Source organism: Reyranella sp. (assembly GCF_030651995.1).
Taxonomy (GTDB): domain Bacteria; phylum Pseudomonadota; class Alphaproteobacteria; order Reyranellales; family Reyranellaceae; genus Reyranella.
Genome location: NZ_JAUSBN010000017.1, coordinates 1 through 45642, shown reverse-complemented (window position 1 = coordinate 45642; position 45642 = coordinate 1). Strand labels below are relative to the sequence as shown.

Genomic DNA, 45642 nt, shown 5'->3' with positions numbered 1-45642 from the left:
CCGGAGCCGAAGCCGGTGCAGCGCAAGCCGCAGCCGGCACGGCCGGCCGCACCGGTCGAGGCGGGGCCGCAACAGGCCGCGCCGGCGGCCCCGGCGGCCCCGCGCACGGTGCAGGCCTCGCAACTCGGCTGGCTGGTGCAGCCCAATCCTGCCTATCCGACGCGCTCGCGGCGGGCGGGCGAGCAGGGGACGGCGACGATCCGCGTGCTGGTCGACGTGACCGGCCGGCCGGCCCAGGTGTCGCTGGCTTCTTCGTCGGGCCATGCCGATCTCGACCAGGCGGCGCTGAGCGCGGTCCGCGCCGCGCAGTTCCGACCTTACGTGGAAGGCGGCCTGGCGCAGGCGGTCTGGGTCCACGTTCCGATCAAATTCGTGTTGCAGTAGGAGAGTATCGCATGGGCGACGCATCGGCCCTGGGCTTCGGCCATTTTCTCGCGCAGGCGGACATCGTCGCCCGGATCCTGCTGGGCGTGCTGGCGGTGATGTCGGCGATCTCCTGGTACCTGATCATCTACAAGGGGATCGGGCAGGTCATCCGGCAGAAGCGCAGCCGCCGGTTCCTGACCTTCTTCTGGAGCGCCACGTCGCTCGAGCAGGTGCAGCACGAACTCAGCGTCCACGGGGCGCAGGAGCCGTTCGGCCATCTGACGGCGCATTCGCTGCATGCCCAGGCGCACCATGCGAAGTTCGGCGCGGCCAAGCTCGAGGAGGCGGGCAGCGAGACCGAGTTCCTGACGCGCACGATCAAGAAGGTGCTCGACGAGGAGACGACCTCGCTGGAGAACGGCCTCACCATGCTGGCCACGATCGGGGCGACGGCGCCGTTCGTGGGCCTGTTCGGGACGGTGTGGGGCGTCTATCACGCGCTGGTGGCGATCGGCATGTCGGGCTCGGGGATGCTCGACAAGGTGGCGGGCCCGGTGGGCGAGGCGCTGATCATGACCGGCATCGGCCTGGCGGTCGCGTTGCCGGCGGTCATGGGCTACAACTGGCTGACCCGTTCCAACCGCGTGCTGACGGCGAAGCTCGACGCCTTCGCCTTCGAGCTGCTGACCTTCCTGTCGATGGGCCGCGCGCTGCATGCCGGCCGCAAGCCGGGCGGCGTGCCGCTCGCGGCCGTGAACTGAGGGGGCGGGCAATGGCATTCGGAAGTTTCGAACGCAAGACATCGTCCCAGCCGATGGCCGAGATCAACATGGTGCCGCTGATCGACGTGGTGCTGGTGCTGCTGGTCATTTTCATCGTGACGGCGCCGCTGCTGACCAACGTGGTGAAGCTCGACCTGCCCAAGGCGACGGCCAACGCCGACCTGCAGAAGCCCGAGAAGATCGAGTTTGCGATCGACGCCCAGGGCTCGCTGTTCTGGGGCGGCGAGCGGCTGACCCGGGAGGAGGCGATGGAGAAGTTCGCCGAGGCCGGCCTCAAGCGGCCGCAGCCGGAGGTCTATCTCCGCGCCGACGCCACCGTGCCCTATCGCTACGTCATGGAGACCCTCGCCGACGCCTCCAAGGGCGGCCTCTCAAAGATCGCCTTCGTCAGCGAACCGGCGCGATGAGCCCGGCCGTCACACCTCGTATTCCCGTGTGAGGAACCATGTCCGACTATGTTGCGGGTCCAACGAAGCACGTCGCTTCCGCCGGTCCATCGGCGGAGCAGCCCGCCGGCCGCCTGTACGCACGGCTCTGGCGCTGGCACCTGCTCGCGGCGCTCCTCGTGATCCCGTTCGTGCTCTGGCAAAGCACGACAGGGACCATCTATCTCTGGGCCGAATGGGGAATGGATCAGGCCCATCCCGAACTGCGCTTCGTCCAGCCGGGCGCGGCGACGGTGCCTCCCAGCGTGCAACTTGCCGCGGCGCTCGAGGCGGCGCCCAAGGAATTCTCGGCCAAGCTGACCGGCGGCCATGGCCACGGCGGCGGCGGCGCTCATGACCATGGCGCGATGACGGAGCAGGGCGGCCCGCCGGTGCAGGAGATCATCCTGTCCGACGATCCGCGCCGCAGCACCCAGGTGATGATGCTGAACGAGAGCGGACTGCCGTATCCGATCTTCGTCGACCCCTATAGCGGGCGGGTGCTGGGCTCGTTGACGGGAAGCCAGTGGCTGCCGGGCCTCACCAAAGCCCTGCATGGCGGCTGGCCGCTGGGCAAGCCGGGGAGCTGGCTGCTCGAACTCGCCGACGGCTGGGCGATCTTCATGATCCTCTCGGGCCTCTATCTCTGGTGGCCGCGACAGCGCGGGTTCCTCGCCGCCCTGTGGCCGCGCTTCGACCGGGGCGCGCGCATGGCGGTGCGCGACCTCCATGCCATCGTCGCCGTCCTCTTCTCCGCGGTGTTCCTCTTCTTTCTGATCAGTGCCCTGCCATGGACCGCATTCTGGGGCGGAGAAGTCCTGTCGCGGGTGCAGGCGGCGCTGAATCAGAAAAGCACCGCGGGCTTCTCGCCCGGCGGCGCCTCGGCGCGACAGATGGAGGCCGCGCAGAAGCCGATCGACGATCTCGTGGCAGAGGCGCGGGCCCGCGGCATCAGCCAGGCGCTCAGCGTGCGCCTCGCCCCCTGGCCGGGGGCGCCGCTCTATGTCAGCAACCGTAACGGTCCACCCTCCGCCGACCGGGTGATCCTCGGCAACCCGAAGACGGGAGAGGTCACGCGGGATGCGCTGCGTGCCGACCAGCCCCTGATCCCGCGCATGGTCGGCTTCGGCATTCATGTCCACCAGGGCGACTTCGGCCTGTGGAATCTCTGGATGAACACGGCCTTCGCGTCGTCGCTCGTCTGGCTCACCGTGACCGGTGTCGCCTCTTGGTGGATGCGCAGGCCGCGCGGCGGGCTCGGCATCCCACGCAAGGTCGAGCTGCGGCGGCCGCGGGCGCTGATCGCGACCGCGACCGTGATGTGCCTGCTGCTGCCGATCTTCGGCGCCTCGGTCCTGCTGCTGCTCGGCCTGGAACGTCTGTTGGTGCGTCGCGTGAAGCCTGCCTGATATCATGGCCGTCGGCGACCCCGCGAGGGGGAGAGGCCAGGGGACGGGGCGGCGCGAAGCGTGCGCTAAGCCGCTTCCTTCCACGCGTTATCAACCACGGCGACCACGTCGCGCATGATCTGCGTGAGGTCGAAATCTTTCGGCGTGTAGACGCGTGCCACACCGGCTGCGATGAGCGTAGCGGCGTCGGCGGGCGGGATGATGCCGCCGACCACGACCGGCACGTCGCCGATGCCGGCCTCGCGCATGCCCTTCAGCACATCGCCGACCAGCGAGACGTGGCCGCCGGACAGGATCGACAGGCCCACGACATGCACGCTCTCCTCGAGCGCGGCATTGACGATGCGCTCGGGCGTGAGACGGATGCCCTCGTAGACGACTTCCATGCCGCAATCACGGGCACGCACGGCAATCTGCTCGGCGCCGTTGGAATGACCATCGAGGCCGGGCTTGCCGACCAGCATCTTGATGCGCCGGCCGAGCCGACGGGAGACCGCGTCGACCTCGCGACGGGTCGCTTCGAGACGACCGTCGGTGACGCCCGCGGCGCGGGCCACGCCGGTGGGCGCGCGATATTCGCCGAACACGCTGCGCAGCGCGTCGGTCCATTCGCCGGTCGTGACGCCGGCCTTGGCGCAGTCGATCGAGGCCGGCATTACGTTGCGGTCTTCTTTCGTGGCAGCCACGAGTTCCGCGAGGGCCGCCTTCACCGCGGCCTTGTCACGCGTCGCCCGCCAGGCGTTCAGCCGCTCGACCTGGCCGCGTTCGACCGATTCGTCGACCGTCATGATCGATTCCTGGCCGCCGCCGGAGAGCGGGGAGGCCGCGCCCTCGGTGTAGGCGTTGACACCGACCACTGTCTGCTCGCCCGATTCGATGGCGGCCAGCCGCTTCAGGTTGGATTCGACCAGGCGCTGTTTCATGTAGGCGGCCTCGATGGCCGCCACGGCGCCGCCCATGTCGGCGATGCGGCCCATCTCGGCCAGCGCCTCCTGCTTCAGCGCCTCGACCCGGGCCGCGATCTCCTTGCTGCCGTCGAAGATGTCGCCGTATTCGAGCAGGTCGGTTTCGAAGGCCACGATCTGCTGCAGGCGCAGCGACCATTGCTGATCCCACGGCCGCGGCAGGCCCAGCGCCTCGTTCCACGCCGGGAGCTGCACCGAGCGGGCGCGCGCATTCTTGCTCATCACCACGGCCAGCATCTCGAGCAGGATGCGGTAGACGTTGTTCTCGGGCTGCTGCTCGGTGAGACCGAGCGAATTCACCTGCACGCCATAGCGGAACAGGCGCTGCTTAGGATCGGCGATGCCGTAGCGATTCAGCGTGATGTCTTCCCACATCTCGGCGAACGCCCGCATCTTGCACATCTCGGTAATGAAGCGGATGCCGGCATTCACGAAGAAGGAGATGCGGCCCACCACCTTGGGGAAGTCGGCGTCGGGCACCTGGCCGCGCGCCTTCACCGCGTCGAGCACGGCGATGGCGTTCACCAGCGCGAAGGCGAGCTCCTGCACCGGCGTCGCACCGGCTTCCTGCAGGTGATAGCTGCAGACGTTCATCGGGTTCCACTTGGGAACCTCGCGATAGGTGAAGCCGATCGTGTCGGCGGTCAGCCTCAGCGACGGCTCGGGCGGGAAGATGTAGGTCCCGCGCGAGAGATATTCCTTGATGATGTCGTTCTGCGTCGTGCCCTGCAGCTTCGAGCGTTCGACGCCCTGGGCCTCGGCGGTCGCGATGTACAGCGAGAGCAGCCAGGCCGCCGGCGCGTTGATGGTCATCGACGTGTTCATGCGGTCGAGCGGGATGCCGTCGAACAGGGTGCGCATGTCGCCGAGATGCGAAATCGGCACGCCCACCTTGCCGACCTCGCCCTTGGCCAGCACATGATCGCTGTCGTAACCGGTCTGCGTCGGCAGATCGAAAGCGACACTGAGGCCGGTCTGGCCGCGCGCGAGGTTTGTGCGGTAGAGCTCGTTCGACTTCTCGGCCGTGGAATGGCCAGCATAGGTGCGAATGAGCCAGGGCTTGTCGCGGTTCGGAATTGTCATGTGTGGCGGTTCGCAGGGCTGTTGACGTATTCTTGGGTACACCAGATCATGCTGCGTCGCAGCATCGAAGATTTTGCAGCGCGGCGGAAGGGAAAAGAGGGGATTTGAGCGACGCTTCTTCCCCCTGGGTTCAGGCGGCCGCACAGGCGTCGACAGGAACCTCCAGCCCGACCTCTGTCCCCGGTACACCCTGGAGCCCGGATCTGACCCCGAGCCGCCCGGTCTATGACGGGCGGCTGGGCGAGCTCTATGCCATATACCTTCGCCATCTCGCGATGATGCTGCTGACCCTGGGCTGGTCGCGCTTCTGGGGCCGTACTCGCATCCGGCGCTATGTCTGGAACCATCTCTCGGTGCTGGGCGACCGGTTCGAGTATCGCGGCCGTGGCATCGAGCTGATGATCGGCTTCCTGCTGGCGCTGCTGCTGGTCGCCGCCTGGTCCGGCCTCATGTACCTGGTGTGGCTGTACGTCTTCCACGAGAAGCCGTTCGCCAGCTTCGGCCTGTTCGACCTGTTTTCGTTGTCGGTCGTCCTGATCGGCTTTCCGCTGGCCTATGTCGGCCACTATGCCGGCCTGCGCTACAAGCTCTCGCGCACCCGCTGGCGCGGCATCCGGTGCGGCATGGCGGGCTCGGCCTGGGGCTACGGCGCCACCGCGACCTTCCTGCAGTTTGCCAATGCGATGACCGCCTACCTGCTGACGCCGGTCGTGTCGGTGAACCTCGCGCGCCCGCGCATCGTCAACACCCGCGTCGGCACGCAGGGGTTCACCTTCGCCGGCCGCGCGGGCGACATCTACGGCCGCTATCTCGGCTACTACTTCCTGAACATCCTGGCCTGGGTCGCAGCAGCCGTCGCCACCTTCATGGCGGTCGGCGGTACGCTCGAGACGCTGGGCGTCTCCTCCGACGACTTCCTGAAGCTGTTCGCCCATCCCAGCCTGCACACCGTCGTCGTGCTGCTGCTCGTCGCCTTCGGCGCCTATATCCTGTTCGGGCTGCTCATCCTGCCGTTGCGCTGCTGGTGGCAGGCCTATCTCATGCGCTACCTCGTGACCCACAGCCGTGCCGGCAACGTGCTGTTCGCCACCGCCATTTCGACCTGGCAGATGTGGGGATTCCTTGTTCTGAACTACCTGATCGTGCTGCTGACCCTGGGCATCGGCTGGCCATGGGTGATGCACCGCACAATGAAGCTGATCGCGGGCCAGCTCTGGATCTATGGCGCACCGCAGGGCAGCGAGATCCGGCAGCCGGCCGATCGCGGGCCGGGCTATGGCGAGGGCCTGCTCGACATGTTCGACGTGAGCGGAGTCTGACGATGGCCGCCCGCTACTACGACGGTATGACCGCCGACGTGCAGGAAGTGATGCTGAAGTTTACCAGCCACGAGCTGCTGATCCACCGGCCGGCGGAATCCGCCGTCCTTGCACGCTGGCCGGTCGCCGACATGGTGGTGTTGGGCGATTCGCACCATGAGGCCGTGCCGCCGCTCGCGCTTCGCGGCAGCGACGCGCGGCTGGTGGTCGAGGATCCGGCCTGGCGGGCGCAGCTCGTCTCGCTGGTGCCGGCGCTGAAGCCGCTGGCGCTCGAACCGGTGAAGGTCGCGCCGCGCCTCGGCGCCTATTCGCTGGCGATCGTCGCTCTGGTCGGTCTCTTCTGGAGTGCGGTGGAGTACGGCACCGAATATGCCGTTCCGCTGCTGCCCTACACGCTGCAGGCCAAGCTGGGCGAGTCCGTGCTGGACGAGCTGCTGGCCGACAAGGAGACCTGCCAGGGCCGGGTGGGCCTCGCGGCGATCAACCGGCTGGCCAACGACCTCGCCAAGGAGGCCGGCTACAAGCACGAAGTCACGGTGCACATCGTCGAGGGCGGGCCGGTCAATGCCTTCACCCTGCCGGGCTCGATCCTCGTCTTCTATTCGGACCTGATCACCCAGGCCAAAGACAGTTCGCAGGTCGCGGGCGTGCTGGCGCACGAAATCGGCCATGTCGTGCACGACCACCCGATCAAGGGCGTGGCGCGCGCCTACGGCATCGACCTTCTGTTCAAGGTCCTGACCGGTGGCTACTCGGACATATTGAGCACGTTCGGCACCGGCGGCGGTGCGTTGCTGGCGATGCGCAACGGCCGGGCCTTCGAGCGCGAGGCCGACGCCACCGGCGTGCGCCTGCTCGAACAGCGCGGCCTGCGGGCCGACGGCGTCTCGACCTTCTTCGAGCAGATGCTCGAGAAGGAGCCATCGGACGCTGCCAGCGCCGCCGGTATCTGGTCGAGCCACCCGCCGACGCGGGAGCGCATCGAGGCAACGAAGCGTCCCGCCACCGGCCGCCCGGCCTTCAGCGCCGCCGAGTGGCAGGCGCTCCGGAACGTCTGCAAGTAGCGGTCGGTCAGGTCATGGATCTCCACGTCGTTCTCGCTACCTGCGCCGATGACCCCGGCATCACCGCGTCGGACCGGCTCTACGCCGACGCGCTCGAGCGGCACGGATGTCGCGTGGCAGGCGCGCCTTGGGACGGGCCGCGCGAGGCGTTCGCCGGCGCCGATGCCGTCGTGCTGCGCTCGACCTGGGGTTACTTTCGCGCGCTCGACGATTTCAAGGCATGGACCGAGGCGATGGCGGCGGCGACACGGTTGTTCAATTCCATCGAACTGGTGCGCTGGAACCTGCGCAAGGACTATGTGGAGAAGCTCGCGGCGGCGGGCGTGCGCGTGCCGCGAAGCTTTGTCGTGCCCTGCGAGGTGCCGGCGATCGGCCGGGTCTTCGACGAAACCGGTTGGGCGCAGGCCGTCGTGAAGCCCGCCAGCGGCGCGTCGGGCCATTCGGTCGAGCTTCTGCAGCGCGCGACCTTGGCCGGGCAGGTGGCGGGCCTTGCCGACGAGGCGCGCCAGGCGGGCGTCGTGGTGCAGGAGTTCCTGCCGGAGATCGCCGAGGGCGAGTTGTCGCTGATCTATTTCGACGGTGTCTTCAGCCACGCGATCCGCAAGCGGCCACCACCTGGCGAATTCCGCTCCAACTCACGCTACAAGCCGACGCGCACCGCCGAGACGCCGCCGGCTGCCGTCACGCATCAGGGCGCGGACTGCCTCGCGACCCTGCCCGAGATGCCGCTCTACGCCCGCGTGGACGGTGTCGTGCGCGACGGCGTGCTGATCGTGATCGAGGTCGAGGTGCTGGAGCCGGCGTTGTTCATGGAGTTCGACCCGCTCTCGGCGGAACGCTTCGCCGAGGCGACGCTGAAGCGCCTCGCCTAGAGCCGGGCGACACCGCCGGCCACAAAGGCGAGATGCGTCCCATCGGAAAGCCACGCCAGCAACGCTGCCACCATGCGGCGACAGATGATGTGCGATATCGCCGAAACAAAGGCGCGGCATCGCGCATGTGAAACGTATCGCCGCTGCGTCAGGTATCGCACCACACCGCGTCGCGACGACGCGGAACCACATTGCTGCCAACTTTCCGACTAATTCTCCCGACGCGCCGACGCAGGCTCAGCGTCTCGCATCTTCCCAACCCCTGTCCTCGAGGACCTCCCAGGAATGCCCAATCCCCAGGCTTTCATGGCACAGCGCCCCTTTGAACAGATTCGTCCCGCGGTTTCGGCGGGGCGCCCCTGGAAGAACGTCGGAATGTGTTTCGGCAGTCTGGTGGTCGTGGCGATGGTCAGCTTCTTGGCGCTGCCGGCGAAGAGGGCATCCCAGGGAGTGGCCGCCGAACTCGACCTCCATCCCGAGTCGGGAACGACGGTGGCGCTGATGGCGATGCCGAAAGCATCGGACATGCCGCTGGAGATGCCAGTGACCGACATCGCGACGGTGCTGCCGCATCCCGACATGGCGGATCCCGCGCCGCCGGACTTCGGACCGCCGCATGTCGAAGCCGCGATCGAACTGCAGAAGGGTGATACGGTCGCCCGCGTTCTCGACCGGCTGGGCATCGAGGCCGCCGAGGTCGCCGAGATCGTGGAAGTCCTGGCCGATCGCGTGCGCCTGGATCGCCTGCCGATCGGCCAGGCCCTGATCGTCAAGCTGCAGCGTCTGCACGAGGAAGAGAAGCCGACGGTTCTGGTCGGCCTGTCGATCCGTCCCGAGCCGCAGCGTGCGTTCAACGTCGAGCGCGACGACGACGGCGGCTACAGCATGGAGGAGGAGGTCTTCGAGGTCGCGCCGAGGCTGATGCGCGCCTCGGGTGAGGTCGACGGATCGGTGATCGCCAGCGCCGAGGCCGCCGGGGTACCGCACGGGCCTCTGGCGGAGATGCTGCGCGCCTTCTCGTGGGACGTGAACTTCCAGCACGACATCAAGCCCGGGGACCGGTTCGACGTGCTGGTCGAACGCTCATGGACCAGCGATGGAAAGCCGGCCGATGACGGCCGCGTGCTGTGGGCCGAAATCACCACGGGCGGCGGCGCCGAGACCTACAGCATCTACCGGTTCAAGCCGCGCGACGGGGAGGAGTTCTTCTACAGCCCCGAGGGCGAGAGTGTGGTCAAGGCGCTGTTGCGCACGCCACTGAACATGAGCCGGATTTCGTCGCGCTTCGGCCTGCGGCGCCATCCGGTCCTGAAGTTCACGCGACTGCATTCCGGTGTCGACTTCGCCGCACCGCCCGGCACGCCCATTCTCGCCGCCGGCGCCGGACACGTGATCGAGGCCGGTCGGTTTGGCGGCTACGGCAACTGGGTCAAGATCGGGCACGAAGGCAGTCTCGCCACCGGCTACGCGCACATGTCGCGCATCGCCCCGGGCGTGAAGCGTAGTGCGCGCGTGCGCCAGGGCCAGGTGATCGGCTATGTCGGCAGCACCGGCCTCTCGACCGGGCCGCACCTGCATTTCGAGCTGCATCGCGGGGGCCGCCCCATCGATCCGCTCACCATGGCCCGCACCGCGCAGCGCACGCGTCTCGCCGGCAAGGATCTGGAAAACTTCAAGGTCCAGATCGCCGAAACGGATCGCGTCCGTGAGACCGCCGTCACGCTTCGCAGTGAAGACAGCAACTGACGGCAGCTCATGGCCAGGACCGCCGCCCTCTGCCTGCTCCTGTTGGCCGCTTCGGCGGTGATGCAGGCGGGCGGCGCGGCGCGTGCGTCGGATTGCGAAGGCGGCGTCCTCGACGGCGGCGAGGGCGGCGTGAACGTGCTGGTCTACCAACTCTGTGCCGACCGCCTGACGGTGGGCTTCCGCGACAGCGAGGTGATCGAGGAGATCACCTGTGGACCGGCCGGGAGCGTCCATCTCTGGATGTCGACCGATCATGAGATCTGCGGTTCGCCGCCCGCCCCCGACGTCCCCAAGGTCTACGATCTCCTGGAGCCGCTGCGCGGTGTCGGCGGGACGTCCTCGGCGCCGGTCGCGAAGCGCGTCACCTGCGGCGGAACCTCAGGCCGCGCCACGGCCGTCGTGTCGGACGCACGGGCCGCGCTTCTCGCGACGAGAACCGGCGACACGGTCTACGAGCAGGTGAGCCGGCGGTTCATCGCGCAGTGTATCGGACCATCGGCATAGGCGCGCCCTGCAGCCGTTCCTATCCGTTCGTCATTTGCCGCGGCAGGACCGTGACGATGTCAGGAAAGAGCGTGATGAGGGCCACGCCGAGACAGAGCAGGGCGAAGAACGGGGCGGTGGCCTTCGTCACGGTCCAGATGTCGCGGCCGGTGAGGCTTTGGAGCACGTAGAGATTGAAGCCGACCGGCGGCGTGATCTGCGCCATCTCGACGACCAGGACGATGTAGATTCCGAACCACAGCGGGTCGATCTGCTGGGCGGTGACCATCGGCAGCACGACGGGCGCCGTCAGAACGATCATGGAAACGCCGTCGAGGAAGCAGCCCAGCACGATATAGAGCAGGGTCAGCAGGAAGATCAGCCCATAGGGCGTGAGACCCAGCCCGTTGACCCAGGCTGCCATGGTCGCCGGCAGGCCGGTGAAGGCCATCGCCATGGTGACGAAGGCGGCGCCGACCAGGATCAATCCGATCATACAACTGGTCCGGACCGCGCCCAACAGGCTCTCCTTGAACGTTGCCCAGGAGAGGGAACCGGTGACCGCCGCGAGGATGAGGGCACCGATCACGCCCATGACGGCAGCCTCCGTGGGCGTCGCGACGCCGCCATAGATCGAGCCCAGCACGGCGACGATCAGCAGGATGACCGGAATCAGGCGGCGCGCGTTCCAGATCTTCTCGCCGAAGGACATTCGCGGATCTGCGGGCGGCACCTTGGTCGGATTGAGAAGCGACCAGCCCGCCGTGTAGGCCATGAACAGGCCGATCATCATGAAGCCGGGCAGGAAACCGGCAATGAACAACCGCCCGATCGAGACCTGCGCTGTGATTCCGTACACGATCATCATGATCGAAGGGGGAATCAGGAGCCCGAGCGTCCCGGAGCCGGCCAGGGTCCCGATCGCCATGCCCTCATGGTAGCCGCGCTTGCGCAGCTCCGGCATGCTCATGCGGCCGATCGTGGCGCAGGTGACGGCCGACGAGCCGGAGACCGCAGCCATGACACCGCAGCCCAGGATGTTGACGTGCAGCAGCCGGCCCGGAAGCCAGCCGAGCCAGGGGGCCAGCCCCTTGAACATGTCCTCCGACAGTCGCGACCGAAACAGGATCTCGCCCATCCAGATGAAGAGCGGCAGGGCGGTCAGCGCCCATCCCCAGCTCGAGTCCCAAATCGTACTGGCGAGAAGCGATCCTGCGGGCGCCGGCGTGAAGAAGAACAGGGCGACGAAGCCGACGACGACGAGACTGATGCCGATCCACACACCGCTCGCGAGCAGCAGGAAGAGGGTGCCCAGAACCGTCAGGGCGAGAATGGCCTCGCCGCTCATCGCGTGGTCGCCTTTGCTGCGCCAGCCGCTTCGAGTTCGTCGCCGATGGCCTGTGCCTCCGCATCGGCAAAATCCGGGATCCTGCCGCCAAGGGTCTGAACCAGCTCGTCGACCAGGCCGATCGTCATGATCGAAGCGCCGAGGGCCATGCCGAGTTGCGGGATCCAGAAGGGCACTGCCATGAGGCCGGGGCTGGTATCGCCGAACAGGAAGGAATCGTAAGCCATCAGCCAGGCATTGACCGAGACATAGGCGACGGCGGCCGCTCCAAGGGTGCAGCACCAGATCTCCACACGCCGTCGATTCGGCGCCGAGAGCTTTCCGACCAGGAGATTGACCCGGATATGCGCACCGGCTTTCAACGTGTAGGCCAGGCCGAAGAACGTCGACGCCGCCATGCAGAAGCCTGAGACTTCGGTGGCGTCGAAGGCGAAGTTGAGGAAGCGCCCCGCAATCTGCAGGAGGATCGTGACGCCGATCATCATCAGGAAGAAAGCGGAGAGTAGTCCGCTCGAGCTGTAGAGAATATCCAACGCACGCCGCATCACATCACCATCATCTAGACGAACGCCGGGCTGCAGCAGGCAGCCCGGCGCCTCAGGACGTCAGTTGGTCTTCTGACCGGACATATAGGCGGTGAGAACCGCGACGGCCGCGGGGCTCGCCGTCGCCTTCCACTCGTCGGCCATCTGGACGCCGACCTTCTTCATGGCGGCGAGCACCGCCGGTGGCCCTGCGGTAACCGTCATGCCGTTCTTCTTCAGGACGGCTGCCTTCTCGTCACCGGCCGCCTTGCTCATCTCCCAGGACCGCTTGGTGTAGGCCGCTGCCGCGTCCATGACGACCTTCTGATCCGCCGCCGGCAAAGCGGCGAAGGCTCGCTTGCTGAAGATCAGCGCATTCTTCGTCAGGATCGCGCCGACATCGGTGAAATACTTGGTGTTGTCCCAGGCTTGGATGTCGACCCCGGTCTGGGCGCTGGTGAACAGCGCTTCGATCAGGCCGGTGGAGAAGGCCTGTGGAATTTCGGCGAAGGGCAGGATCGTCGCGTTGAATCCCAGCAGGGTCGCCATCTTCTGGGTCGCCGTCGAATAGATGCGGATCTTCTTGCCCTTGAAGTCCTCGACCGAGTTGACCGGCGTCTTGGTGTAGAAGCCCTGGCTCGGCCAAACCTGGTAGCCCGAGATCACCATGCCGGCCTTGTCGAACAGGCCCTTGAAATACGGGTCCTGCAGTTCCATCAGCTTCCACGCTTCCTCGTAGGTCGAAGCCACGAAGGGAACGCCGTCGAGGATGAACATCGGGTCCTCGTTGCCGTAGACGCCGAGGCGGATCTCGCCGCCCTGCACCTGTCCGCGCTGGACCGCCGACTTGATGCTGTCGAGCTTGATCAGGCTGTCGTTGGTGTGGAGCGTGATCTTGAGCTTGCCCGCGGTGCCCTTCTCCACGTCCTCGACCCATTTGCGCAGGTTCTGGGTCAGGAAGTTGTTCTCGGGGTAGCCGCTGGCCATGATCCACTGCGTCTGCGCACTGGCCGTACTCGCCAGCGCAAGGCTTGCGCCCACGGCGGCAGCGGCCAGCTTCATTGCGGAAATCCTCGATATCAAGCTCATCCCTGTCCCCTGTTCCCCGGTGATAACTGCCAGAGTGTCTGCAACTTCCATGCCATCAGGGCGAGCACCTCGTCGTCAGACGACTCTCCGGGCCGGTAATTCCAGGCGGCGCGTGGTCCCGACCGCTTCGAGGAAGGGCTCGTCATGGCTGACCACCAGCAGCGCGCCGTCATAGGCACGCAGCCCGGCCTCGACCGTTTCGGTCGACCCGATGTCGAGATGGTTGGTCGGCTCGTCGAGGATCAGGAATGGCGGCGGCCTGGTGCCGCCCAGCACGCAGGCGAGGCCGGCACGCAGCATCTGGCCGCCACTCAGCGTCGACACCATCTGCAACGCCGCATCGGCGCGGAACATGAATCGGGCGAGGGCGGCGCGGCAGGCGTTCTCGTCGGCCTCTGGATTGAGCCGCAGGAAGTTGTCACGGATCGACAGAGTCGGATCGAGCAGGCTCACCTGCTGGTCGAGCATCGCGACGTCCGTGTGCAGCCGTGCGTTGCCCGACCGCGGGACGAGCTTGCCGGCGACGAGTGCGAGCAACGTTGATTTGCCCGACCCGTTCGGTCCGGTGAGCGCCACGCGCTCCGGGCCGGTGAGGGTGAAGGAGAGGCCCTCGATGATCGCGGCGTCCGTTCCATAGCCCGCGCTTACTGAGTCGAGACGCAGCACAGTCCGGCCGGCGGGCAGGCCCGTCGAGGGCAAGACCATCGACAGCGGCTGCAGGATCTCGATCCGCTGCCGCGCGGCGGCGGCGTCCTCGACGGCCTGCGTCCGTCGCCGCTCGGCGACACGCGCATTGTCGCCCGAGGTGGCCTCGGCGCGGCTCCGTCGCGCCCCGGCCAGGATGCGGGGCATGTCACCCTTCGCCCGCTTGCGCTGGCCGGCGCCATCCTTGCGCGCCTTGCGCTCGGACGTCGCCTGCGCCGCGCGAGTCACTTCGGCCACGCGGCGGTCGGCATCGGCAAGGTCGTGTCGTGCGGCAGCCAGCTCCTGCGACTTGCGCTCGCGATAGTGACTCCAGTTGCCGCCATAGCGCGTGACGCCGAGCGACGTCATCTCGACGATGGCGTCCATCGTCTCCAGCAGCTCGCGATCGTGGCTGACGACGATCGCCCCGGATCGCCATGTCGACAGAAGTTCGACCACGGCCGCGCGCCCCTCGCGATCGAGATTGTTGGTGGGCTCGTCCAGCAGGATGAAGTCCGGTTCGGCGAGGACAAGGGCGCACAAGGCGGCGCGCGTACGCTGCCCGCCGGAGAGTGTCGACAGCAGCGTCGCAGGCTCGGCGACGAGCCCGACACGACCGAGCGCCGAGGCGATGCGCGCTTCGAGGGTCCAGTCGGCCGAAGCCAGCTCGTCGGCGGTGGCCTTGCCATTCTCGGCGCGGCGCAGCACGTCGAGAGTCCCGGCCACGCCCATCAGGTCGGCCACCGTTTCGTCGGGAGCGACCTGCACGGTCTGCCTCAGGACACCGAGCGTGCCGGTCGTCGACACCGTTCCCGCATGCGGCGGCAGCCTGCCGGCAACGATCTCGAGCAGCGTCGTCTTGCCGACGCCGTTGCGGCCGACCAGGCCGGTGCGGCCGCCGTCGAAGCTCAGATCCAGATTGGCGAAGAGGGTGCGGCCGTCAGCCGTGGTCGCGGCGAGGCCGGAAAGCCTGATGGAAGGCATGGAAATGGAATCCCCTGATGGCAAGGCGGGCAGGCATTGCAGTCAGGTGGAAATCCATTGTGCTGCGGTCCATTTCTGTGGGCGACGGTCGCTAGGTAGTCGCGACCGTCGCGCGAATCAAGGAAGCACGTGGTCAGCCCTTGAGGCGCTGGCCACCGATGCGATGGTCCTTCAGGACCTCCGGACGGAAGGCCAGTCCGTGGCCGGGGCGTTCCGGCGGCGACATGGTGCCGTCCTGCGCGGGCAGGACCGGCTCGATCCAGAGATCGTCGTTCCAGTCCATGTATTCGAGGTAGCTGGCGTTGGGGATCGAGGCCAGGACATGGACCATCTGCTCGTGGAACAGGTGCGGCGCGAGCCGGATGCCGTAGGGCTCCGCCATCGATGCGATCTTGCGCAGCTCCGAGTAGCCGCCGCGCATAGGGTCGGGCTGCAGGATCGGCGTGCCGGGATGCTCGAAGAAGGGCCGGAGGTCGTTCCTCATGAAGTGGCTCTCGCCGCCGACCACGCGCGTCTTCAGCGCTGCGGCGATGCGGCGATAGCCCGCGAAGTCCTCGGCGACGACCGGCTCCTCGAGCCAGTAGGGATCGAACTCGTCGATGCGGTGGCCGGCCTGGATCGCGGTGTCGGCGTCCCAGCCCATGTTGACGTCGATCATGATCTCGATGCCGTCGCCCATCGCCTCGCGCATCGCTCTCACGTTCTCGACGTCCTCGCGCCACGGCCGGATGTGCGCCACCTGCATCTTGATGGCCTTGAGTCCCTGGGCGGTGAACTCCTTCGCTCGGCTGATCATGCCGTCGCGGCCGAGGCCCCGGAAACAGCCCGACCCGTAGGCCGGGATCTTCGTGCGTGCGGCGCCCCACAGGCGGAACAGCGGCAGGCTGGCGCGCTTGCCCACGATGTCCCACAGCGCCATGTCGACGGCGCTCTGGGCGACCAGGGTGACGCCCATGCGGCCCAGCCAGAAATTGTTCTTGTAGAGGGTCTGCCAGATGCCCTCGATCTCGGTGGCATCGCGGCCGATCACGTAGGGCGCGACCAGCTCCTTCATGCAGGCGTCCAGCGTGTGCAGCCCGCCATGAAGCGGCATCAGGTAGCTCATGCCGACCAGCCCGCCCTGCGTCTCGATCTCCAGCACGAAGATCTCGCGCGGCCCCGGCGCCAGGATGCCGGCGGCGGGGGGCGAAGACCGCCACGGCACCTGCAGGAGCGTCGTGCGCAGTTCGGTGATGGTGGTGGCGGTGGTCATGGCGTTTCTCCGAGCGATTGAGTGAGCGACTTCTAGTTGGCGTCGCCGGGAAGGACCGGCGGCGCGCCGAAGGGCCGGTTGATGACGGTCTGCGCCTCTGGACTCGCGAACACTCTATTGCGCTGGTAACCGGTCCGCTCCTTCAGAATGCCGAGTTCCACTAGCCGGTTGGTGGCTTCGAGAGCGACCGGCTGGCTGACGTCCAGCAGCGCCATCAGCCGCTTGGTCGTCACGATGGGATAGTGTGGAAGGATCGAGAGCGCCCGCAGGGCCGCCGAGCCTGCACGGAGTCTCTGTCGTCCTCTCCAGATTTCGCTCAGTCGTGCCAGCGCATCGCGCGTAACGACGAGTTCCTCCACGGTACTGACAATGGCCTTGGACAGGAAAGCGACGCCCAGGGCCCAGTCGAGTCGCTGCTGGGCAGCCTTGAGCGACGCATAGTAGTCGTCTTTGTGAGCTTCGATATAGGGCGAGAGATACAGGGGAGTCTGACCGCCGGCCGCCATCATGAGCGGCAGGAGCAGACGTCCGACGCGGCCGTTGCCGTCGTGAAAGGGATGGATGGCTTCGAAATGCGCGTGGGAAATTGCCATGCGCGTGACGAGATGCTGGTTGACCGTCTGCGCGCCGTTGCAGCGGAGATAGTCGATGGTCTCCGCAAGCGACCGGGATATGTCTCCCGGGGGCGCCGGATTGTAGGTGGAGTTCGCGATGTTTCCACCGCCGCCAATCCACACCACGTTCTTTCTAAGGACGCCAGGTTCGTCCTGATAGGTCGAATCGCTGGCCATGACGTTGCGATGGAGATCACGGATCAACTCAACGGTGAAGACCTCCGGACCTCGTTCTGCTGCGTGGGGGATTATGGTTTCCAGCAGACGGGCATAGTCGCGAACCTGGGCCGTTGCGTCCGTGACCGCCTGACCATCGTCGAGGTCCCGTTCTTCCATGTTCAACAGCTCGTCCAAGGTGCTGTTGGTGCCTTCGATGGCGGAACTGCTCACGGCCTCGCGCCTCGTGAGAATGCGGCTGACGATGAAGGGGTCCTTCAGCTCAGCGGCGAGAGTATTGACCCTGCCCAAAGCCTCGGACGCTGCGCGCAGGTGGGGCAGGGCTGTAGACAGCGCTATTGCTTCTTCCGGCGGCGGCAAGGGAACCACGCCGTAGTGGGACTCGAACGGCCTGGGGAGCTTTTTCAACTGGCGTTGGACCGGCCCGCTTAGATCACTTCTGCGCACGGCAAACCTATGCAAGGGCGAGCGTAATTGTTCTTAAATAGGTTTAAATACATAACCCTATTTAAGGAAGAGAAAAATAGGCGCTTATATAGGGTTGGCTGGGGGCGTATGGTCCCGGCCCTTCGAAAAGGCCGAGCCATGACGTCATCCAACCGAGTCTATCTCTTCGATACCACCCTGCGGGACGGGGCCCAGACGCAGGGCGTCGATTTCACTGTGGCCGACAAGGCCGCGATCGCGCGCGAGCTCGACCGGTTGGGCGTCGATTACATCGAGGGCGGCTGGCCGGGGGCCAATCCGACCGACGACCGGTTCTTCGCCGATCCGCCGGAGTTCCAGAACGCCAAGTTCGTGGCTTTCGGCATGACCCGCCGGGCCGGCCGCAGCGCTGCCAACGATCCCGGCCTCGCCGCGATCCTGCAGACCAGGGCGCGCAACGTCTGCATGGTCGGCAAGACCTGGGACTTCCATGTCGACGTGGCGCTCGAGGTCGACCGGACCGAATATCTCGAGATGATCTCCGATTCGCTCGCCTATGCGAAGACGCGCATGGACGAGACGATGTTCGACGCCGAGCACTTTTTCGACGGCTACAAGGCCAATCCCGACTATGCCATGGCCTGCCTCGCCGCTGCCGAGAAAGCGGGCGCACGCTGGCTGGTCCTCTGCGACACCAACGGCGGAACCCTGCCGCACGAGATCGAGCGCATCGTGGGCGAAGTCGTCAAGAAGATCCCAGGCGACCGGCTGGGCATCCATACGCACAACGACACCGAGAACGCCGTGGCCAACTCGCTGGCCGCGGTGCGCGCCGGCGTGCGCCAGGTCCAGGGCACGATCAACGGTCTGGGCGAGCGCTGTGGCAATGCCAACATGATTTCGCTGATCCCCAACCTCGTGCTGAAGATGGGCTTCGACACCGGGTTGAAGGACGGGGCGTTGCAGCGGCTCACGCACCTCTCGCGCCTGCTCGACGACCGCCTGAACATGCCGACCAACCGCAGCGCAGCCTATGTCGGCACGCGCGCCTTCGCCCACAAGGGCGGCCTGCATGTATCCGCCGTCGAGAAGGACCCCAGGACCTACGAGCATGTCGACCCGGAAGTCGTCGGCAACCAGCGCATCATCGTGGTCAGCGACCAGGCCGGCCGTTCCAACATCATGGCGCGCTTCCGCCAGATCGGCCTCGAGGTCGATCCCAAGCACCCCGGCGTCGCGCGCCTGCTGGAGATCGTGAAAGACCGCGAATCCGAGGGCTATGCCTATGATGGCGCGGACGCGAGCTTCGAGCTGCTGGCGCGGCACGAGTTGCAGACCGTGCCCGACTACTTCGCCCTGCAGAGCTTCCGCGTGCTGGCGGAGCGGCGGGTCAATGCGCGCGGCCAGACCGTGGCGCTGTCGGAGGCGACGGTGAAGCTCGACATCGCCGGCCGACGCGCGATGGAAGTGGGCGAGGGCAACGGCCCCGTGAATGCGCTCGATGCTGCGCTGCGAAAGGCGCTCGTGCCGCTCTATCCCGAGCTGGAGGACATGCGGCTGGTCGACTTCAAGGTCCGCATCCTCGATTCGGCAGGCGGTACGGCGGCGACGACCCGCGTCATGATCGAGAGTGCGGATGCGAAGGGACGGCGCTGGAGCACGATCGGCGTGTCGCCCAACATCGTCGACGCCTCCTACAACGCGCTCTACGACGCCATCACCTACAAGCTCTTCCGCGATGGCGCTCGCCCGGCCCAGCCTGCCTAGCAGCACCTCCGGCGCAGCCGGCGTAGCTGCCATGTCGCACCTGCCGGTTGACCTTGGGTAGAGTGGGGCAGACCATATAAGCGTGCGAGACGGAGAGCATCTGGACACCCAGACACCGCCCATCGCGGCGGCCGTCCTGCGCCGTCCGCGATTCGGCGTCCGCATGTTCGCGCGCGCCTTCATGTGGGCGCTGCCGGCGATCGTGCTGGCCGCCACGCTGCTGGTCTGGCTGGCCTCGGGCGGCACGGTCACCACCGATAATGCCTATGTGAAGGGCGATCGTGCCCAGATCGCGACCCAGCTTTCCGGCCTCATCGTCGAGGTGCCGGTGCAGGAGAACGAGAGGGTCTCGCGTGGCCAGCTCCTGTTCAGGCTCGACGACCAGTCCTATCGCCACGCGCTCAGCCGCATCGAAGCCGAGACCGAGACCGTGCGCGCCGAGATTCGCGGCCTGCGCGCCCAGTGGCGGACCAAGCGCGAGGAGATCAAGGCGGCGCTCAGCCAGCAGACCTTCGCACAGGCCGAATTCGACCGGCAGTCGGAGCTGGCCGAGAAGAAGGTCGTCTCCACCGCCAAGCTCGAGGAGGCCCGCATGGGCCTCGACGTCGCACGTCAGCGCATCTCCGCGGCCCAGGAGGATCTGCAGCGCATCGAGGCGGCGCTGGCCGGCGATCCCAAGATTCGCGCCGACAACCATCCGCGCGTGCGCCAGATGATGGCGATGCGCGAGGAGGCACTGCTGCAACTGCGCCGAACCACGATCGAATCGCCGATCGACGGCATCGTCAGCAAGCGACCGGTGCCGGGAAGCTATGCCACCGCCGGCGTGCCGGTGATGGTGGTGGTGGCCGACACCGATCTCTGGATCGAGGCCAACTTCAAGGAGACCGAGCTCACGCGCGTGCGGGCGGGCCAGAAGGTGCTGATCCATGTCGACACCTATCCGGAGTCCGAATGCTGGGGCACGGTGTCGAGCATCTCGCAGTCGACCGGCGCGGAGTTCGCCGTGCTGCCGCCGCAGAACGCCACCGGCAATTGGGTGAAGGTGGTCCAGCGCATTCCCGTCCGACTGTCGGTCGCCTGCCGCGAGGGCGATCCGCCGCTCAGGGTCGGCATGAGCACAACGGTCGGGGTCGAGACCGGCCACACGCGCTCGCTCGCCAGCCTGTGGGCGGGATGGGCCAAGTCGCTCGGCCTCTCGAGCGCGTCCGCTTCGCCCAAGCCCTAGCCGATGGCGCCGGCCGTCGACCCGGCGGTGCTGCGCCGCCGCCGCCTGATCACCTTCACGGTGATGGCCGCCACCATCATGCATGCGCTCGACGGCACCATCGCCAACGTGGCGCTGCCGTCGATCCAGGGATCGCTGTCGGCGACGCAGGAACAGGTCTCGTGGGTCGTCACCTCCTACATCGTGGCATCCGCCATCCTGACGCCGCTGGCCGGCTTCTGCGCCATGCGGTTCGGGCTGCGCCGGACCTTGGCGACCTGCGTGATCGGCTTCACCATCGTGTCGATGATGTGCGGCGCCGCGCAGACGCTCGACCAGCTCGTCCTGTTCCGCGCCCTGCAGGGCGGGTTTGGCGCGGCCCTGGTGCCGGTTTCGCAGGCCATCATGATGGACACCTATCCGCGCGAGGAGCAGGGCAAGGCGATGGCCATGTGGGGCGTCGGCACGATGCTCGGCCCCATCGCGGGACCCTCGCTGGGCGGTTGGCTGACCGATGAATTCTCGTGGCGCTGGGTGTTCTACGTGAACCTGCCGGTCGGCATCCTGTGCGCGGTCGGCATCCTCGCCCTCGTGCGCGACAACGTGCACGGCGCGCCGCGGCGCTTCGACCTGCTGGGCTTCACCCTGCTCGCAGTCGCCATCGGCTCGTTCCAGCTCATGCTCGATCGCGGGCACATGCTCGACTGGTTCGACTCGGTCGAGATCATCGGCGAGACGCTGGTGGCCGCCGTGGCGTTCGCCATGTTCATCATTCACATGATGACGGACCGGCAGCCGTTCCTGTCGCGCGAGCTGTTCCTCGACCGCAACCTCACGGTCGGCCTCAGCTTCACCGCCCTGGCCGGCCTCCTGCTGATCGTGACGGCGACCCTGATGCCGCCCTTCCTGCAGCAGCTCATGGGCTATCCCGTTTTCACGACCGGCGTGGTGCTGGCACCACGCGGCGCCGGGATGATGGTGTCGATGATGATGGTGTCGCGCCTGATCGGCCGCGTCGATGCGCGCCTGCTGATCGGCATCGGCTTCGCGCTGGCGGCGCTCTCGCTCTACGACATGACGCTGTTCAACCTCAACGTCAGCGAGTCGCGCATCATCTGGAACGGCGTCCTGCTGGGCTTCGGTCTCGGCCTTGTCTTCCCGCCGCTCACCGTTCTCACCTTCGCCACCCTGCCGCAGCGCCTGCGCACCGAGGGGGCCGCGGTGAACGCGCTGCTGCGCAACCTGGGCGCCAGCATCGGCATCGCCGTTCTGGTCTCGATGCTGGCCAGCAACACCCAGCAGAACCGCGCCGACATGGTGGAGAAGTTCACGCCCTATCATCCGGGCTGGCCGATGAACCCCGCCGGGGTCAGTCTCGACCCCACGCAGCTTGCGATCTGGGACGGCGAGATCACCCGGCAGGCCGCGCTGATCGGCTACCTGAACGACTTCCGCATCATGATGATCTGCTCGCTGGTGCTGATTCCGCTCCTCTTCTTCATGCGTCGCCCGCCCCTTATCGCCGGCCGCTGACCACGCTATTAGGTCGGCATGGGACGCGCATCGAAGGGCCGCGACGTCGACGCCGCCACACCGGCGGTCGTCCTCGTGCGCCCGCAACTCGGGGAGAACATCGGCATGGCGGCACGCGCCATGCTGAATTGCGGCCTGTCGACTCTCAGGCTGGTCGCGCCGCGCGACGGCTGGCCCAACGAGCGGGCGCAGCGCGCCGCCTCGGGCGCCGACATCGTGCTGGAGAAGGCCGAGGTCTTCGACACTGTGGGCGAGGCGGTCGCCGACCTCGAACGGGTGGTCGCCACGACGGCGCGCAATCGTGAACTGGTGCAGCGCATCGTGACGCCGCGCCAGGCCGCGACCGAGATGCATGGCTGGATCGGCCGGGGGGAACGCGTCGGTATCCTGTTCGGGCCCGAGCGGACCGGTCTCGAGAATGACGACATGGTCCATGCCGATACCGCCCTCTCGATCCCGCTCAATCCGCAATTCTCGTCGCTCAACATGGCGCAGGCGGTGCTGTTGGTGGCCTATGAATGGACAGCTGCCGGCGACCAGACGCCGCCCGAGCGGCTTTCCGACCACGCCGCCCGGCCGGCGACCAAGGAGGAACTGCAAAGCCTCTTCGACCATCTCGAGCGTGCGCTCGACCAGTCGGGCTTCCTGCGGAACAAGGAGATGCGGCCGTCCATGGTGCTCAATCTCAGGGCGCTGCTGCAGCGCGCGGAGATGACAGAGCAGGAGGTGCGCACCTTCCACGGCGTCATCAAGTTCCTGTCCAAGAAACAGCACAAGGAATAGCCATGTCCACCACCGCCAAGATCACCTGGGTCGACGGCGCGCTGCTGGTCGCCGAAGGCGGCAGCGGCCATACGATCACCATGGACGGCGCCGCCGAGATCGGAGGCCACAATCTCGCCTCCCGACCCATGGAGGTCCTGCTGATGGGGATGGGCGGCTGCACCGCCATCGACGTCGTCTCGATGCTGAAGAAGCAGCGCCAGGACATCGAGGGGGTCGAGGTCTCGCTGGTCGCCGAGCGGGCCGAGGACCATCCCAAGGTCTATACCTCGGTGAAGCTGGTCTACACGGTGCGGGGCCGGAAGCTGAACAAGGCGCTGGTCGAACGCGCGGTCAGCCTGTCGGACGAAAAGTACTGCTCGGCCACCGCCATGGTGAAGAAATCCGCCGCCGTGACCCACGAAGTCGTGCTGGTCGAGATCTAAGTGGTTGATCTGGAAGGATTAACGCCTGCTTGACTGGCCGGAAACGGCCGGTATGTTCCGCGCTTCTTCCGGAGAACGTGGTTGAGAGCCGTTCGGGCTCTCCTCCCGCCCCGACTTTTGTGTCGGACCAAGGCCTATCCGGACAACACCGCGTACCCGCGAAGCGGGGCGCATAATGACGGAGTGCAGCGTGAGCAAGCGCGCAAATTCGAAGTACAAGATCGACCGACGCCTCAGGGTCAACCTTTGGGGCCGTCCCAAGAGCCCGCTCAACAAGCGTGAATATGGTCCCGGCCAGCATGGCCAGGGTCGCACCAAGCCGACCGACTACCGCCTCCAGCTCATGGCCAAGCAGCGCCTCAAGGGCTACTACGGCTCGGTCAGCGAGCGTCAGCTCCGCCGCTATTATGCCGAAGCCGTCCGCCGCAAGGGCGACACCGGCGAGAACCTGGTCGAGCTGCTTGAGCGCCGGCTGGACGCGGTGATCTACCGCATGAAGTTCGCCATCACCGTCTTCGCCTCGCGCCAGCTGGTCAGCCACGGCCACGTCAAGGTGAACGGCCGCCGCGTCAACATCGCGTCGTATCAGGTCAAGGACAACGACGTCATCGAGCTGACCTCCAAGGCCAGCCAGATGGAGCGGGTTCTCGAGGCGACGCAGACCGCCGAGCGCGACGTGCCGGAGTATGTGACGGCCGATCACAAGGACATGAAGGGCACGTACGTTCGCGGGCCGAAGCTGGCCGACGTGCCGTACCCGGTCCAGATGGAGCCGTCGCTGGTCGTCGAGTATTACAGCCGCTGAGCGGCCGACCCTGGAACTGACGAAGAACCCGCCCGATCGTGGCGGGTTTTTTGCATCAAGTTTCTGGCAGGAAAAGTGTTTCCGGCTATCGCCGGCCGGTGGGGGGGCTATAATCCCGCCGGGGCTTGGGGACTGGAGTCTTGGAATGGGATTCGTCCGTGCGGCGGTCTTCGTCTCGATCGTTGCGATCGGCGGAGCGGCCTACGTCTACCGCGATGATGTGATCCGGGTGGGTGGCCCCTATATCGGCATGGGTACGGCGGCCAAGACGGCCGAGGCCCAGTCGAGCCCCGCTGCGGGCGCGCAGCCGCAGGGTCGCCGCGGCCGCGCCAATCCCGGAGGGGCGGTGCCGGTCGTGGTCATGCCGGTCACGCGCGAGGCCATGCCCGTCGTGGTCGATGCCGTCGGAACGGTCCAGTCGATCGCCTCCGTCCAGATCAAGCCGCGGATGGACAGCCAGATCATGAAGGTGAATGTCGAGGAGGGCGCCCTCGTGAAGGAGGGCGACATCCTCTTCGAACTAGATGCACGCAGCCTGAAGGCACAGCTCGGCCAGATCGAGGCGCAGATCCGCAAGGACCAGGCGCAGGTCATGCAGGCCCGGCGCGACCTTCAGCGCAACGAGGAACTCCTGTCGAAGAACGCCGGCACCGTGGTGCAGCGCGACAATGCCGGTACCGCCCTGAAGGCCGCCGAAGCGCAGCTCGAGGCGGATGAGGCCGCCAAGGCCAGCGTCCAGACCCTGCTCACCTTCACGGAGATCCGGGCGCCGGTCTCGGGCCGCATCGGCTCGATCGCGAACAAGGCGGGGGCCGTCGTCCGCACCGGCGACAACTCGGCCACCAGCACCCTGGCCACGATCAACCAGATCGACCCGATCTATGTCACCTTCGCCATCCCGCAGATCATCCTGCCGGACCTGCGCGCTGCGATGGCCAAGGGCCCGGTCACGGTCACGGCGATCATCGACGACTCCAAGAAGCAGTCCGGCGAGATGGCCTTCATCGAGAATAGCGTCGACCCGAATACCGGCACGGTGACCGCGAAGGCGCGCATCGGCAACGCCAACGAGCTGTTGTGGCCCGGCCAGTTCGTCAAGGTGGAGATTGTGCTCGGCATCGAGTCCGACGCCCTCTCGGTCCCCTCGAGCGCCGTTCAGCTCGGTTCACAGGGACCGTTCGTGTTCGTCATCAAGGACGGCGTGGCCGAGCTCAGGCAGGTCGTCGTCAAGCGTACGCAGGACGGGCGGGCCGTGATCGGCAAGGGCGTCGAAAGCGGGGAGCAGGTGGTGGTCGACGGCCAGCTCCGGCTGGTCCAGGGCGCATCGGTGACGATTCGGCCGCCGACGGTGGACCCAAACCGGCCCGCGGCGCCACCACGTGGATAGCGGATCCTAGCGGAGGCGGGACGTGAACATCTCTGAACTTTGCATCCGCCGTCCGGTGATGACCATCCTGTTGATGGCATCGTTCGTCCTCGGCGGCATATTCGCCTACAAGCAGCTACCGGTCGCGGCCATCCCGCGCGTCGAGTTTCCGACCATCCAGGTCACTGCGCAGCTTCCCGGTGCCAGCCCTGAAACGATGGCCGCCTCGGTCGCGTCGATCCTAGAGCGTCAATTCTCGACGATCGCCGGTGTGACCACGATGACCTCGACGTCCTCGCTCGGAAACACCTCGATCGTCCTCCAGTTCGACCTCAACCGGAACATCGACGGCGCCGCGCTCGACGTTCAGTCGGCGATCTCCTCGGCTATGCGCCGATTGCCGCCCGAGATGACGACACCACCGAGCTTCCGCAAGGTCAATCCGGCGGACTGGGCGGTGATGTTCCTCGCACTCAAGTCGAGCCAGGCCCGGCTCTCGGACGTCGATGCCTTCGTCAATCGGGCGATCATGCCGCGCGTGTCGACCCTGCCGGGCGTGGCGCAGGTCCTGATCTTCGGCTCGCAGAAATTCGCCGTCCGCGTCCGCGCCGACCTCGACCAGCTTGCGGTTCGCGGGCTGACCTTGCAGGAGCTGCAGACCGCCGTCGTCAACGCCAACTCGAGCAAGCCGGTCGGTTCGATCGCCGACCAGAAGCAGAACGCCATTCTCGAGGCGACGGGGCCGATCAACAAGGCCGCGGACTACATGCCGGTGATCGTCACCTGGCAGAATGGCGCGCCGGTCCGCGTGTCCGACGTGGCGACGGCCATCGACAGCGTCGAGAACGACAAGGTGGCGAGCTGGCTCGACGGCACGCGCGCCATCATAATGGGTGTCTATCGCCAGCCCGACGCCAACACGGTCGAGGTGGTCGATCGGGTCAAGGCCATCATCCCGCAGATCCAGGCCGAACTGCCGGCGGGGGTCGAGATCCACCTGCTGGCCGACCGCTCGAAGCCAATCCGCGAGGCCATCGCCGACGTCGAGTTCACCCTGGCTCTGGCCGCCGTCCTGGTGATCATTGCGATCTACTTCTTCCTGCGCAGCGTCCGGGCGACCATGATCCCGGCGATCGCGCTGCCGATTTCGATCATCGGCACCTTCGCCGGCATGTATCTCTGCGACCATTCGATCGACAACATATCCCTGCTGGCACTGACCCTGGCCGTCGGCTTCGTGGTCGACGACGCCATCGTCATGCTGGAGAACATCGTCCGCCACATCGAGGCGGGCGAGAAGCCGATGGCGGCCGCGCTTAAGGGCTCCCGGGAGGTCGGCTTCACGATCGTCTCCATGACGCTCTCGCTGGTCGCCGTGTTCATTCCCGTGCTGTTCATGGGCGGCGTCGTCGGGCGCATGTTCAACGAGTTCGGCCTCGTCATCGCCTTCGCCATCCTGATCTCGGGCGTCGTGTCGCTGACCCTGACGCCGATGCTCTGTTCGCGCTGGTTGAAGCCTGTCGATCATCACGAGAAGCACAACGTGCTCCTGCGCGGTTTCGAGTGGGGATTCACGAAGGTCACCAATGGCTATGTCTGGGCGTTGCGGCACACGGTCCGCTTTCCCCGGCTGGTGCTCGCGATCACCCTCGGAACCTTCGTCGTCACCGCGGTCCTCTTCCAGGCAATCCCGAAGGGCTTCTTCCCGTCGGAGGATATCGGCCAGATCCAGGGGTCCACGATCGGGCCGGACGACGCGTCCTTCGACGCGATGGTGGCCCGCCAGTCGGCGCTGGCCGAGGTCATCCGACGCGACCCCGACGTGGCCTCGGTCGTGTCGACCGTCGGCGGCGGCAACGCGGCGGCCACGGTGAATTCCGGGCGCGTTTTCATCATGCTGCGGGACAAGCCGGAGCGTACGGACAGCGCCCAGCAGGTCATCGCCCGCCTGCGCCGGGCGACGGCCGCCGTGCCGGGCATCAACGTGTATTTCCAGGCCGCCCAGTCGATCAACATCGGCACGACGCAGAGCCGCGCCCAATACCAGTTCGGCATGCGGTCGAGCGACCTCAACCAGCTGCGCGAGTATGCCCCGCTGATGGAGGCGAGGATGCGCCGCATCCCGGCGATCCTCGACGTGAACTCCGACCTGCAGGTGCGGGCCCGATCGGCGATGATCGACATCGATCGCGACATCGCCTCGCGCCTCGGCGTTTCGGTCGACCAGATCCGCCTGCTCCTCTACTCGGCCTTCGGGTCGCGGCAGGTGTCGACCATCTACGCATCGGACGACACCTATCAGGTGATCCTCGAGGCGGATCCGAAGTACGGCGACGCCGGTGACATCCTGCGGAAACTGCAGGTCCGCACGCCCAATGGCGGCCTCGTGCCGCTCGACACGCTGGCCAAGCGCATCGACAAGCCGACCTCGCTGACCGTCAACCACATCGCGCAGCTTCCGTCGGTCATGATCTCCTTCAACCTCGCACCGGGGGTGGCGCTCGGCGAGGCCGTGCGCGACATCCAGGCGGCGGCGGCGGAGGTCGGCCTGCCGGCCACCATCACCACCAGTTTCGAGGGCAGCGCCCAGGTCTTCCAGCAGGCGGTCGCCAACCAGGGCCTGCTGCTGTTGGCGGCCGTGCTGGTGATCTACATCATCCTGGGAATCCTCTACGAGAGTTTCATCCATCCGCTGACCATCCTGTCGGGCCTGCCATCGGCCGGCATCGGCGCGCTTGCCACCCTGATGCTGTTCGGCATGGACCTGTCGGTCATCGCCATGATCGGTGTGGTGATGCTGATCGGCATCGTGAAGAAGAACGCCATCATGATGGTCGACTTCGCGATCGAGCGGCGCGGGCAGGGCGCAGATGCCGAGACGGCGATCGTGGAGGCCGCGTTGCTGCGCTTCCGGCCGATCATGATGACGACCGTTTGCGCCTTGCTCGGTGCGCTGCCGATCGCCGTGGGGCATGGCGCCGGCGCCGAACTGCGCCAGCCGCTGGGCATCACCGTCGTCGGTGGCCTGATGGTGTCGCAGATCCTGACGCTGTTCATAACGCCCGTCGTGTACATGTGGTTCGACAGGCTCACCGGCATGAAATTCAGCCCCGGCTGGGCGAGACGCTGGCGCACCAAGGGCCGCCTGCCGGCGGCGCCGGCCGAGTAGGCTTTCCCATTGAGAGTGTTCCATGACTGACGAGATCGGCGCCTTCGTTCCCGGACCTCGCGTGCGCATCGAGGGCAGGGCGGGCGGCCCGCTGTCGGGCCTGACCTTCGCGGCCAAGGATCTGTTCGCGGTGGCGGGCGTGCCGACCGGCGGCGGCAACCACGACTGGCCCACCGGGCGCCCGGTTCCCGAAAGCCATGCCTGGGCGGTCCAGACGCTGCTCGATGCCGGCGCCACCCTGATCGGCAAGACCATCACCGACGAGGTGTCGCTCGGCATCCTGGGCGAGAATGCCTTCGACGGCACGCCGAAGAACGTCCGCGCCCCGGGCCGTGTCCCGGGCGGCTCGTCCTCGGGGTCTGCCGCCGCCGTGGCGGCGGGGATCTGCGACACCGCGCTCGGCACCGATACCGGCGGTTCGGTGCGCGTGCCCTCGAGCTTCTGCGGCCTCTATGGCATCCGACCGACGCATGGCCGGATCGACGTGACAGGCATGCTGCCCCAGGCCCCGACCTCGGACACGACCGGATGGTTCGCGCGCGACGCCGAAACCTTCGCGAAGGTCTGCGCCGTGATGTTGGGCGAGGAGATCCCGGCGGCGTTGCCGTCGAAGCTCATCGTCGCGGTCGACGCCTTCGGCTTCGCCGACGCGGACACCTCCGAGGCGCTGCAGCCGATTGTGAGGCAGCTCGCGACGCTCATCGGTTCGAGCCGCGAGGAGATCATGGCACCGCAGGGCCTCTCGGTCTGGGCGCGTGCCCAGCGCACGCTGCAGCCCGCCGAAGCCTATGCGACCTTCAGGAGCTGGCTCGACGAGCGCAACCCGCGCTTCGCCTTCTCGGTCGCCAAGGCATTGGTCGCCGGCTCCACGATCCCCGAGAGCGACAAGGTCTGGGCCAACCTGATGCGCCAGGAAGTCCGCAGCCGTATGAAGTACCTGCTGCCGCCGGATACGATCCTCTGTCTGCCGACCACGCCGTTTCCGGCGCCGAAGGTCGGCCTGCCGCTCTCGGTGCTGGACCCGCTGCGCGACCGCATCACCTGCCTGTGCGCGCAAGGCGGGCTGGCGGGCTTTCCGCAGGTCAATCTGCCCGGCGCCATCACGGTTGACGGTCTGCCGGTCGGCCTGTCCATCATCGGCCCCCGCGGCAGCGACGCGACCCTGGTGGCCGTCGCGCGGGCGATGGAGAAGGTGGCGGGCTGAAGCGTCGCCGCAGGCCTCGGGAGGGCGCTTGACGAGCGAGAAGCAGAAGATGCTGGCGGGCGAACTCTACGTGGCGACCGGCGAGGAGCTGGCCGCCGACGTGCGCCGCGTCGCCGAATGGATGGACCGCTACAACGCCTCAATCGCCGCCACGCAGCGTGAGCATGCGGCGCTGCTGCGCGAGATGCTCGCCGAAGTGGGCGAGGGCGCCTACATCCGGCCACCCTTCCATTGCGACTATGGCTACAATATCAGCCTGGGCAAGGGCGTGTTCCTCAACTTCAACTGCATCATCCTCGACGTGGTGAAGGTCACGATCGGCGACCGTACCCAGATCGGGCCGGGCGTGCAGATCCTTACCGCGGACCATCCCCGCGATTCCGCGCGGCGTCGCGCCGGCCTCGAGTTCGGCCGGCCCATCGTCATCGGCGCCGATGTCTGGATCGGCGGCGGCGCCATCGTGTTGCCGGGCGTCAGCATCGGCGATGAGGTGATCGTGGGCGCGGGCGCCGTCGTCACCCGCGACGTCCCGGCGGGTGCTACAGTCGTGGGAAACCCAGCAAGAGCGAGGTGAGCGTGACGGATCTGACGCCGAATATTCCCGAAGTCGTGGCCGAGGTGCGCGAATTGTTCGAACGCTACGAGCAGGCTTTGATCGACAAGAACGTCGAGGTGCTCGACGCCACCTTCTGGAACAGCCCGCACACGATCCGTCTCGCCAACAACGAGCACGGCTACGGATTCGATCGCATCCATGCCTTTCGTGTCGCCCGCCCGCCGGGGCCCGGCTCCAAGGAAAAGCGGCTGCGGCTCGACATCGTCACCCTGGGCCGCGACATCGCGACGGTCTCGCTGGTCTACAAGGTGCGCGGCAAGGAGATGACCGGCCGGCAGACGCAGACGTGGGTGCGCCTGCCCGACGTCGGCTGGAAGGTCGTCCATGCTCACGTCTCGATGATGGCCGAAGAGCCGATCCACTAAGGAAAAGCCCACGACGGAGGAAACGATGGCCCAGCCTTCCGAAAGCCTTGGCAACGTGATGAACCCCGATCCCGCCTGGGTGGCCAAGGTAAACGAGCCCGCGCTCGAGCCTGACCTGCCGATCGTCGATCCGCATCACCATCTCTGGCAGCGCCCCGGCAACGACTATCTGTTTCACGACCTCTTGGCCGATACGCGGACCGGCCACAACATCGTGGGCACGGTGTTCGTCGACTGCCATTCGATGTACCGCAAGGACGGTCCGGCCGAGCTGCGCTGCATCGGCGAGACCGAGTTCGCCAACGGCGTCGCGGCGATGAGCGCGTCGGGCCTCTACGGCAACTTGCGCGCCTGCGCCGGCATCGTCGGCCATGTCGACCTGCGCCTCGGCGAAAGGGCGGGGGACGTTTTCGACGCCCAGATCGCCGCCGGCAACGGCCGTTTCAAGGGCATTCGCCACCAGACCGGCTGGGACGCGGACCCGGGGGTCCGCAACTCCCGCAACGACCCGCCGCCCGAGCAGACCCGTGATCTGACCTGGCGCGAGGGTTTCCGCGAGCTGGCGAAGCGCGACCTGACGTTCGACGCCTGGCTCTACCATCCGCAGCTTCCCGAGATTGCCGAACTGGCCGACTCCTTCCCGGGCACGCATATCGTGCTCGACCATGTCGGCGGGCCGCTCGGCTATGCCGGGTACGCCGGCCGCCACGACGAGGTGCGTGCGGCCTGGAAGAAGTCGATGGCCGAGCTGGCCCGTCGTTCGAACATCGTGGTGAAGCTGGGGGGCCTCGGCATGGCCATGGGCTGGTTCGACTTCTACCGGCGCCCGACGCCGCCGGGGTCGCCGGAACTCGCCGAGGCGTTCAGGCCCTGGGTCGAAACCTGCATCGAGCTGTTCGGCGTCGATCGCTGCATGTACGAAAGCAACTTCCCGGTCGACAAGATCACCTCGGGCTACGGCGTGCTGTGGAACGCCTTCAAGCGCCTCTCGTCCGGCGCGTCCGCTGCGGAGAAGTCGGCCTTGTTCTCCGGCACGGCTGCCCGCGTCTATCGCCTCGCCTGAACCTTTCGTTCGCCTTCCGAAACGCCGTTTGACATTTCGACATGCGACCGGCAGTTTTGCTCCCATAGAATTCTGTTGCATCCAAAATGGAGCAACAGGCGGCAGGCCGGTCAACGGCCGCCGCATCAGGGAGCGAAGGACAAAGCACCAATCGGACGACCAAGGTCCTTCGCATGGCTTTGACCAATGGGAGGAAAACATGCGCGTACTCGGTGCGTTAGTTGGAGTCGCCGCCGCTGCTGCGGTCGCTTTGGGTTCGGGCGCGGCGACCGCCCAGGACAAAAAGGTCCGCATGCAGATGCAGTCGAACTTCGCGTCGACGCTGGCACTGCTCGGGCCGAACGCGAATTATACGGTCGAGCAAATTCGGAAGCTGTCGGCGGGCAGCATCGACATCAAGTTCTTCGAACCCGGCGCGCTGGTGCCGGCGAGTCAGGCCTTCGACTCGGTCGCGTCGGGCGCGCTCGATGCCGCCTGGGCGACGCCGGGCTTCTGGACCGGCAAGGACATCGCCTTCGCGGTGTTTGCGACCGTGCCGTTCGGGCCCGGCCTCGGCGAGTACCTCGCCTGGATGAAGCACGGCGGCGGCGAGCAACTCATGCAGGCGCTCTACGCCAAGTACAACATCCACTCGGTCATGTGCCACCTGATCCCGCCCGAGGCTGCGGGCTGGTTCCGCAAGGAGATCAAGACGCTGGACGACCTGAAGGGCCTCAAGATGCGCTTCTTCGGTCTCGGCGCCAACGTGATGCAGAAGCTCGGTGTCTCGACCCAGCTCCTGCAGGCCGGTGAAATCTTCCAGGCGCTGCAGCTTGGCACGATCGACGCCACCGAGTTCTCCATGCCGGCCATGGATCTCAGCCTCGGATTCCACCAGGTGGCGAAGTTCTACTACTTCCCCGGCTGGCACCAGCAGGCCACGGTCGGCGACCTCATGATCAACAAGGCCAAGTGGGACTCGCTGTCGCCGCACCAGAAGCTGATCATTGAGGCGTCGTGCGACCAGACCGTGCTGCGCGGCATGAGCCTGGGTGAGTCGCTGCAGCCCAAGGCGCTGGCCGAAATCGAGAGCAAGGGCGTCAAGCTCGTGACCTGGGGGCCCGAATTCCTCGCCGCCTTCCAGAAGGCCTGGGACGAGGTCGCGGTCGAGCAGTCCGCGAAGAGCCCGGAATTCAAAAAGGCCTGGGACTCGCTCAGCAACTTCCGGAAGGAATACGCGATCTGGAGGGAACGCGGCTATCTCAAGTAGCCGTTGGGTCTGATGCACGCGGCCGCTCCAACCGAGCGGCCGCTTCTCTCTGTGGGGGAGTTCGTTCTGATGCAGGCATTGCTGAATACGAGCGATGCGATCAACGGTGTTCTGGCGCGTATTGCGCGCGTGTTCGGTTGGCTGTTTATCGCTCTGGTCGTCGTCATCTGCTGGGATGTGCTCACGCGCAAGCTGGGCTTCCAGATTCCCGGGTTCGGTTCGACCCCCATCCAGGAACTCGAGTGGCACCTGCATGGCGCCTTGTTCCTGTTCTGGCTGGGCTATGCCTATGTCCGGAATTCCCATGTTCGCATCGACGTGTTTACCGCCAACAAGACGGAACGTCAGAAGGCGAAGCTCGAAATTTTCGGCATTCTCGTCTTCGCCGTTCCCTACTGCATCGTCGCAACCTACTACTCTTTCCTGTTCGCGCAGGTGTCGTTCCTCCAGAACGAGCGATCGGACGCCCCGAACGGACTCGAGTACCGCTGGATCCTGAAGGGATGCCTGTTCCTCGGTCTGGTGCTGGTCGATGCGGCGGTTGCCTCGGTCCTGATGCGAAAGCTCGTCATTCTGTTCGGTCCTCCGGACCTCGCGGCGCGCGCTTCCTCGCCCGCGGCCAGTCACTGAGGGGGGCGGGCCATGGAATGGATCGCAGACCATCTCTCTGTCCTCATGTTTCTCGTGCTCACGTTCATCATGTTCGTGGGCTATCCGGTGGCGTTCGTCCTGGGGGGCGTTGCGCTTGCCTTCGGCGCGCTGGGCATCGCGTTCGACGTTTTCCGCCCGGCCCAGTTCGGAAGCCTGATCCCCCGAATCTGGGGCCAGGCCGTCCAGAATCAGGTCCTCATCGCCGTCCCGATGTTCGTCTTCATGGGCACGATCCTGGAGAAGTCGGGTGTTGCCGACGAGTTGCTGAAGGCGCTTCAGGTCATTACCCGGCGGATTCCCGGCGGACTTGCGATCTCGGTCACCGTGATGGGGACCATCATGGCCGCCACCACGGGCATCGTCGGCGCCTCGGTGATCATGCTCACCCTGATTGCCCTGCCGACCATGCTGGAGCGCGGCTACTCGAAGGAACTGTCGGTCGGGACCATCGCCTCGGCGGGCACGCTCGGTATCCTGATCCCGCCCAGCATCATGCTGGTCATCATGGGCGACCTCATGACGCTGTCGGTCGGAACGCTGTTCACGGCTGCCATCCTGCCGGGGCTGCTGCTGGCGGGCGTCTATCTCGTCTACATCTGCATCTATGCCGCGCTCAATCCCAAGATGGCGCCGCCCCTCTCGTCGGCAGAGGGGCCGCAGAACGCCACCGAACTCCTGCGCCTCGTGCTGCGCAGTTTCCTGCCACCGGCCTTCCTGATTTTCGTCGTCCTGGGCTCGATCTTCGGCGGCTGGGCAACGCCGACGGAGGCCGGCGGAACAGGCTGCGCCGGCGCGCTGTTGCTGGCGTGGTGGAACAAGCGCCTCAACCTGAAGATGTTGAACGAGGTGATCGAGAGTTCGGCTCTCACCAACGCCCTCGTGTTCTTCATCATCTTCGGGGCGACGCTGTTCTCGTTCGTGTTCCGCGCGCTGGGCGGCGACGATCTGGTGATTGAACTGCTCAAGGCCGCCGGTATCGACTCAGGCTGGGAGATCCTGATCTTCGTGATGGTGCTGGTCTTCATCATGGGGTTCTTCTTCGACTTCCTCGAGATCTGCCTGATCGTCCTGCCGATCTTCGCGCCCATCCTGCTGAAGGTCGACTTCACGCCGCACATCGCCGAGAACAAGGACTTCATGGTCTGGTTCGTGATCCTGGTGGCCGTGAACCTGCAGTCGGCGTTTCTGACGCCGCCCTTCGGCTTTGCGCTCTTCTACATGAAGGCGACCGTGCCGCCCTCGGTGACGATGGCCCACATCTACCGCGGCATCGTTCCGTTCGTGGCCCTGCAGGTCCTCACCGTCGCCATCTGCATGATTTGGCCGGAAATCATCCTGTACCTGCCGCGCGAATTCGGATTCCTCGACTGATTGGAGCGTCGGTGGACGTACGGCATTTCCCTCTCTCTCGCTGTAATTGCCGAGGGCTGCGTGGCTCCTCGATTGGCCCGGCGCGAGCGTTTCTCATGACAGCGGCCGTCGGCACCGCCTAGACTTCCGGCTCCATCTCCGGAGGTCGTTCCATGCGTAGATTAGTGCTTGCTTCGGCGGTCGCACTTGCGACCGCGCTTTCCTCCATCGCGCTGCCATCGGTCGTGTCCGCCCAGACCCTCAAGGTCGTCATGCATTCGGACGTCAAGGTGCTCGATCCGATCTGGAGCGGCGCCTATATCACGCGCAATCACGGCTACATGCTCTACGACGTGCTCTTCGCCATGGACGAGAAGTTCCAGGTGAAGCCGCAGATGGTCGAGACCTGGACCACGAGCGACGACGGGCTCGTCTGGACCTTCAAGCTGCGCGACGGGCTGGAATGGCACGACGGCCAGCCGGTGACGGCGGAGGATTGCATCGCCTCGCTGAAGCGGTGGGCGGCACGCGATGCGATGGGCCAGAAGCTGGCGCAGTCCCTGCAGGAGTACAAGGTCGTCGATCCCAGGACCTTCCAGATCGTGTTGAAGCAGAAGTTCGGCGCGGTGATCGAGGCGCTGGGCAAGCCCTCGGTGGTCGTGCCCTTCATGATGCCCAAGCGCATCGCCGAGACCGATCCGTTCAAGCAGATCGAGGACTATACCGGCTCCGGCCCCTTCGTGTTCAAGAAGGACGAATGGAAGCCCGGCGAGAAGCTCGTCTATACCAAGTTCGCCAAGTACAAGCCGCGCTCCGAGCCGATATCGGGCCTGTCCGGCGGCAAGGTGGTGAACGTCGATCGGATCGAGTGGGTTTCGATGCCCGACGCCGAGACCCAGGTGAATGCGCTCCTGAACGGCGAGATCGACTACCTCGAGAGCGTCTCCGCCGACCATCTGCCGCTGATCGAGAAGGACAAGGGCGTCCGCGTCATCAAGGGACGCGTTTCCAACCAGTACGCCTTCCGGCCGAACTGGCTGCTGCCGCCCTTCAACAACGAGAAGGTCCGCCAGGCCGCCGCGCTGGCCCTCAACCAGGAGGACTTCCTGCAGGCCAATATCGGCGACAAGCGCTTCTATCAGACCTGCAAGGCCATGTTTACCTGCGGTACGCCACTGGCGACCGATGCCGGCATGGCCGGGCTGGCCGAGGGCAATGCCGCCAAGGCCAGGGCGCTGCTGGCCGAAGCCGGTTACGACGGCACGCCCGTGACCTTGCTGGCGCCGACCGACCTTGGCGTCATCAAGCAGCTCGGGCCGGTGGCCAAGGCGCTGCTGGAGCGGGCAGGCTTCAAGGTCGACATGATTTCGATGGATTGGCAGAGCGTGATCGTGCGGCTGGCCAAGAAGGTGCCGGTCTCGGAAGGTGGCTGGAACGCCTTTTCGACGAGCTGGTCGCAGGTCGACATCCTCGATCCGCTGATGACGCCGTTCCTGATCGCCAGCTGCGACAAGGCCCGCGCCGGCTGGCCCTGCGACGAGGAGCTGGAGAAGCTGCGCGACAAGTACGTGCAGTCGACGACCGAGGCCGAGAAGAAGGCAGCGGCGGCCGCCGTTCAGGAGCGCGCCATCAAGGTGGTGACCCACGTGCCGCTCGGCGAATGGTTCGGCGTCAGCGCCGTGCGCGCAAATATCGGAACGATCACCCCGCCGCCGCCGGTGACGGTGTTCTGGGGCGTGTCGAAGAAGTAGGGCCGTGCCATTGATTCATCGGCATCGGATTGGCTTCGGCTAAGATCTTGGGTGAACTCCGGGCAGATCAGCCAGCTCAGAGTTCACATTAACCGCCGGGGCCAGGGGCTCCTTGAGCCATCTCCAGTTGGCAGCCTTTCCTGACTATTTGCTTCAACGCCCTCGGCCGGTGCCAACCAGGCACTCGGATTAATGTTCCAAAACAATGCCTTGCCAGCGTCGGCTAGCACGACGAAAGCTGGCGGATGCCGGAACCGAGTTTCCTTGGCGGGCGGTTTCCGCCTCATCGGATTTTATCGGGCTGGCTCGGCGCGGCGGGCTCGGCCCGTGTCCTGGCCTACGCTCTGGCGTCCGAGGCCCGGTTCGCACCGACGCGGCTCGCCCACGAGGGCACGGGTCGCCTCGAAACGCTCACTCGCCTGTCCGCTGTCCTGAAGGATCTCGGCGCCTTTGCCCGGCCGCTGCGCCGCCGGGCGTTGGCCCTGCAGGCGGAGCTGGAAGCGGATTTCGGGATGGCGCACACGCCACCCAACAGCACGCAGATGGAACTGGTGGCGCATGGCGACGGCGCCTTCTACCGGCCGCACACCGATACGTTCACCGGCGACCAGTACACGCCCGGCGGCCGCCGGCGTCTCACCATGGTCTACTACTTTCACCGCGAGCCGCGCCGCTTCACGGGCGGGCGTCTTCGGCTCTTCGACCTGGGCGGCGGCCAGACGATCGATGTCGAGCCGGTGCACGACAGCCTGCTCGTCTTCCCCTCGACGGCGCGTCACGAAGTCGAGCGCGTCTCCTGTCCCGATGGCGCCTTTGCCGATGGCCGCTTTGCCGTGAACATCTGGCTGTGCGGCTGACGGTTACTCCGCCGCCTGCAGCGCAGGCGCCTTCTCGGGAGACGTCTCGATCGCGCGGCCGCTGCGCCTGGCGGCGTCCTCGGCTTCCCAGCGGATGGCGATCTCGGCCAGCCGGTCCATGACCTCGTCCAGTTCCCCGCCGCGCTTGGTGAGGGAATAGGTGACCTTGGGCGGGATGGTCGCCTCGTAGTCACGCTTCACCAGCGCCGCGCCTTCCAGGGTGCGCAGGCGCTCGGTCAGCATCTTGGCCGAGATGCCCGAGACCCGGCGCTTCAGCTCGCCAAAGCGCTGCGGCCCATGGGTGCGAAGATTGTAGAGGATGTAGGTCGTCCACGGGCCCATCAGCATGCGGAGGATGAAGTCCATCGGGCAGCTGACGCTTTCCTTGGCCTGGGCGGGGGTCGCGGGGGGCGAGGTGCTCATGGAAAAACCTCATGGTTACGAATGGGTACTTACTCAGGAATATATAGCGATCCTCCCAGATGTTTCCAGTCACTTTGTGAAAGCTACGAATCTGAAGAAACTCGACTGCAGGTTCTCCGGTGAACCAAAGGGCGCAACAAGCTCGCCGCCGGCTTCGCCCAAGCCGCTTGATTGCGGCTGTCCTTCACAAACGAGAAGGGGGACCTTCGCCTGCCTGGCGAAGGTCCCCCGATCGACTGTTGTTGGCAGCGATACCGTTACTTCTTGGTGATGTTCCACATCACCGGCACCGGGCCGGGCAGCCAGCCGCTGATCCGGTCCTTGCGGTAGGCGCCGAACGCCTTGTACTGGCCGAGCACGATGTACGTGGCCTGGTCCATCACCCGGTCGGAGACGGCCATGGCGATCTCCTTCCGCTTGGCCGGGTCGACTTCCCTGGCGTACGACGCGCGAAGCTTCTCCATCTCGGCATCGCACGGCCAGCCGAACCAGGCCTTTTCGCAGCCGCCGCTGGTGAAGGAATTGCCGGCCGGGCTCTCGGTACCGACCGTGACGGTCGTCGTGTAGAAGATGTTCCAGCCGCCCTGCGCCGGCGGATCCTTCTTGGCGCGGCGCGTCACGACCGTCTGCCAGTCCATCGACTGCAGGTCGACCTTGAAGCCGATCTTCTCCAGCGCCTGCTTGCCGACCGGCGGAAGCTGGTTCGAGGAGAGCAGGTCGGTGGCATGCATCATGACGATCGGCGTGCCGTCATAGCCGCTCTCCTTCAGGAGCTGGCGCGCCTTCTCGAGATCGGGCTTGACCAGCAGGTTGCCGTAGCTCTTCTCGTAGGGCGAGCCGCAGACCAGTGGCGCGTTGCAGACCCGGTAGATCTCGGGATCGCCCACCTGGGCGCGCAGGAAGTCTTCCTGGGCGATCGCATACATCGCCGCCTGCCGGGCCTTCAGGTTGTTGAACGGCGGGTGGAGGTGGTTGAAGCGCATGATGATCTGGCTGCCCTGCGCGTTCCAGCCGTAGAGCTCGACGTTCTTGTCGGCCTTCAGCAGCGGGAAGAGATCGGGCACCGGAATCTCGATCAGGTCGATCTCGCCCTGGATCAGGGCATTGACCGCCGTGCTCGGGTCGGAGATCGCGAGCCATTCGAGGCGATCGATCTTCACCACCTTGCCGCCGGCCAGCATCGAGGGCGGCTCGGGACGCGGCTTGTACTTGGTGTTCTTGGCGTAGACGTGCTTCTCGCCGGGCTTGGACTCGGCGTTCACGTAGATGAACGGGCCCGAGCCGATCTGGCTGTCGATCTGCTTGAAGGGATCGGTGTCGGCGACCCGCTTCGGCATCATGAACGGGACCTGTGACGACGGCTTGCCGAGCGAATCGAGCACCAGACCGTACGGCTCCTTCAGCACCATCTGGAAGGTCTTGGGATTGACCTCCTTGAACTCCTTCACGAAGTCCATGAGCTTCTGGCCCATCGAATCGCGGGCGCCCCAGCGCTTGATCGAGGCGATGCAGTCCTCGGACGTCACCGGCTTGCCGTCATGCCATTCGAGGCCGTCGCGCAGGGTGAAGGTCCACACCGTCTTGTCGGCGGACACCTCGTACTTGTCGACCATCTGCGGCTTGACGACGTTGTTCTCGTCCGACGCAAACAGCGTGTCGTAGACGAAGTAGCCATGGTTGCGGGTGACGTAGGCCGTCGTCCAGATCGGATCGAGGATCGTCAGGTTGCCGTTCTGCACGAACTTGACGACCTTGCCCTGGGCCAGCACCGGCCCCGCACTCGACAGGATCGCACCGGCAACCATTGCCGCGAGCGTCCGCTTCATTACTTTTTTCATAGAGCCCCCTCCGGGTTTCTTCCCCATCGAAAAAGGCAGGGAGCGCCCGCCTTCATCGATGGGCGCGCGGGGAGGACCCCCCGCGCGCGTATCGAGCTACTTCTTGGTGACGTTCCAGAACACCGGAACCGGCGCCGTGAGGTTGCCGTCGACGTTGTTGCGACGGGCCAGCGGCGCGTACCACTGGCCGACGTTGATGTGGGTCGGATGGTTGACCCAGTACTTCTGAAGTTCCTCGACGATCTGCTTCTGCTTCGCCGGGTCCGTCTCCTTGGAGAACTGGTCGCGATACTTCTCGATCGTCGCGTCGCACGGCCAGCCGAACATGGCCTTGTCGCACGAGGAGTTGAAGAAGCCGGCCATCACGGGGTTCAGGATGTCGGCGGCCACCCACGAAGTGAGGAAGGCGTGCCAGCCGCCTGCGTTCGGCGGGTCCTTCTTGACGCGGCGGGCGACCAGCGTCTGCCAGTCCATCGACACCATGTCGACCTTGAAGCCGGCGCGCTCCAGCTGAGCCTTGGCGACCGGGGCGAGGTTGGTGAGAACCTGAAGGTCGGTCGAATGCATCAGCACGATCGGCGTGCCGTCGTAGCCGGCTTCCGTGAGGAGCTGCTTGGCCTTGGCGGCATTGCCGTTCAGCACGTCGGCCATGCCCGCGTCGGTCTCCAGCGGCGTGCCGCAGACGAAGGGCGCCTTGCAGACCTTGAACCACTGCGGGTCGCCGATCGTGGCCTTGAGGAAGTCTTCCTGCGCGAAGGCGACGAAGACAGCGTGGCGGACCTTCGCGTTGTCGAAGGGCTTGGCCGTGCTGTTGAAGCGGAACGTATATTGATTGCCGGTCGGGTTGAAGCTGAGCAGCTTGATGTTCTTGTCCTTGGCAAGCAGCGGCAGCAGGTCGTGGCCGGGCGATTCGATCATGTCGATCTCGCCGCTCTGCAGCGCCGCCACCTGCGTCTGGATGTCCGGCATGGCAAGCCATTCGACGCGGTCGACCTTGACCACCTTGCCGCCGGCCAGGCCGTTGGCGGGCTCGGCGCGCGGCTTGTACTTGGCATTCTTGACGTAGACGATTTTCTCGCCGGGCTTCCACTCGTCGCCCTTGAAGATGAACGGGCCGGAGCCGATCACGTCCTCGAGCTTGATCTGCTGCATCGGGTCGGTTTCGGCCGTCTTCTTCGGCATCATGAACGGCACGTTCGACGAAGGCTTGCCGAGCGACTGCAGCACCAGGCCGTAGGGCTCCTTCATCTTCAGCTTGAAGGTCTTGGCGTCGACGACCTCGAGCCCTTCGGCCGACGCCATCAGCTTCTGACCCATCGAATCGCGGGCGGCCCAGCGCTTGATCGAGGCGACGCAGTCTTCCGCGGTCACGGGCTTGCCGTCATGCCATTCGAGACCGTCGCGCAGCGTGAAGGTCCAGGTCAGCTTGTCGGCCGACACGTCGTACTTGTCGACCATCTGCGGCTTGACGTCGAACTTCTCGTCCATGGCGAACAGCGTGTCCCACACCATGTAGCCGTGGTTGCGCTGGATGTAGGCCGTGGTCCAGATCGGATCGAGGATCTTCACGTCCGAATGCATCACGACCTTGAGCGTCTGTGCCTGTACCGGGGCAGCGGCCATGACGCCGCTGACACCCGCTGCAGCCATGACGGCTAGCGCCGACTTCCTGAATGAAAACATGATTTTTTAGCTCCCTGTCTTGCGGCCATTTCTTGTCCTCGCACGAGCTTGCAAGAATCGAGCCGCCCCGGGGGGACAGTAGCAGCCGGGAACCCCCCTCTGACAAGCCGATTCAGAGGCTGCGCAGACGTCAGCGCGGCTTGTTGATCGCCTGCTCGAGCAGCTGGAGCACGCCTTCGGATGCGGCGGAGGCGACGATGTCGCCGAATCCCGCCCAGGAACCCTTGGCCGCAGCGAGGGGTACGGGATTGGACTGCTCGATGTCGCCGACATTCTTGCCGGCCGGATCCTTCACGATCCATTTGACGACGAGCCGGGCCATGCGGTCGTCGATCGGCGTCATGTTCACCGTGCCGACCACGGTGAAGGCGCCCTCTTCTGCCTGGTCGACGATCACGAGCTTGCTCGATCCCAGCGCACGCCGCATGCCGGACGTCAGCTGGCGGTTGCCGTCGGACGGCGCCCCGGTGACCGGCGCCACCAGCACCTTGACCTGCGTTTCGGCGGGCTTGGCGGCGACTGGTGTCGGAACGGTCGTGGTGGTGGGCGGGCCGTCTGTCGGCGCCGGTGGCGCGGCCGCGGGATCGGGCGGGAATTCGTAGGGGATGGTGACGCCCGCGGCGACCTGGCCGGGCGCGCGCGGGATGAAATTGGGCGGTTTGCCGATCAGGGTCGCGACCCGGGGTGCCGCCTGCTGCGCGATGCGCGAGACCAGGCGCTCGGCCTGCCCGGCATAGTCCTCGGGCGGCGCCCGCGTCTTCACGGTCGCCGGCTCGTCGGTGCGCGGCTTGCCGCGGATGCTCCAGTCGACCTGGACCTCGATCGACATGCCGGCGTCGCGGGTGCTCATCACGCCGTCGACCTGGATCGGTGCCTCGGCGGGGGCCACCGCGGCCACGATCCCGTAGGACTGCAGTTCGATGGCGAGGGCGGCCGCGACCCGCTCGCCCATCTGCGGCGGCATGTTGCGCGGCGGGCTGATCGCGACCTCGACCTTGTCGCGGATCTGGCGTCCGTAGGAAACCTGGGACGGATTGTGCTCGAAGGGTCTGGGCGATCCGCCGCACGCCGCGAGGGCGAGCAGGCAGAGCAGCATCACAACATGGCGCATGTCGCGACGACCCCGAGCAGGCAGCAGACCATCAGGATGATGAAGTAGGGCACGTCAGGCCGTGAGGGCGATCGCCGACAGGCCGCGCCCGTAGTCGCGCACGCCCTGCAGAGTGTTGCGGCGGTAGCTGAAGAAGTCGTCGGTGCCGGTGAGCGTGTCGTGGCCGGTGGCGGTCACGGCGACGCCGTTGCGCGCGATGCGATGCACCAGATAGCCCGGCAGGTCGAACATGAAATGGCCGGCGCGCGTCGAGTTCCGGAAGAAGGCGGCGTTCGCCTCGTCCTGCGCCAGGAACGGCGCCGGGAATTCAGGTCCGACCTCGTAGGAGTCCGGCCCGATGCAGGGACCGACCACGACCTTGATGCGCTCGCGCCGGGCGCCGAGCTTCTCCATGGCCGCGATGGTGGCGTCGACCACACCGCCCAGCGCGCCCTTCCAGCCGGCATGCGCCGCGCCGATCACCGAGGCGGCGCCATCGGCCAGCAGCACCGGTGCGCAGTCGGCCGCCATCACGCCCAGCGCAACGCCCGGCCGGTCAGTCACGAGACCGTCGGCTTTGGGGGCGCCCGGCGAACTCCAGCGTTCCGCGGTGACCGTCAGCACGTCGGCCGAATGGATCTGGTGCACGGTCTGCAGGTCGGGTTCGTCGAGACCGAATTGCTCGGCTGCGCGGCGACGGTTCTCGCGCACGTGCTCCGGCGCATCGGCTGAGCCATAGCCGCAGTTGAGCGACGAAAAGAGACCGGTGCTGACGCCGCCCCGGCGGGTGAAGAAGCGGTGCTGCACCCCGTCGAGGGCGGCAAGGGTCTGGGCCTGGATCATGCTTCGTCCGAGGGGGTGTCCACAAAGCCGGCTGGGGGAGCGCTCTTGCCGTCGCCGAGAGCCAGCACGCGGAAGAGGGTGCCCATTTGGTCGGGCGCGATCAAGCGGGCCGATGCCGCATCGATGGCATCGGCCTGCGCCGCCTTTGCATTGCGCTTCAGGGCCTGCGCGCGCTCGGGAAGACCGAGCCGGCGCAGGAACGCGCCTTGGCCCACCGGCCCGTAGGCAGTGACGCCGGACGCGGCGGCGAGAGCCGCGAAGTCGACATGGGCGCTGAGGTCGGTCTCGCCGGGACGATCGAGGATGCCCGCGCCCTGATGGCCGCGCACGGCCTGCAGCGAGGCGGCGCGGCCGGCGCTCTCCAGCCCATAGTCGATGATGAGGGCCCAGCCGCCATCGCGGGAAATGCGCGCCCCGATCGCGCCGGCCAGCGACCTTCCGGCTTCGCTGAGTTCGGCTTCGGCGCCTTGCTCTGCATCGGGCAACAGTGGGGCGAAGGGCGTATGGCCCGGCGCCAGGGCCAGCCGCAGTCCGCCCTGCTCGTCGAGGCCGACCATGCGCTCGCGCCAGCCGGTCGCGGTGCGATGGAACTGGCGGACCGGCAGCGCATCGAAGAATTCGTTGGCGACCAGCAGCAACGGTCCCCCGGGCACTTCGTCGAAGCGCTCGTGCCACGTCGGATGGTGGGCCTGCAATGCCGCGCGCTGGGCCTCGCGCATCGGCGCATTGGTGTCGACGAGATGCAGGTCGATCGCGGCCTGAAAGCCGGGCACGCCGCGGGTCACGCGCAGGGCATCGGCCATCAGCGTGCCGCGGCCGGGGCCGAGCTCGACCAGCCGCACGGAGGCCGGCCGGCCCATCGCCAGCCAGCGCTCGGCCAGCCAGGCGCCGATCAGTTCGCCGAACATCTGCGAGATCTCGGGCGCGGTGGTGAAGTCGCCGGCGGCGCCGACGGGCACCGCGCGGCGGTAGTAGCCCAGCCGCGGATGACCCAGCGCCTCGGCCATGAAGTCGGCCAGCGAGATCGGCCCGGTGAGCGCGATGCGGCGCGCGATCAGCCCGCCCAGCTCGGTCACGGCGCCTCGGTCACGGCAGGGCAGGCTTGCGGTAGGCCCGCAGCATCAGCCACAAGCCGAACAGCAGCACGGGCAGCGACAGCAGCATGCCCATGGTGATCGGCCCCCACAGGTAGCCGAGATGCGCGTCGGGCTCGCGGAAGAGCTCGCCCACGATGCGGGCCAGGCCATAGCCGGCGCAGAACACGCCGGTCAGCAGGCCGGGCCGGCGGCGGCCCTCGGTGAGCTTCCACACCGCGACCACGATGAGGGTGAGCAGCACGCCCTCGAAGAAGGCCTGGTAGAGCTGGCTGGGATGGCGCGGCAGGGGCCCGCCGCGCGGGAAGACCATGGCCCAGGGCACATCGCTCACGCGACCCCACAATTCGCCGTTTATGAAGTTGGCCAAGCGACCGAAGAACAGGCCGAGCGGCGCCACGATCGCCACCAGGTCCGACAGCATGAAGGGATCGGCCTTGTTGCGCATCGCGAACAGCAGGATGGCGGCGATCACTCCCAGCAGCCCGCCGTGGAAGGACATGCCGCCTTCCCACAGGGTGAGCGCGGCCAGCGGATGCTCGATGTAGAAGCCCGGCTTGTAGAACAGCACGTAGCCCAGCCGCCCGCCCAGGATGACGCCGAGCGCGGCCCACAGCAGGAAGTCGTCGATCTTGAGCGGCGACAGCACCTTGGGCGGCTGCTCGCAGACGCGGCGCATGACCTGCCAGCCGATCACCAAGCCCGCGATGTAGGCCAGCGCGTACCAGCGGATGGCGAAGGGCCCGAGCTGGACCAGGACGGGATCGATCTCGGGAAACGGGATCGCCAGGAGGATCGGGGCCAAGAGATTGTCGGGGAGGGTGTTCATGAGGGCGACCCTTATAGCCGGGGAATCGCATCCCCAAAATCGTCGCGGCGCCGATCCGGGAGGATCGGC

The 45642-nt window shown here is 66.4% G+C and carries 40 protein-coding genes; 26 read left to right on the top strand and 14 right to left on the bottom strand.

Features of this window, described 5'->3' with window-relative positions; genetic code table 11:
- From Q7V45_RS04095 to Q7V45_RS04080, 4 genes are all read left to right on the top strand, one after another.
- The coding region (locus tag Q7V45_RS04095) for an energy transducer TonB (RefSeq protein ID WP_304847401.1) at positions 1–384 on the top strand (384 nt) is incomplete at its 5' end.
- Between the two features lie 11 nt (positions 385–395).
- On the top strand, positions 396–1127 hold the full coding sequence (locus Q7V45_RS04090) for a MotA/TolQ/ExbB proton channel family protein (RefSeq protein WP_304847398.1): 732 nt from the start codon (positions 396–398) through the stop codon (positions 1125–1127).
- Positions 1128–1138: 11 nt separating this feature from the next.
- A complete protein-coding gene (locus tag Q7V45_RS04085; RefSeq protein ID WP_304847395.1) occupies positions 1139–1555 on the top strand; it encodes a biopolymer transporter ExbD in 417 nt (138 codons plus the stop codon).
- A gap of 38 nt (positions 1556–1593) precedes the next feature.
- Positions 1594–2982: a PepSY domain-containing protein gene (locus Q7V45_RS04080; RefSeq protein ID WP_304847392.1), complete on the top strand. Its 1389-nt coding sequence runs from the start codon at positions 1594–1596 to the stop codon at positions 2980–2982.
- Positions 2983–3047: 65 nt separating this feature from the next.
- Here the strand turns inward: Q7V45_RS04080 and Q7V45_RS04075 are convergent, their stop codons facing one another.
- Entirely contained in the window at positions 3048–5072 is a 2025-nt protein-coding gene (locus Q7V45_RS04075) for a methylmalonyl-CoA mutase family protein (protein WP_370692555.1), read from the bottom strand.
- Between the two features lie 62 nt (positions 5073–5134).
- On the opposite strand from Q7V45_RS04075, the gene Q7V45_RS04070 reads away from it, so the two are divergent.
- The 5 genes from Q7V45_RS04070 to Q7V45_RS04050 all read left to right on the top strand — a co-directional run bounded on the left by Q7V45_RS04070 (position 5135) and on the right by Q7V45_RS04050 (position 10535).
- On the top strand, positions 5135–6349 hold the full coding sequence (locus tag Q7V45_RS04070) for a YjgN family protein (protein ID WP_304847386.1): 1215 nt from the start codon (positions 5135–5137) through the stop codon (positions 6347–6349).
- Positions 6350–6351: 2 nt separating this feature from the next.
- Entirely contained in the window at positions 6352–7413 is a 1062-nt protein-coding gene (locus tag Q7V45_RS04065) for a M48 family metallopeptidase (protein WP_304847383.1), read from the top strand.
- A gap of 14 nt (positions 7414–7427) precedes the next feature.
- Positions 7428–8285, top strand: a complete 858-nt coding sequence (locus tag Q7V45_RS04060; RefSeq protein ID WP_304847380.1) for a RimK family alpha-L-glutamate ligase — start codon at positions 7428–7430, stop codon at positions 8283–8285.
- Between the two features lie 375 nt (positions 8286–8660).
- Positions 8661–10031: a peptidoglycan DD-metalloendopeptidase family protein gene (locus Q7V45_RS04055; protein ID WP_304847377.1), complete on the top strand. Its 1371-nt coding sequence runs from the start codon at positions 8661–8663 to the stop codon at positions 10029–10031.
- A gap of 9 nt (positions 10032–10040) precedes the next feature.
- Positions 10041–10535 (top strand): hypothetical protein, encoded by a 495-nt coding sequence (locus Q7V45_RS04050; protein WP_304847373.1) that lies wholly within the window; start codon positions 10041–10043, stop codon positions 10533–10535.
- A gap of 19 nt (positions 10536–10554) precedes the next feature.
- On the opposite strand, the gene Q7V45_RS04045 is transcribed toward Q7V45_RS04050, so the two are convergent.
- The 6 genes from Q7V45_RS04045 to Q7V45_RS04020 all read right to left on the bottom strand — a co-directional run bounded on the left by Q7V45_RS04045 (position 10555) and on the right by Q7V45_RS04020 (position 17594).
- Positions 10555–11862: a TRAP transporter large permease gene (locus Q7V45_RS04045; protein WP_304847370.1), complete on the bottom strand. Its 1308-nt coding sequence runs from the start codon at positions 11860–11862 to the stop codon at positions 10555–10557.
- Positions 11859–12407 carry a TRAP transporter small permease gene (locus Q7V45_RS04040; RefSeq protein WP_304847367.1) on the bottom strand — a complete coding sequence of 183 codons (549 nt, stop codon included), beginning with the start codon at positions 12405–12407 and terminating at the stop codon, positions 11859–11861. Before Q7V45_RS04040 ends, Q7V45_RS04045 begins: the two co-directional genes overlap by 4 nt.
- A gap of 60 nt (positions 12408–12467) precedes the next feature.
- Entirely contained in the window at positions 12468–13448 is a 981-nt protein-coding gene (locus Q7V45_RS04035; RefSeq protein WP_304847364.1) for a TRAP transporter substrate-binding protein, read from the bottom strand.
- 102 nt (positions 13449–13550) lie between these two features.
- Positions 13551–15143, bottom strand: a complete 1593-nt coding sequence (locus Q7V45_RS04030) for an ABC-F family ATP-binding cassette domain-containing protein (RefSeq protein ID WP_304847361.1) — start codon at positions 15141–15143, stop codon at positions 13551–13553.
- A gap of 133 nt (positions 15144–15276) precedes the next feature.
- The gene (locus Q7V45_RS04025; RefSeq protein ID WP_304847358.1) at positions 15277–16395 is read right to left on the bottom strand and encodes a mandelate racemase/muconate lactonizing enzyme family protein; all 1119 of its coding nucleotides are present in this window, start codon (positions 16393–16395) and stop codon (positions 15277–15279) included.
- Positions 16396–16427: 32 nt separating this feature from the next.
- Positions 16428–17594: a Fic family protein gene (locus tag Q7V45_RS04020; protein WP_304847355.1), complete on the bottom strand. Its 1167-nt coding sequence runs from the start codon at positions 17592–17594 to the stop codon at positions 16428–16430.
- 177 nt (positions 17595–17771) lie between these two features.
- Here Q7V45_RS04020 and cimA point away from each other — a divergent pair, with 177 nt between their 5' ends.
- The 17 genes from cimA (at position 17772) to Q7V45_RS03935 (ending at position 37773) form a co-directional block, all read left to right on the top strand.
- Positions 17772–19379 (top strand): citramalate synthase, encoded by a 1608-nt coding sequence (gene cimA / locus Q7V45_RS04015; RefSeq protein WP_304847352.1) that lies wholly within the window; start codon positions 17772–17774, stop codon positions 19377–19379.
- Between the two features lie 82 nt (positions 19380–19461).
- On the top strand, positions 19462–20607 hold the full coding sequence (locus tag Q7V45_RS04010) for an HlyD family secretion protein (protein WP_304847349.1): 1146 nt from the start codon (positions 19462–19464) through the stop codon (positions 20605–20607).
- A gap of 3 nt (positions 20608–20610) precedes the next feature.
- Entirely contained in the window at positions 20611–22119 is a 1509-nt protein-coding gene (locus Q7V45_RS04005) for a DHA2 family efflux MFS transporter permease subunit (protein WP_304847346.1), read from the top strand.
- Positions 22120–22137: 18 nt separating this feature from the next.
- On the top strand, positions 22138–22902 hold the full coding sequence (locus tag Q7V45_RS04000; protein ID WP_304847343.1) for an RNA methyltransferase: 765 nt from the start codon (positions 22138–22140) through the stop codon (positions 22900–22902).
- Between the two features lie 2 nt (positions 22903–22904).
- On the top strand, positions 22905–23327 hold the full coding sequence (locus Q7V45_RS03995; RefSeq protein ID WP_304847340.1) for an OsmC family protein: 423 nt from the start codon (positions 22905–22907) through the stop codon (positions 23325–23327).
- A gap of 190 nt (positions 23328–23517) precedes the next feature.
- Positions 23518–24132: a 30S ribosomal protein S4 gene (gene rpsD, locus Q7V45_RS03990; RefSeq protein ID WP_298317368.1), complete on the top strand. Its 615-nt coding sequence runs from the start codon at positions 23518–23520 to the stop codon at positions 24130–24132.
- Positions 24133–24277: 145 nt separating this feature from the next.
- Positions 24278–25519 carry an efflux RND transporter periplasmic adaptor subunit gene (locus Q7V45_RS03985; protein WP_304847327.1) on the top strand — a complete coding sequence of 414 codons (1242 nt, stop codon included), beginning with the start codon at positions 24278–24280 and terminating at the stop codon, positions 25517–25519.
- 22 nt (positions 25520–25541) lie between these two features.
- Positions 25542–28667 carry an efflux RND transporter permease subunit gene (locus Q7V45_RS03980; RefSeq protein ID WP_304847324.1) on the top strand — a complete coding sequence of 1042 codons (3126 nt, stop codon included), beginning with the start codon at positions 25542–25544 and terminating at the stop codon, positions 28665–28667.
- Between the two features lie 22 nt (positions 28668–28689).
- Positions 28690–29871, top strand: a complete 1182-nt coding sequence (locus Q7V45_RS03975) for an amidase (protein WP_304847321.1) — start codon at positions 28690–28692, stop codon at positions 29869–29871.
- 28 nt (positions 29872–29899) lie between these two features.
- Positions 29900–30445, top strand: coding sequence for a sugar O-acetyltransferase (locus Q7V45_RS03970; RefSeq protein ID WP_304847318.1), 546 nt, complete (start codon positions 29900–29902; stop codon positions 30443–30445).
- A gap of 2 nt (positions 30446–30447) precedes the next feature.
- On the top strand, positions 30448–30852 hold the full coding sequence (locus tag Q7V45_RS03965) for an AtzH-like domain-containing protein (protein WP_304847315.1): 405 nt from the start codon (positions 30448–30450) through the stop codon (positions 30850–30852).
- 25 nt (positions 30853–30877) lie between these two features.
- A complete protein-coding gene (locus Q7V45_RS03960) occupies positions 30878–31915 on the top strand; it encodes an amidohydrolase (protein WP_304847312.1) in 1038 nt (345 codons plus the stop codon).
- A 199-nt stretch (positions 31916–32114) separates the two neighbouring features.
- Positions 32115–33164, top strand: coding sequence for a TRAP transporter substrate-binding protein (locus Q7V45_RS03955; RefSeq protein ID WP_304847309.1), 1050 nt, complete (start codon positions 32115–32117; stop codon positions 33162–33164).
- A gap of 69 nt (positions 33165–33233) precedes the next feature.
- A complete protein-coding gene (locus Q7V45_RS03950) occupies positions 33234–33794 on the top strand; it encodes a TRAP transporter small permease subunit (RefSeq protein ID WP_304847306.1) in 561 nt (186 codons plus the stop codon).
- 12 nt (positions 33795–33806) lie between these two features.
- Positions 33807–35186, top strand: a complete 1380-nt coding sequence (locus Q7V45_RS03945; protein WP_304847303.1) for a TRAP transporter large permease subunit — start codon at positions 33807–33809, stop codon at positions 35184–35186.
- A 152-nt stretch (positions 35187–35338) separates the two neighbouring features.
- Positions 35339–36916 carry an ABC transporter substrate-binding protein gene (locus Q7V45_RS03940; RefSeq protein ID WP_304847301.1) on the top strand — a complete coding sequence of 526 codons (1578 nt, stop codon included), beginning with the start codon at positions 35339–35341 and terminating at the stop codon, positions 36914–36916.
- Between the two features lie 245 nt (positions 36917–37161).
- Positions 37162–37773, top strand: a complete 612-nt coding sequence (locus tag Q7V45_RS03935; RefSeq protein WP_304847299.1) for a 2OG-Fe(II) oxygenase — start codon at positions 37162–37164, stop codon at positions 37771–37773.
- 3 nt (positions 37774–37776) lie between these two features.
- On the opposite strand, the gene Q7V45_RS03930 is transcribed toward Q7V45_RS03935, so the two are convergent.
- From Q7V45_RS03930 to lgt, 7 genes are all read right to left on the bottom strand, one after another.
- On the bottom strand, positions 37777–38196 hold the full coding sequence (locus Q7V45_RS03930) for a helix-turn-helix domain-containing protein (RefSeq protein WP_304847297.1): 420 nt from the start codon (positions 38194–38196) through the stop codon (positions 37777–37779).
- A 257-nt stretch (positions 38197–38453) separates the two neighbouring features.
- Positions 38454–40022 carry an ABC transporter substrate-binding protein gene (locus Q7V45_RS03925; protein WP_304847295.1) on the bottom strand — a complete coding sequence of 523 codons (1569 nt, stop codon included), beginning with the start codon at positions 40020–40022 and terminating at the stop codon, positions 38454–38456.
- A gap of 108 nt (positions 40023–40130) precedes the next feature.
- The gene (locus Q7V45_RS03920) at positions 40131–41717 is read right to left on the bottom strand and encodes an ABC transporter substrate-binding protein (RefSeq protein WP_304847292.1); all 1587 of its coding nucleotides are present in this window, start codon (positions 41715–41717) and stop codon (positions 40131–40133) included.
- A gap of 130 nt (positions 41718–41847) precedes the next feature.
- Positions 41848–42828, bottom strand: a complete 981-nt coding sequence (locus Q7V45_RS03915; protein WP_304847289.1) for a hypothetical protein — start codon at positions 42826–42828, stop codon at positions 41848–41850.
- Between the two features lie 54 nt (positions 42829–42882).
- Entirely contained in the window at positions 42883–43650 is a 768-nt protein-coding gene (gene pgeF, locus Q7V45_RS03910; RefSeq protein WP_304847286.1) for a peptidoglycan editing factor PgeF, read from the bottom strand.
- On the bottom strand, positions 43647–44726 hold the full coding sequence (locus tag Q7V45_RS03905) for a class I SAM-dependent methyltransferase (protein ID WP_304847284.1): 1080 nt from the start codon (positions 44724–44726) through the stop codon (positions 43647–43649). The genes pgeF and Q7V45_RS03905 overlap by 4 nt, the downstream gene beginning before the upstream one ends.
- A gap of 10 nt (positions 44727–44736) precedes the next feature.
- The gene (lgt, locus tag Q7V45_RS03900) at positions 44737–45573 is read right to left on the bottom strand and encodes a prolipoprotein diacylglyceryl transferase (protein WP_304847282.1); all 837 of its coding nucleotides are present in this window, start codon (positions 45571–45573) and stop codon (positions 44737–44739) included.
- Positions 45574–45642 lie beyond the last annotated feature (69 nt).

Excerpts from the sequence above, each read along its gene's own strand:
- Q7V45_RS04040 (WP_304847367.1), bottom strand. The coding sequence starts at position 12,407 with ATGCGGCGTGCGTTGGATATTCTCTACAGCTCGAGCGGACTACTCTCC.
- Q7V45_RS03920 (WP_304847292.1), bottom strand. The coding sequence starts at position 41,717 with ATGTTTTCATTCAGGAAGTCGGCGCTAGCCGTCATGGCTGCAGCGGGT.
- Q7V45_RS03960 (WP_304847312.1), top strand. The coding sequence starts at position 30,878 with ATGGCCCAGCCTTCCGAAAGCCTTGGCAACGTGATGAACCCCGATCCC.
- Q7V45_RS04045 (WP_304847370.1), bottom strand. The coding sequence starts at position 11,862 with ATGAGCGGCGAGGCCATTCTCGCCCTGACGGTTCTGGGCACCCTCTTC.
- Q7V45_RS04090 (WP_304847398.1), top strand. The coding sequence starts at position 396 with ATGGGCGACGCATCGGCCCTGGGCTTCGGCCATTTTCTCGCGCAGGCG.
- Q7V45_RS04060 (WP_304847380.1), top strand. The coding sequence starts at position 7,428 with ATGGATCTCCACGTCGTTCTCGCTACCTGCGCCGATGACCCCGGCATC.
- Q7V45_RS04030 (WP_304847361.1), bottom strand. The coding sequence starts at position 15,143 with ATGCCTTCCATCAGGCTTTCCGGCCTCGCCGCGACCACGGCTGACGGC.
- pgeF (WP_304847286.1), bottom strand. The coding sequence starts at position 43,650 with ATGATCCAGGCCCAGACCCTTGCCGCCCTCGACGGGGTGCAGCACCGC.
- Q7V45_RS04035 (WP_304847364.1), bottom strand. The coding sequence starts at position 13,448 with ATGAAGCTGGCCGCTGCCGCCGTGGGCGCAAGCCTTGCGCTGGCGAGT.
- Q7V45_RS03955 (WP_304847309.1), top strand. The coding sequence starts at position 32,115 with ATGCGCGTACTCGGTGCGTTAGTTGGAGTCGCCGCCGCTGCTGCGGTC.
- Q7V45_RS03950 (WP_304847306.1), top strand. The coding sequence starts at position 33,234 with ATGCAGGCATTGCTGAATACGAGCGATGCGATCAACGGTGTTCTGGCG.
- Q7V45_RS03985 (WP_304847327.1), top strand. The coding sequence starts at position 24,278 with ATGGGATTCGTCCGTGCGGCGGTCTTCGTCTCGATCGTTGCGATCGGC.
- Q7V45_RS04050 (WP_304847373.1), top strand. The coding sequence starts at position 10,041 with ATGGCCAGGACCGCCGCCCTCTGCCTGCTCCTGTTGGCCGCTTCGGCG.
- Q7V45_RS04000 (WP_304847343.1), top strand. The coding sequence starts at position 22,138 with ATGGGACGCGCATCGAAGGGCCGCGACGTCGACGCCGCCACACCGGCG.
- Q7V45_RS03975 (WP_304847321.1), top strand. The coding sequence starts at position 28,690 with ATGACTGACGAGATCGGCGCCTTCGTTCCCGGACCTCGCGTGCGCATC.
- Q7V45_RS04080 (WP_304847392.1), top strand. The coding sequence starts at position 1,594 with ATGTCCGACTATGTTGCGGGTCCAACGAAGCACGTCGCTTCCGCCGGT.
- Q7V45_RS03915 (WP_304847289.1), bottom strand. The coding sequence starts at position 42,828 with ATGCGCCATGTTGTGATGCTGCTCTGCCTGCTCGCCCTCGCGGCGTGC.
- lgt (WP_304847282.1), bottom strand. The coding sequence starts at position 45,573 with ATGAACACCCTCCCCGACAATCTCTTGGCCCCGATCCTCCTGGCGATC.
- Q7V45_RS03935 (WP_304847299.1), top strand. The coding sequence starts at position 37,162 with ATGCCGGAACCGAGTTTCCTTGGCGGGCGGTTTCCGCCTCATCGGATT.
- Q7V45_RS03945 (WP_304847303.1), top strand. The coding sequence starts at position 33,807 with ATGGAATGGATCGCAGACCATCTCTCTGTCCTCATGTTTCTCGTGCTC.
- Q7V45_RS04025 (WP_304847358.1), bottom strand. The coding sequence starts at position 16,395 with ATGACCACCGCCACCACCATCACCGAACTGCGCACGACGCTCCTGCAG.
- Q7V45_RS04005 (WP_304847346.1), top strand. The coding sequence starts at position 20,611 with ATGGCGCCGGCCGTCGACCCGGCGGTGCTGCGCCGCCGCCGCCTGATC.
- Q7V45_RS04055 (WP_304847377.1), top strand. The coding sequence starts at position 8,661 with ATGTGTTTCGGCAGTCTGGTGGTCGTGGCGATGGTCAGCTTCTTGGCG.
- Q7V45_RS03930 (WP_304847297.1), bottom strand. The coding sequence starts at position 38,196 with ATGAGCACCTCGCCCCCCGCGACCCCCGCCCAGGCCAAGGAAAGCGTC.
- Q7V45_RS04065 (WP_304847383.1), top strand. The coding sequence starts at position 6,352 with ATGGCCGCCCGCTACTACGACGGTATGACCGCCGACGTGCAGGAAGTG.
- Q7V45_RS03940 (WP_304847301.1), top strand. The coding sequence starts at position 35,339 with ATGCGTAGATTAGTGCTTGCTTCGGCGGTCGCACTTGCGACCGCGCTT.
- cimA (WP_304847352.1), top strand. The coding sequence starts at position 17,772 with ATGACGTCATCCAACCGAGTCTATCTCTTCGATACCACCCTGCGGGAC.
- Q7V45_RS04085 (WP_304847395.1), top strand. The coding sequence starts at position 1,139 with ATGGCATTCGGAAGTTTCGAACGCAAGACATCGTCCCAGCCGATGGCC.
- Q7V45_RS03995 (WP_304847340.1), top strand. The coding sequence starts at position 22,905 with ATGTCCACCACCGCCAAGATCACCTGGGTCGACGGCGCGCTGCTGGTC.
- Q7V45_RS03925 (WP_304847295.1), bottom strand. The coding sequence starts at position 40,022 with ATGAAGCGGACGCTCGCGGCAATGGTTGCCGGTGCGATCCTGTCGAGT.